The organism is Arthrobacter hankyongi, assembly GCF_022012395.1.
Taxonomy (GTDB): domain Bacteria; phylum Actinomycetota; class Actinomycetes; order Actinomycetales; family Micrococcaceae; genus Crystallibacter; species Crystallibacter hankyongi.
Genome location: NZ_JAKLTQ010000001.1, coordinates 171,127 through 228,031, shown reverse-complemented (window position 1 = coordinate 228,031; position 56,905 = coordinate 171,127). Strand labels below are relative to the sequence as shown.

The 56,905-nt window shown below is 69.2% G+C and carries 51 protein-coding genes and 1 pseudogene (2 of these 52 running past the window's edge); 29 read left to right on the top strand and 23 right to left on the bottom strand.

What is annotated here, in order from left to right; all coding sequences use genetic code 11:
* Both cobA and nirB read right to left on the bottom strand, forming a co-directional pair.
* Positions 1–47 carry the beginning of a uroporphyrinogen-III C-methyltransferase gene (gene cobA, locus LVY72_RS01050; RefSeq protein WP_237817595.1) on the bottom strand. It extends 982 nt beyond the left edge of the window, so 47 of the gene's 1,029 nt are visible here — the first part of the coding sequence; it begins with the start codon at positions 45–47; its stop codon lies beyond the left edge, outside the window.
* Between the two features lie 28 nt (positions 48–75).
* Entirely contained in the window at positions 76–2,823 is a 2,748-nt protein-coding gene (nirB, locus tag LVY72_RS01045; RefSeq protein ID WP_237817594.1) for a nitrite reductase large subunit NirB, read from the bottom strand.
* A 299-nt stretch (positions 2,824–3,122) separates the two neighbouring features.
* Between nirB and nirD the strand changes: the two genes are divergently transcribed.
* The 3 genes from nirD to LVY72_RS24520 are packed head-to-tail and all read left to right on the top strand — an operon-like array spanning position 3,123 to position 4,276.
* Positions 3,123–3,512: a nitrite reductase small subunit NirD gene (nirD, locus tag LVY72_RS01040; protein ID WP_237817593.1), complete on the top strand. Its 390-nt coding sequence runs from the start codon at positions 3,123–3,125 to the stop codon at positions 3,510–3,512.
* The gene (locus LVY72_RS01035) at positions 3,509–4,087 is read left to right on the top strand and encodes a sirohydrochlorin chelatase (RefSeq protein ID WP_308190656.1); all 579 of its coding nucleotides are present in this window, start codon (positions 3,509–3,511) and stop codon (positions 4,085–4,087) included. Before nirD ends, LVY72_RS01035 begins: the two co-directional genes overlap by 4 nt.
* Positions 4,088–4,126: 39 nt before the next feature.
* Positions 4,127–4,276 (top strand): hypothetical protein, encoded by a 150-nt coding sequence (locus LVY72_RS24520; RefSeq protein WP_308190655.1) that lies wholly within the window; start codon positions 4,127–4,129, stop codon positions 4,274–4,276.
* Positions 4,277–4,292: 16 nt separating this feature from the next.
* On the opposite strand, the gene LVY72_RS01030 is transcribed toward LVY72_RS24520, so the two are convergent.
* Positions 4,293–6,086, bottom strand: coding sequence for a phospho-sugar mutase (locus tag LVY72_RS01030; protein WP_237817592.1), 1,794 nt, complete (start codon positions 6,084–6,086; stop codon positions 4,293–4,295).
* 84 nt (positions 6,087–6,170) lie between these two features.
* On the bottom strand, positions 6,171–6,971 hold the full coding sequence (locus tag LVY72_RS01025) for a purine-nucleoside phosphorylase (protein WP_237817591.1): 801 nt from the start codon (positions 6,969–6,971) through the stop codon (positions 6,171–6,173).
* A gap of 193 nt (positions 6,972–7,164) precedes the next feature.
* Between LVY72_RS01025 and LVY72_RS01020 the strand changes: the two genes are divergently transcribed.
* Together LVY72_RS01020 and LVY72_RS01015 are read left to right on the top strand one after the other, a co-directional pair.
* Complete coding sequence (locus LVY72_RS01020; RefSeq protein WP_237817590.1) at positions 7,165–8,568, top strand: NAD(P)H-quinone dehydrogenase; 1,404 nt, start codon at positions 7,165–7,167, stop codon at positions 8,566–8,568.
* A gap of 137 nt (positions 8,569–8,705) precedes the next feature.
* Positions 8,706–9,566 (top strand): response regulator transcription factor, encoded by an 861-nt coding sequence (locus tag LVY72_RS01015; protein WP_237817589.1) that lies wholly within the window; start codon positions 8,706–8,708, stop codon positions 9,564–9,566.
* A gap of 42 nt (positions 9,567–9,608) precedes the next feature.
* Here the strand turns inward: LVY72_RS01015 and LVY72_RS01010 are convergent, their stop codons facing one another.
* The 4 genes from LVY72_RS01010 to LVY72_RS00995 are packed head-to-tail and all read right to left on the bottom strand — an operon-like array spanning position 9,609 to position 13,136.
* Entirely contained in the window at positions 9,609–9,752 is a 144-nt protein-coding gene (locus LVY72_RS01010; protein ID WP_237817588.1) for a hypothetical protein, read from the bottom strand.
* Between the two features lie 56 nt (positions 9,753–9,808).
* Positions 9,809–10,390, bottom strand: a complete 582-nt coding sequence (locus LVY72_RS01005; protein WP_237817587.1) for a hypothetical protein — start codon at positions 10,388–10,390, stop codon at positions 9,809–9,811.
* A gap of 23 nt (positions 10,391–10,413) precedes the next feature.
* Positions 10,414–12,807, bottom strand: coding sequence for a Tex family protein (locus LVY72_RS01000; protein ID WP_237817586.1), 2,394 nt, complete (start codon positions 12,805–12,807; stop codon positions 10,414–10,416).
* Between the two features lie 5 nt (positions 12,808–12,812).
* Positions 12,813–13,136 carry a hypothetical protein gene (locus tag LVY72_RS00995; protein WP_237817585.1) on the bottom strand — a complete coding sequence of 108 codons (324 nt, stop codon included), beginning with the start codon at positions 13,134–13,136 and terminating at the stop codon, positions 12,813–12,815.
* 160 nt (positions 13,137–13,296) lie between these two features.
* Between LVY72_RS00995 and LVY72_RS00990 the strand changes: the two genes are divergently transcribed.
* The gene (locus tag LVY72_RS00990; protein WP_237817584.1) at positions 13,297–14,694 is read left to right on the top strand and encodes an MFS transporter; all 1,398 of its coding nucleotides are present in this window, start codon (positions 13,297–13,299) and stop codon (positions 14,692–14,694) included.
* A gap of 103 nt (positions 14,695–14,797) precedes the next feature.
* Here the strand turns inward: LVY72_RS00990 and LVY72_RS00985 are convergent, their stop codons facing one another.
* From LVY72_RS00985 to LVY72_RS00960, 6 genes are all read right to left on the bottom strand, one after another.
* Positions 14,798–15,064: a GlsB/YeaQ/YmgE family stress response membrane protein gene (locus LVY72_RS00985; protein ID WP_237817583.1), complete on the bottom strand. Its 267-nt coding sequence runs from the start codon at positions 15,062–15,064 to the stop codon at positions 14,798–14,800.
* Between the two features lie 208 nt (positions 15,065–15,272).
* On the bottom strand, positions 15,273–17,042 hold the full coding sequence (locus LVY72_RS00980; RefSeq protein ID WP_237817582.1) for an acetyl/propionyl/methylcrotonyl-CoA carboxylase subunit alpha: 1,770 nt from the start codon (positions 17,040–17,042) through the stop codon (positions 15,273–15,275).
* 124 nt (positions 17,043–17,166) lie between these two features.
* Positions 17,167–18,090, bottom strand: coding sequence for a cytochrome b/b6 domain-containing protein (locus LVY72_RS00975; RefSeq protein ID WP_237817581.1), 924 nt, complete (start codon positions 18,088–18,090; stop codon positions 17,167–17,169).
* 1 nt (position 18,091) lies between these two features.
* Complete coding sequence (locus LVY72_RS00970; protein ID WP_237817580.1) at positions 18,092–18,733, bottom strand: Maf family protein; 642 nt, start codon at positions 18,731–18,733, stop codon at positions 18,092–18,094.
* 472 nt (positions 18,734–19,205) lie between these two features.
* Positions 19,206–20,612 carry a dicarboxylate/amino acid:cation symporter gene (locus LVY72_RS00965; RefSeq protein WP_237817579.1) on the bottom strand — a complete coding sequence of 469 codons (1,407 nt, stop codon included), beginning with the start codon at positions 20,610–20,612 and terminating at the stop codon, positions 19,206–19,208.
* A gap of 194 nt (positions 20,613–20,806) precedes the next feature.
* Positions 20,807–22,522 (bottom strand): DUF885 domain-containing protein, encoded by a 1,716-nt coding sequence (locus LVY72_RS00960; RefSeq protein WP_237817578.1) that lies wholly within the window; start codon positions 22,520–22,522, stop codon positions 20,807–20,809.
* Between the two features lie 105 nt (positions 22,523–22,627).
* Here LVY72_RS00960 and LVY72_RS00955 point away from each other — a divergent pair, with 105 nt between their 5' ends.
* The gene (locus LVY72_RS00955) at positions 22,628–23,779 is read left to right on the top strand and encodes a serpin family protein (RefSeq protein WP_237817577.1); all 1,152 of its coding nucleotides are present in this window, start codon (positions 22,628–22,630) and stop codon (positions 23,777–23,779) included.
* A 26-nt stretch (positions 23,780–23,805) separates the two neighbouring features.
* On the opposite strand, the gene LVY72_RS00950 is transcribed toward LVY72_RS00955, so the two are convergent.
* Together LVY72_RS00950 and LVY72_RS00945 are read right to left on the bottom strand one after the other, a co-directional pair.
* Entirely contained in the window at positions 23,806–24,036 is a 231-nt protein-coding gene (locus LVY72_RS00950; RefSeq protein ID WP_237817576.1) for an acyl-CoA carboxylase subunit epsilon, read from the bottom strand.
* 58 nt (positions 24,037–24,094) lie between these two features.
* Positions 24,095–25,690, bottom strand: coding sequence for an acyl-CoA carboxylase subunit beta (locus tag LVY72_RS00945; protein ID WP_237817575.1), 1,596 nt, complete (start codon positions 25,688–25,690; stop codon positions 24,095–24,097).
* A 244-nt stretch (positions 25,691–25,934) separates the two neighbouring features.
* Between LVY72_RS00945 and LVY72_RS00940 the strand changes: the two genes are divergently transcribed.
* From LVY72_RS00940 to LVY72_RS00925, 4 genes and pseudogenes are all read left to right on the top strand, one after another.
* The gene (locus LVY72_RS00940; RefSeq protein ID WP_237817574.1) at positions 25,935–26,822 is read left to right on the top strand and encodes a biotin--[acetyl-CoA-carboxylase] ligase; all 888 of its coding nucleotides are present in this window, start codon (positions 25,935–25,937) and stop codon (positions 26,820–26,822) included.
* Positions 26,823–26,879: 57 nt separating this feature from the next.
* Complete coding sequence (locus LVY72_RS00935) at positions 26,880–27,500, top strand: PH domain-containing protein (RefSeq protein WP_237817573.1); 621 nt, start codon at positions 26,880–26,882, stop codon at positions 27,498–27,500.
* Positions 27,501–27,598: 98 nt separating this feature from the next.
* Positions 27,599–28,729, top strand: a complete 1,131-nt coding sequence (locus LVY72_RS00930) for an adenylate/guanylate cyclase domain-containing protein (protein WP_237817572.1) — start codon at positions 27,599–27,601, stop codon at positions 28,727–28,729.
* A pseudogene (locus LVY72_RS00925) lies at positions 28,698–29,465 on the top strand (PP2C family protein-serine/threonine phosphatase); the annotation flags it as partial. The gene LVY72_RS00930 and the pseudogene LVY72_RS00925, both read left to right, overlap by 32 nt.
* A 46-nt stretch (positions 29,466–29,511) precedes the next feature.
* Here LVY72_RS00925 and LVY72_RS00920 read toward each other — a convergent pair.
* Complete coding sequence (locus LVY72_RS00920; RefSeq protein WP_237817571.1) at positions 29,512–29,877, bottom strand: avidin-fold protein; 366 nt, start codon at positions 29,875–29,877, stop codon at positions 29,512–29,514.
* A 75-nt stretch (positions 29,878–29,952) separates the two neighbouring features.
* Between LVY72_RS00920 and ligA the strand changes: the two genes are divergently transcribed.
* The 6 genes from ligA (at position 29,953) to gatB (ending at position 37,789) form a co-directional block, all read left to right on the top strand.
* A complete protein-coding gene (gene ligA / locus LVY72_RS00915) occupies positions 29,953–32,229 on the top strand; it encodes an NAD-dependent DNA ligase LigA (RefSeq protein WP_372463663.1) in 2,277 nt (758 codons plus the stop codon).
* 135 nt (positions 32,230–32,364) lie between these two features.
* Positions 32,365–33,849, top strand: coding sequence for an amidase family protein (locus LVY72_RS00910; protein ID WP_237817570.1), 1,485 nt, complete (start codon positions 32,365–32,367; stop codon positions 33,847–33,849).
* On the top strand, positions 33,846–34,340 hold the full coding sequence (locus LVY72_RS00905; protein ID WP_237817569.1) for a GNAT family N-acetyltransferase: 495 nt from the start codon (positions 33,846–33,848) through the stop codon (positions 34,338–34,340). Before LVY72_RS00910 ends, LVY72_RS00905 begins: the two co-directional genes overlap by 4 nt.
* A gap of 113 nt (positions 34,341–34,453) precedes the next feature.
* Positions 34,454–34,750: an Asp-tRNA(Asn)/Glu-tRNA(Gln) amidotransferase subunit GatC gene (gatC, locus tag LVY72_RS00900; protein ID WP_237817568.1), complete on the top strand. Its 297-nt coding sequence runs from the start codon at positions 34,454–34,456 to the stop codon at positions 34,748–34,750.
* 9 nt (positions 34,751–34,759) lie between these two features.
* The gene (gene gatA / locus LVY72_RS00895) at positions 34,760–36,274 is read left to right on the top strand and encodes an Asp-tRNA(Asn)/Glu-tRNA(Gln) amidotransferase subunit GatA (RefSeq protein ID WP_237817567.1); all 1,515 of its coding nucleotides are present in this window, start codon (positions 34,760–34,762) and stop codon (positions 36,272–36,274) included.
* Complete coding sequence (gene gatB, locus LVY72_RS00890) at positions 36,275–37,789, top strand: Asp-tRNA(Asn)/Glu-tRNA(Gln) amidotransferase subunit GatB (RefSeq protein WP_237817566.1); 1,515 nt, start codon at positions 36,275–36,277, stop codon at positions 37,787–37,789. It abuts the gene before it with no gap.
* Positions 37,790–37,872: 83 nt separating this feature from the next.
* On the opposite strand, the gene LVY72_RS00885 is transcribed toward gatB, so the two are convergent.
* Positions 37,873–38,640, bottom strand: coding sequence for an AfsR/SARP family transcriptional regulator (locus LVY72_RS00885; RefSeq protein WP_237817565.1), 768 nt, complete (start codon positions 38,638–38,640; stop codon positions 37,873–37,875).
* 427 nt (positions 38,641–39,067) lie between these two features.
* Here LVY72_RS00885 and LVY72_RS00880 point away from each other — a divergent pair, with 427 nt between their 5' ends.
* Both LVY72_RS00880 and LVY72_RS00875 read left to right on the top strand, forming a co-directional pair.
* Positions 39,068–39,256 (top strand): hypothetical protein, encoded by a 189-nt coding sequence (locus LVY72_RS00880; RefSeq protein WP_237817564.1) that lies wholly within the window; start codon positions 39,068–39,070, stop codon positions 39,254–39,256.
* A 65-nt stretch (positions 39,257–39,321) separates the two neighbouring features.
* Complete coding sequence (locus LVY72_RS00875) at positions 39,322–39,519, top strand: hypothetical protein (RefSeq protein ID WP_237817563.1); 198 nt, start codon at positions 39,322–39,324, stop codon at positions 39,517–39,519.
* 166 nt (positions 39,520–39,685) lie between these two features.
* Here the strand turns inward: LVY72_RS00875 and LVY72_RS00870 are convergent, their stop codons facing one another.
* Positions 39,686–40,450, bottom strand: coding sequence for a hypothetical protein (locus tag LVY72_RS00870; protein ID WP_237817562.1), 765 nt, complete (start codon positions 40,448–40,450; stop codon positions 39,686–39,688).
* Positions 40,451–40,740: 290 nt separating this feature from the next.
* Here LVY72_RS00870 and LVY72_RS00865 point away from each other — a divergent pair, with 290 nt between their 5' ends.
* The 4 genes from LVY72_RS00865 to LVY72_RS00850 all read left to right on the top strand — a co-directional run bounded on the left by LVY72_RS00865 (position 40,741) and on the right by LVY72_RS00850 (position 45,871).
* On the top strand, positions 40,741–40,929 hold the full coding sequence (locus tag LVY72_RS00865) for a hypothetical protein (protein WP_237817561.1): 189 nt from the start codon (positions 40,741–40,743) through the stop codon (positions 40,927–40,929).
* A 93-nt stretch (positions 40,930–41,022) separates the two neighbouring features.
* Positions 41,023–42,327, top strand: coding sequence for a hypothetical protein (locus LVY72_RS00860; RefSeq protein ID WP_237817560.1), 1,305 nt, complete (start codon positions 41,023–41,025; stop codon positions 42,325–42,327).
* Positions 42,328–42,384: 57 nt separating this feature from the next.
* A complete protein-coding gene (locus LVY72_RS00855) occupies positions 42,385–43,359 on the top strand; it encodes an aminoglycoside phosphotransferase family protein (protein WP_237817559.1) in 975 nt (324 codons plus the stop codon).
* A 190-nt stretch (positions 43,360–43,549) separates the two neighbouring features.
* Positions 43,550–45,871, top strand: coding sequence for an esterase-like activity of phytase family protein (locus LVY72_RS00850; RefSeq protein ID WP_237817558.1), 2,322 nt, complete (start codon positions 43,550–43,552; stop codon positions 45,869–45,871).
* Between the two features lie 292 nt (positions 45,872–46,163).
* Here LVY72_RS00850 and LVY72_RS00845 read toward each other — a convergent pair whose 3' ends face one another.
* The 3 genes from LVY72_RS00845 to LVY72_RS00835 all read right to left on the bottom strand — a co-directional run bounded on the left by LVY72_RS00845 (position 46,164) and on the right by LVY72_RS00835 (position 49,588).
* Positions 46,164–46,562, bottom strand: coding sequence for a DUF779 domain-containing protein (locus LVY72_RS00845; protein WP_372463662.1), 399 nt, complete (start codon positions 46,560–46,562; stop codon positions 46,164–46,166).
* Between the two features lie 79 nt (positions 46,563–46,641).
* On the bottom strand, positions 46,642–48,165 hold the full coding sequence (gene exaC / locus LVY72_RS00840) for an acetaldehyde dehydrogenase ExaC (protein ID WP_237817556.1): 1,524 nt from the start codon (positions 48,163–48,165) through the stop codon (positions 46,642–46,644).
* Positions 48,166–48,271: 106 nt separating this feature from the next.
* On the bottom strand, positions 48,272–49,588 hold the full coding sequence (locus tag LVY72_RS00835; protein ID WP_237817555.1) for a GAF domain-containing protein: 1,317 nt from the start codon (positions 49,586–49,588) through the stop codon (positions 48,272–48,274).
* A 177-nt stretch (positions 49,589–49,765) separates the two neighbouring features.
* Here LVY72_RS00835 and tdh point away from each other — a divergent pair, with 177 nt between their 5' ends.
* From tdh to LVY72_RS00815, 4 genes are all read left to right on the top strand, one after another.
* A complete protein-coding gene (tdh, locus tag LVY72_RS00830) occupies positions 49,766–50,812 on the top strand; it encodes an L-threonine 3-dehydrogenase (protein WP_237817554.1) in 1,047 nt (348 codons plus the stop codon).
* A gap of 26 nt (positions 50,813–50,838) precedes the next feature.
* Positions 50,839–52,038: a glycine C-acetyltransferase gene (locus tag LVY72_RS00825; RefSeq protein WP_237817553.1), complete on the top strand. Its 1,200-nt coding sequence runs from the start codon at positions 50,839–50,841 to the stop codon at positions 52,036–52,038.
* On the top strand, positions 52,038–53,099 hold the full coding sequence (locus tag LVY72_RS00820) for a DUF695 domain-containing protein (protein ID WP_237817552.1): 1,062 nt from the start codon (positions 52,038–52,040) through the stop codon (positions 53,097–53,099). The genes LVY72_RS00825 and LVY72_RS00820 overlap by 1 nt, the downstream gene beginning before the upstream one ends.
* Before the next feature lie 81 nt (positions 53,100–53,180).
* On the top strand, positions 53,181–54,269 hold the full coding sequence (locus LVY72_RS00815; RefSeq protein WP_237817551.1) for an NAD(P)/FAD-dependent oxidoreductase: 1,089 nt from the start codon (positions 53,181–53,183) through the stop codon (positions 54,267–54,269).
* Positions 54,270–54,347: 78 nt separating this feature from the next.
* On the opposite strand, the gene LVY72_RS00810 is transcribed toward LVY72_RS00815, so the two are convergent.
* Positions 54,348–55,370: an ABC transporter substrate-binding protein gene (locus LVY72_RS00810; protein WP_237817550.1), complete on the bottom strand. Its 1,023-nt coding sequence runs from the start codon at positions 55,368–55,370 to the stop codon at positions 54,348–54,350.
* Positions 55,371–55,544: 174 nt separating this feature from the next.
* On the opposite strand from LVY72_RS00810, the gene LVY72_RS00805 reads away from it, so the two are divergent.
* The gene (locus tag LVY72_RS00805; protein WP_237817549.1) at positions 55,545–56,255 is read left to right on the top strand and encodes an IclR family transcriptional regulator; all 711 of its coding nucleotides are present in this window, start codon (positions 55,545–55,547) and stop codon (positions 56,253–56,255) included.
* Positions 56,230–56,905, top strand: the 5' portion of a protein-coding gene (locus LVY72_RS00800; RefSeq protein ID WP_237817548.1) for an allantoate amidohydrolase. It continues 524 nt past the right edge of the window; only the first 676 of its 1,200 coding nucleotides appear in the window; its start codon is at positions 56,230–56,232; the stop codon falls past the right edge of the window. Before LVY72_RS00805 ends, LVY72_RS00800 begins: the two co-directional genes overlap by 26 nt.

Here is a 56,905-nt window from a genome sequence, read left to right as displayed (position 1 = left end):
CCGGCGACCAGGACCGTCTGGCCGGTCAGGTCTGCGGTGAGGTTCATGGGGACTCCTTCGGGACGGCGGGGCTGGTCAGTCGGCGGGACGGAGGGGGATGGAGGCGCCCAGCAGCACCGGGCCGGACCCGGCGGCTGCCGCCGCCACCTCATCCTCGGTGGCGGGCCGGATCATGCCGCGCTCGCGGATGTTGAGGATGGAGCCGTCCGCCTCCTGCGGGGCGTTGACGAAGGAGCGGAACCGGCGCAGCCGCTCCGGGTCCTTCAGCGTCGCGGCCCACTCGTCCTCGTAGTTCTCCACGTGGCGTGACATCGCCGCTTCCAGGTCCCCGGCGATGCCGAGGTTGTCGTCGACGACCACGTCGCGGACATGCCCGATGCCGCCATCGAGCTCCTCCACCCAGCGGGCGGTGCGCTGCAGCCGGTCCGCGGTGCGGATGTAGTACATCAGGTAGCGGTCGATGTACTTGACCAAGGTTTCGTCGTCCAGATCCTTGGCCAGCAGCTGGGCGTGGGCCGGAGTGGCCCCGCCGTTGCCGCCGACATACAGGTTCCAGCCGTCCGCGGTGGCAATCACGCCCACGTCCTTGCCGCGGGCCTCGGCGCATTCGCGGGCGCAGCCGGAGACGCCGATCTTGAGCTTGTGCGGCGAGCGCAGGCCGCGGTAGCGCAGCTCCAGGTTGATGGCCATGGACACCGAGTCCTGGACCCCGTACCGGCACCAGGTCGAGCCGACGCAGGACTTCACGTTGCGCAGTGCCTTGCCGTAGGCGTGGCCGGACTCGAAGCCGGCCTCCACCAGTTCCCGCCAGATTTCCGGCAGCTGCTCGAGCCGGGCGCCGAACATGTCGATCCGCAGCGCGCCGGTGATCTTGGTGTAGAGGCCGTACTTTTCGGCCACCCGGGCAATGACGCCGAGCTTCTCCGGGGTGATTTCGCCACCGGGGATGCGCGGGACCACCGAGTAGGTGCCGTTCTTCTGCATATTGGCCAGCGCGCGGTCGTTGGTGTCCTGCAGGATGCCGCGGCCGCCGTCAAGCAGGTAGGAGCCGTGCTGGGAGGCGAGGATGGAGCCGAGCACCGGCTTGCAGATGTCGCAGCCGAGCGGGGCGGCGGCCGCCGGCGTGCCGGCATCGGTGACGGTCTGGACCGGGGTGCCGAAGCGGGCCAGGATCTCCTCGGCCGAAGTCAGCTCCAGCGCCCGGACGGCTTCGAACAGTTCGGCGCGGGACATGGTGAAGTGCTCGCAAAGCGCCTTCGAGACGGCGATCCCGGACTTGGCCAGTTCGGTTTCGAGCAGTTTCTTGAGCATCGGCACGCAGGAGCCGCACTGGGTGCCGGCCCGGGTGCAGGCCTTGAGCCCGCCGAGGTCCTGCACCGGATCCTGGCCTTCGCAGCTGCCACAGCCGTTGACCGCTTCCCGGATGCTGCCGGCGGCGACGTTGTTGCAGGAGCAGAGCACCGCGTCGTCCGGCAACTCCGTGTCCGGCGCGTCTCCGCCGCCGGCAGCGGAGAGGTAGGCACCCGGCTCGGCCGGCAGCTCGCGGCCCAGCAGCGGGCGCAGCGAGGTGTAGGGTGCGGCATCGCCGACGAAGATGCCGCCCAGCAGCGTCCGGGCGTCGTCGGTGACCACGAGCTTCTGGTACACCCCGCGGGCCGGGTCCGCGTAGACGATTTCCAGCGCGCCGGGGGTCCGGGCGAAGGCGTCGCCGAAGCTGGCCACGTCCACGCCGGAAAGTTTGAGCTTGGTGGCGGTGTCGAAGCCGGTGAAGGCCGCATCGCCGCCGTGCAGGCGGTCCGCGACGATTTCGGCCATGGTATTGGCCGGGGCGACCAGGCCCACGCACATGCCGCCGAAGTTGGCGACCTCGCCGATCGCCCAGATGTGCTCGACGTCGGTGGCGCAGCTTGCGTCGATCACGATGCCGCCGCGGGTACCCATCCGGAAAACGGGGACGAAGTCTTCGTCGCCAAGGTCCTCTGTCTTGATGCCTGCGGCCGCTGCGGCCTCGGCTTTGGCTCGGTGGTTCACGGTGCGGGCAATCTCGTCGCGTGGCCGGACGCCGATGGAGACCACCACCAGGTCCGCATCGATGACCCGGCCGTCGGCCATTTCGACGCCGGTGACCTGGGTCCCGCCGTCGGCCCCGGTTTCGGCGAGCACGGCGGCGGGATAGACACCGCCGTGGACCTCCAGGCCCTTGGCCGCGATGAGGCGGCCCATGGCCTGACCGGCGCCCTCGTCCAGTTGGGTGCCCATCAGCCACTTGCCGCCGTCGATCACCACCGGGTTGGCGCCGAGGCCCTGCAGGCCCGCGGCGGCTTCCAGGCCCAGCAGGCCCCCGCCGACGGTGACGGCGTTGATGGTCCGGCCCAGCCTGGCAGTCAGCTCCGACACCTTGCGGTTGATCGACCAGACGTCCTCGAGCGTGCGGTAGACGCTGGTGTGTTCGTGGCCCGGGATCGGCAGGGTGGCGGCGTTGGACCCGGTGGCGAGCACCAGTTCGTCGTAGCCGAAACGGGCACCGTTTGCGGTGATGACCGCCTGGGCCTCGAGGTCGATGTCCACGGCGCGGGCGCCGGTGACCAGCGTGATGCCGTCCTGGTCCCAGAGCGACTTTCCGCCCAGGGTCAGGTCCACCTCGGTGTCGGTCAGCGCCTTGCTCAGGGACACCCGGTCGTAGGGCAGGTGGATCTCCTCGGTCAGCACGGTGATGGCAAAGGTGCCGTTGGCGACGGCGCCCCGGGAAGACATGGCTTCGACAAAGCGGTGGGCGGCGGGGCCGCCGCCGACGACGACAATCCTGCGGGTGTTCTGGGTCATGGCGGGCCTTTCGGATGCGGGTCATTGCCGGAACTTGGCCTCCAGCCTAGGAAACGGCCGTTGCCTGCCGATTGCCCTTCTGTTTCTTCCGGTTGACATTTGACTGGGTAAACCCGGGGGCGGGCGTGAGGATCCTGAAACGTGCCCGAAACAATTCCCGCGGCCATCACCGGACCGGCCGGGGGCGGTGAGCCGCGTTTTACTTCCGCGTTACGCCGCTGCGGGCCCGCCGAAACATCGGTTTCCTAACGTTGTGGCATATCTGCTGATTCCTATCCGCTACCAGAACGGGGACCACGATGACCGTAATGATTTCTCCCGAGACACTGTCCGCCGTGGACGGGATCCAGTGGCACCGCGTCTGTCAGGTGGACGACCTCGAACCCTGCTGGGGCGAAGCAGCGCTGGTGGCCGGCCGGCAGCTGGCCCTGTTCCGGATCTCGGATTCCGAGGTCTATGCGGTGGACCAGCGGGACCCGGCCACCGGAGCCTACGTGATGGCCCGCGGCATCGTGGGCAGCTCCGGTCCCCGCGCGACCATTGCCTCGCCGCTGCATAAAGAGGTCTACCTGCTCGAGACCGGCGAGTGCCTGGCCGGCCCGGAGCATTACCTGCCCGCCTATCCGGTCCGGATCGAGGACGGCGCCGTCGTCGTAGGCCTGGCAGCGGCCCGCGGCGGGGCGGCATGACTGCCCCCGCACCGGCGACGGCCGGTGCACCGGCGGCCCGCGGGCCGCGGGGCGGACTGACCGGCACCACCACCTTGGTCGCGGCATCGCACGGCACCTCCTCGCCCGCCGGGCAGGCCGCGATCGCCGCGCTGGTCCGCGCCGTGGCCCGGCGCCGGCCGGACCTGGACGTGGCCGAGGCCTACGTGGACGTGCAGCAGCCCGATGTGCCCACCGTGCTGGCAGGGCTGCAGGACAAGGCCCGGGTGGTGCCGCTGCTGCTGTCCGCCGGCTACCACGTGCATGTCGATCTCGCCGCGGCGGCTGAAGCACAGCCCGGGACCACCGTGAGCGGGGCGCTGGGGCCGGACGGCCGGCTGGTCCGGGTGCTGGCCCGGCGGCTGCAGCAGGCCGGGCTGCGCCGCGCCGACCGCGTGGTTTTGGCCTGCGCCGGCTCCACGGATGAACGTGCGGTGGCGGACTGCGGGCAGATGGCCGCGGAGCTGGCGCAGTTCATCGGCCAGCCGGTCGCTGCCGGCTACATCTCGGCCACACGGCCGGCGCTGAAGGACGCCGTCGCGGCCGAGCAGGAGTAGATCGCCCGGCGTGGCCTTCGGGCCGCGGGCGCCCGGGTGGTGGTGGCCAGCTATTTGCTCGCGCCGGGCTATTTCGCCTCGCTGGCCGCCGGCTGCGGCGCCGACGTGGTGGCCCGGCCGCTGCTGGTACCCGATGAGGAACCTCTGGCGGACCTGGTCAACCTGGTGCTGGACCGTTTTGACCGCTGACCGCGCCGGTGGCCGGCTACAGCCCCAGCGCGTCGCTGATATCTTCGCGGATCAGTTCGATCGTGCCGCCGATCTCCGCATGCACCTGCTCCAGCAGGTCTGCCGCCGGGACCGGCCGGATGACCTCGATGTAGCACTTGAGCTTCGGCTCGGTGCCGCTGGGCCGGATGATCACCCGCGAATCGTCGCGGGTCAGGTACTGCAGTCCCTCGGTCGGCGGTAGCCCGGCACTGCCTTCGGTCAGGTCCACGATGCTGGTTACCGCAGATCCGCCGAAGGATTCGGGCGGGCTGTCCCGCAGCCGCTTCATCATGGCATCGAGCAGGTCCAGGCTGCCGACCCGGACGGAGAGCTGGTCCGTGGCGTGGACGCCGTGGGCCAGCTGCAGCTCGTCCAGGTCGGTGCGCAGTTCCCGGCCTGCCGCCAAGGCATCGGCAGCCATCTCCGCGGCCAGCAGAGCCGCGGAGATGCCGTCCTTGTCCGTGACCAGATCCGGCGCCACGCAGTAGCCCAGGGCTTCCTCGTAGCCGTACGCCAACTGTGGCACCCGGGCGATCCACTTGAACCCGGTCAGGGTCTGCACATGCTTGAGCCCGGCAGCCGCGGCGATCTTGCCCAGTAGCCGGGAGGAGACGATCGAATTGGCAAAAACCGCAGTGGCCGCGTCCTCCGCAGGACCGGTGTCCTCGGTGGGGGCGCCCCCGGGGGTCCCGGCGGCCCGGAGCCGCGCCACCATGTGGGCGCCGAGCAGCGCGCCCGTTTCGTCGCCGCGGAGCATCGCCCAGCGGCCGGTTTCCGGGACCTTCAGCGCCACCGCGAGGCGGTCTGCGTCCGGGTCGTTGGCCAGCACGATATCCGCCTGGAGTTCCTCGGCTGCCGCCAGGGCCAGATCCAGGGCACCGGCTTCCTCGGGATTGGGGAACGCCACGGTGGGGAAGTCCGGATCCGGGTCCGCCTGGGCCTGGACCGGGTGCAGGTCGGTGAAGCCGGCCTGGCGGAGCACGGCCGCCAGCGTCCTGCCGCCGACGCCGTGCAGGGGAGTGAGCACGATCTTCAGCTTCCGGTGCGGGAACAGGTCCGGCCGCGCGACGCCGGCCACCGCCTCCACATAGGCGTCCTCGATCGATCCGGGCTCGCCGGAGGCGGGCAGCAGTTCCCAGCCCGAGGGCGCCAGCGGGATCGTTTCCAACGCCGCGGCATAGTCGATCCGGGCCGCGATGGCGGCGTCGTACGGGGGCACGATCTGCGCCCCCCGGCCTTCGCCGGGTACCACGCGGCCGCCGAGGTAGACCTTGTAGCCGTTGTCCTGCGGCGGATTGTGGCTGGCCGTGACCATGACGCCGGCGTCGCAGTCCAGCGCCTTGACCGCGTAGGCGAGCACCGGCGTCGGCAGCGCCGCCGGCAGCAGGAAGGCCTGCAGCCCCAGGGCCGTGAAGACGGCGGCGGATTCGGTGGCGAAGGCGGCCGAATTGTGCCGGGCATCGTAGCCGACCACCACCCGGGGGACGTAGCTGCCGCCGGCGGTGTCCAGCAGGAACTTCGCCAGGCCTGCCGCGGTGCGCCTGACTACCACCCGGTTCATCCGTCCGGGACCGGCCCCGAGGGCCGCGCGCAGGCCCGCGGTGCCGAAGGCGAGGGTCCCGGCGAAACGGTCCGCCAGATCGGCCTGCGCCGCGGCAGCGGGCTGGCCGTCCCCGGCCGCCCGGTCGATCAGTTCGCGCAGCTCCGCGGCGGTCTGTGGGTCCGGGTCCGCGGCGAGCCAGGCCTCGGCGGCGGCGAGGAGTTCCAAGGGGGCGGGGGACGATGTCATCGGGCTACCTGCGGGTGGTCGGCGCCGGATGCTCCGGCGGGCGGATGGGCGTAAGTGGGCGGAGGCTGCGGGAACGCCGTACTCCTATAGCTTGGCAATAATGCCCGCCAGGAGTTGGGAGATGCGCGGACCGGCGGCAGCACCGGCCGCCAGTACCTCCTCGTGGCTCAGCGGCACCGGACTGATGCCGGCGGCCAGATTGGTGACCAATGAGATCCCAAAGACCTCCATGCCCGCATGCCGGGCGGCAATCGCCTCCAGCGCGGTGGACATGCCCACCAGGTCGGCGCCGATCCGCTTGGCGTACTGGACCTCGGCCGGGGTTTCGTAGTGCGGGCCGGGGAACTGCGCATAGACGCCTTCGTCCAGGCCGGGATCCACCTCCCGGGCGATGGCGCGGATGCGTGCCGAATACAGGTCGGTCAGGTCCACGAAGGTCGCCCCCTCCAGCGGGGAGGCCGCGGTGAGGTTGATGTGGTCGCTGATCAGCACCGGTGTGCCCGGGGCCCAGTCCGGGTTCAGGCCGCCGCAGCCGTTGGTCAGCACCAGCGTCCGGCAGCCGGCCGCTGCCGCGGTGCGCACCCCGTGGACGACGGCGCGCACCCCCTTGCCTTCGTAGTAATGGGTGCGTGCGCCCAGGACCAGGGCCCGATTGCCGTCAGTGGTCAGGATGGAGCTGACGGTACCGGTATGGCCTTCGACGGCGGGGGCGGCGAAGCCGGGGATCCGGTCCGCCGGCAGCGAATGGGTCGCCTCGCCGATCAGCCCGGCCGCCCCGCCCCAGCCGGAGCCGAGGACCAGGGCGACGTCGTGGCTGGCCACACCGGTCTCGGCGGCAATAAAGGCGGCGGCCTCGGCAGCCAGATTAAAAGGGTCAGTAGTCACAGCACCCAGCCTACCGGCGAGGGCCCCACAACGAGCGCAGCGAGTTGCGGGCAGCCGGGAGGCGCTACCGGCGAGGGCCCCACAACGAGCGCAGCGAGTTGCGGGCAGCCGGGAGGCGCTACCTGCTGGTACTGCAGGCCTCCACAGCGGGGGCAGGTTGAGGCGCCGGTCCGGCATGCGACAGAATGAACTGGTGACGACACAGATAGATTTCAGCGCCCCGCGTTTTGTCATTCTCGGTGGAGGCCCCGGCGGTTACGAAGCCGCCTCGGTGGCCAACTCGCTCGGGGCGAAGGTGACCGTCATCGAACGCCAGGGCATGGGTGGCTCCGCCGTGCTCACCGACGTCGTGCCGTCCAAGACCCTGATCGCCACCGCGGACGCCATGCGCCGGGTGGCCGGCGCGCACGACCTCGGCGTGCGCTTCGATGCCGAGGCGAAGGCCGCCTACGCGGACATGCGCACGGTCAACGAGCGCCTGCTCAAGCTGGCCGAAACCCAGTCCGCCGATATCCGCCGCGGGCTGGAGCGTGCCGGGGTGAACATCATCACCGGCGAGGGGCGCCTGCTGGACGCCAACACCATCAGCGTCCGGACCGAGAGCGGCGAGCAGACGGTGGAAGCCGACGCCGTCCTGATCGCCACCGGCGCCACGCCGCGCGAACTGCCCTCGGCGAAGTTCGACGGTGAACGGATCCTGAACTGGACGCAGCTCTACAACATGACCTCGGTCCCCGAGCATCTGATCGTCATCGGCTCGGGCGTCACCGGCGCCGAGTTCGCCTCGGCCTACCGGATGCTCGGGACCAAGGTGACCCTGGTCTCCTCCCGCGACCGGGTGCTGCCGGGCGAAGACGCGGATGCCGCCCAGGTGCTCGAAGACGTCTTCGCGCGCAGCGGCATGACGGTGTTGTCCAAGTCCCGCGCCGCCGCGGTGGACCGCACCGGGGACGGGGTCCGGGTCACGCTCTCGGACGGGCGCACGGTGGACGGCTCGCACTGCCTGGTCGCCGTCGGCTCGATTCCCAATACGGAGGGCATCGGGCTGGAAGCCGCAGGTGTCGCGGTGTCCGAGAGCGGGCACATCAAGGTGGACGGCGTCTCGCGCACCACCGCGCCGAACATCTATGCCGCCGGCGATTGCACGGGTGTGCTCGCCCTGGCCTCGGTGGCCGCCATGCAGGGCCGGATTGCGGTGGCGCATCTGCTCGGGGACTCGGTGACGCCGCTGAAGCTCAAGCGGGTCGCCTCCAACATCTTCACCAGCCCGGAGATTGCCACCGTGGGGGTGACCGAGGAAGATGTCGCGGCGGGGAAGTACCAGGGCGACATCATCAAGCTCTCGCTGACCACCAATCCGCGGGCCAAGATGATGAATGTCACAGAAGGCTTCGTCAAGATCATCGCGCGCCGCGGCTCGGGTACCGTCATCGGCGGCGTCGTGGTCGCCCCGCGCGCGTCCGAGCTGATCTTCCCGATTGCCCTTGCCGTCACGCAGAAGCTGCATGTGGACGATGTGGCGAACACCTTCACCGTCTACCCGTCGCTGACCGGTTCCATCTCCGAGGCTGCCCGCCGGCTGCACGTGCACCTTTAGCAGTACAGGGACCTGCGCGGCGGGCCGGGCTCCTTGCCCGGATCCGGGTTCCGGCCGCGCTAGAATCTGAAGTAATCGGGCCGGTGAATCGTTTTGACACAGCCGGCGTGCAGCGTATGCCATGAGTGGGGGAATTGATGGCCGACCAGCGGGTTGCCGTGGTGGTGGAGGACGACGCGGATATCCGCGACCTGATCTCCGTAGTGCTGGGGAGTTCCGGCTTCGAGGTCGTCGTGGCGCCCACAGGCACCGCGGGGATCGAAGCCGTCCGCGAGCACCGGCCGGCCATTATTACGCTGGACTTGAGCCTGCCGGATATCGACGGCTTTGAGGTGGCCCGCCAGGTGCGCCAGTTCAGTGACGCCTACATCATCATGCTGACCGCCCGTGCGGAGGAACTCGATACCCTGCTGGGCCTGGAATCAGGTGCCGACGACTACCTGACCAAGCCGTTCCGGCCGCGCGAACTGCGGGCCCGGGTCACGGCCATGCTCCGCCGCCCCCGCAGCGGACAACCGGCAACCTCCGGGCCGGACGTCCGGCTGGAAAACCCGGCGGCCGCCGCGCCCGTCCCGGTGCCGGAAGCCGCACCCGTGTCCGCCCCGGCGGCGCCCGTGCCCGGGTACAGCAGCCCGGTGCCGGCCCCGGCCGAGGCCGGGGCGCCGGAGGGGATTCTGGAACACAACGGCCTGACCATCAACCGCCGCAGCCGGCGGGCGACCATCGGGGGCGCCACCGTGGACCTGACCCGCACCGAGTTCGACCTGCTGGATGCCCTGATGGAAGGCGGGCGGGTGGTCCGCAGCAAGGCGGAGCTGGCCCGGCGGGTCAAGGTGGACTCCTACGACGGCGGGGCCTACGGTTCCGCGGTGAACGTGCGCACCATCGATGTGCACATGGCCAACCTCCGCCGGAAGCTGGGGGAGGATCCGGAGCTGCCGCGCTGGATCAAGACGGTCGGCGGGGTCGGCTACTGCCTGGCTCCCAAGCGCGGCTGAGGCCTGCGGCGTAACTTCCCTTGTAGTGCGCTGGGACGGACGTCAGGCGATGGTCAGGGTCTGGATCAGCCGCCAGCCCTCGGGAACCTGGCCTTCGAGGGCGGCTTTGGCATCGGCGTAGGTTTCGCCTTCCGCTTCGAGTTCCTTGACTTCCAGCGGGGCGATTTTTCCGATGACCTTGACCACCCGTCCAGCCTACAGCCGGATTGCGCCGCACCCCGGAAGCGCAGCCGTGGTGCTGCTCACGCCGGGGGCCGGTGCCGGCCCCGGCTGTTCCACACCAGGGTTTGCCCGCGCGAGCCAGTGGACACCTCGGTGAAGGAGGGCGGGAACGGTGCGGTGAGCTGCTGGGTTTCCGGCCACTGATCGTCCTCCGACTCCGCCAGCAGCGCCGGGTCCATGTTGAAGATCACCGCCCAGGTATCGATTCCGGCGGAGAACCGGGCCAGGATCTTCTCGATCAGGACCAGCTCCAGCCCGGTGCCCTCGGCGATCGGGGCCACCTTGATGTCGGCGAAGGCGATCAGCCGCCCGACCTCCTCGTCCCGCAGCGCACCGTTCTCGCCGATCGCTTCGATGGCCGCAATCATGGCGATCGCATAGTCTTCCGACATGGCCTCCAGCACCGCCTGCGGGTCCGTGGGGTGGATGACACAGAATTCGGTGCTCGCCAGCCCCTCGGCCGGTGCGGTCAGGTCCGAGCGCGACAGCCGCGACCACCACCCCTGCACCAGGCCCACGTCGGGTTCGCCGCCGTCGTCGGCAATGTCGCTGGCGATGTAGCTGACGGTCAGGAACTCATCCTCGGTTTCGAAGGGGAGCATGGCTGCTGCGGCCGGCGGGCCGGCTACTTGCCCAGGCCGGCCCGGCGCAGGGCCTCGGCCATGGCGGTGTTGGCCGGAGCCGGGGCGGGCCTGCCGTCCCGCCCGCGGTCCCGGGACGGCTTTGGCTGCCGGGCCGGCGCCTCGGCGCGGGGCCGGGACACCCCGCGCTCCCGGCCGGCGGCCCCGCCGGCCGGCGCGGCGTCGTCGTCCAGCCGCAGGGTCAGCGAGATGCGTTGGCGTTCGGGATCCGCCTCGAGGACCTTGACCTTGACCACCTGGCCGGACTTCACCACCTCGCGCGGGTCCGAGACGAACTTGTTGGACATGGCCGAAATATGCACCAGCCCGTCCTGATGGACGCCGACGTCCACGAAGGCGCCGAAGGCAGCCACGTTGGTGACGGTGCCCTCGAGCACCATCCCCGGGACCAGGTCGGAGATCTTCTCCACGCCCTCGGAGAACGACGCCGTGGTGAAGCTGGGGCGCGGATCCCGCCCGGGTTTTTCCAATTCGGCCATGATGTCACGCACCGTCGGCACCCCGAAGGTCTCGTCGACGAAGGCCTGCGGGTCCAGGGCGGACAGTGAGCCCGCCGCACCCAGCCCTTGCCGTACATCCGCGGGACCGGCCGCGGCCAGGATCCGGCGGGCCACGCCGTAGGCTTCCGGGTGGACGCTGGAGGCGTCCAGCGGTTCGGCACCGCCGGTGATGCGCAGGAAGCCGGCGCACTGTTCAAAGGCCTTGGCGCCCAGCCGGGGCACCTTCTTCAGATCGGCACGTTTGGCAAACGGGCCGTGCTCGTTGCGGTAGGCGACAATGTTCTCGCTCAGCAGCGGACCGACGCCGGCCACGCGCGCCAGCAGGGACGGGGACGCGGTGTTCACATCCACGCCCACGGCGTTGACGCAGTCCTCGACCACCGCATCCAGCGACCGCTCCAGCTTGGCTGCGGTGACATCGTGCTGGTACTGGCCCACACCGATGGATTTCGGGTCGATCTTGACCAGTTCGGCCAGCGGGTCCTGCAGCCGGCGGGCGATCGACACCGCACCGCGCAGCGAGACGTCCAGTTCGGGCAGTTCGGCCGAGGCCAGCGCCGAGGCGGAGTAGACCGAAGCGCCCGCCTCGGAGACCACCAGCTTCTGTACTTTCCGCTGGCCGCCGAGCAGCCGGATCAGTTCGGTGGCCAGTTTGTCCGTTTCCCGCGACGCGGTGCCGTTGCCGATCGCGATCAGTTCGACGCCGTGCCGCTCGACCAGGCGCGCCAGCGTGGCCAGGGACTCGTCCCAGCGGCGGGCCGGGGCATGCGGGTAGACCGTGTCCGTGGCCACCACCTTGCCGGTGCCGTCCACGACGGCGACCTTCACCCCGGTGCGCAGCCCGGGATCGAGCCCCAGCGTGGCCCGGTTGCCGGCCGGGGCCGCCAGCAGCACATCGCGCAGGTTGGCGGCGAAGATCCGCACCGCCTCATCCTCGGCGTCGGCGAACATACGCACGCGCAGGTCGATGGCGAGCTTGACCAGGATCCGGCGCCAGCCCAGCTGGGCGGTCTGGTACAGCCAGGCGTCCGCCGGCCGGCCCTGGTTGGCCACGCCCAGGCGGGCGGCGACGGCGTTCTCGTAGCCGGTGCGGGCGGCCTTGAACTCGTCGGTGTCGGCAGGGTCGGCCTCGGCGATGGCCAGGTCCAGCACGCCTTCCTTCTCGCCGCGCAGCAGGGCGAGCACCCGGTGGGAGGGCAGTCCGTCCGGGACCTGGCCGAAGTCGAAGTAGTCGGCGAACTTCTGGCCCTCGGCCTCCTTGCCTTCGTGCACGCGGGCCTTGACCAGGCCCCTGCCCCAGAGCCGCTCGCGCAGGTCGCTGACCAGGTCCGCGTCCTGGCTGAGGCCTTCGACCAGGATGGCGCGGGCGCCGGCGAGGGCGGCCGCGGCATCGGGGACCTCGCGGGCCGGATCCAAGTACCTGGCGGCCTCGGTTTCCGGGTCCAGCGACGGATTGGCCAGCAACGATTCGGCCAGCGGCTCCAGGCCTGCCTCCCGGGCGGCCTGGGCCTTGGTGCGGCGCTTGGACTTGAACGGCAGGTAGATGTCTTCCAGGCGCGCCTTGGTCTCCGCGGCGTTGATGCTGGCTTCGAGCTCGGCGGTCAGTTTTCCCTGCTCGGCGACGCTGTCCAGCACGGCGCGGCGGCGGTCTTCGAGTTCGCGCAGGTAGCGCAGGCGTTCCTCCAGCTCGCGCAGCTGGGCATCGTCCAGCGTGCCGGTGGCTTCCTTGCGGTACCGGGCGACGAACGGTACCGTGGCCCCGCCGTCGAGCAGTTCCACTGCCGCCTTGACCTGCCAGGCGGCGACGCCGAGCTCGGCGGCCAGCTGCGCGTAGATGCGGGCATTGATTGCGGTGGAAGCGGCGGTAGCGTCAGTCACCCGATCTATTTTGCCGCATCGTGACGTGCCGCGGGGGGACCATTGCCCGGTCCGCCGTCCGTGCCGTCCGCGGGATAGTAGAAGCCGTAGTCATCGTAGGGGTCCCGCCAGGCGGACTCGTCCCGGCTGATTCGCCGCACCGCCTGCGCCGGCACCCAGTCGGTACGCATGGCGCCGTCCCGGTCCACCCACTTGACCTGCACCTCGGTGCGCGTCCAGGCGATGGCCTTGCCGTCCACGGTGTCCCGGCCGATCCGGGCCCTGACATAGGGCTCGCGCCCGTAGGGTTCCCGCGTGACGCGCGCTGGACCACCATTCATGGCAGCCATCGTCCCACCTCCCGCTGACGGGTTGCGCTGCTTATAGCAGGAATGTCCAGATAGTGGAACCGATGTCCGGATGTTGGTAAGTAAGCACTACAATTGACCGAATCTTCCATTCGCCGGACCGGGCGCGAGCCTGCCTCCGGCACGTCGAAAGCCGAATTCCATGTCTAAATCCACACCGCTTGCCAAGAGTCCAACGGCACCGGTGAACACCCGCGGCCGCGTCATCTTCGCCAGCCTCATCGGCACCACGATCGAGTTCTACGACTTCTACGCGTACGCAACAGCGTCGGTGCTGGTTTTCCCCGCGCTGTTCTTCCCGAACGCGACCAACATCAACGCGATCCTGAGCGCCTTCGCGATTTTCGGCGTCGCCTTCGTTGCGCGTCCGGTCGGTTCGGTGATCTTTGGCCACTACGGTGACAAGCTCGGCCGCAAGGGCACGCTGGTTGCCTCGCTGCTGACCATGGGTATCGCCACCTTCCTCATCGGCTTCCTGCCGCCGGCCACCGGGTCCTTCGTGGTGCTGGCCCCGCTGATGCTGGTGCTGCTGCGTTTTGCCCAGGGCCTGGCCCTCGGCGGTGAATGGTCCGGGGCGGCGCTGCTGGCCACCGAGAATGCCCCCGCCAACAAGCGGGCCATCTACGGCACCTTCCCGCAGCTGGGTGCGCCGATCGGATTCATCATCGCCAACCTGATCTTCGTCGGGCTGCAGCTGGGCCTGACCCCCGAGCAGTTCATGGCCTGGGGCTGGCGGGTGCCGTTCGTCCTCTCGGCCATCATGGTCGCGGTGGGCCTGTGGGTGCGCCTGAAGCTGGTCGAGTCCATGTCCTTCCAGAAGGTCGTCGAACAGCACAAGGTCGAGAAGTCCCCGTTCAAGGCGACTATGAAGAAGCACTGGCGCCCCGTCGTGGCCGGCACCTTCATCATGCTGGCCACCTATGTGCTCTTCTACCTGACCACCTCGTTCACCCTGACCTACGGCACCGCCCCGGCCACGGTGGAGCAGGCCGCGGCAGCGGCCGAAGCCAAGGGCAAGGCCTTTGATCCGGCGACCTTCGTGCCCGGCCTGGGCATCGAGCGGCCCGAGTTCCTCACCATGCTGATCATCGGCGTGATCTTCTTCGGCATCTTCACCGTGCTGTCCGGCCCGCTGGCCGAGAAGTTCGGCCGGCGCAAGTTCCTGATCTGGGTGACGCTGGGGATCCTGGTCTTCGGCGCCGCCTGGACGCTGATGTTCGGTCCGGGCAAGGGCGCGGCCATGGTCGGCCTGATTGTCGGCTTTGCGCTGATGGGCCTGACCTTCGGTCCGATGGCCTCCATCCTGCCGGAACTGTTCCCGGCGAACGTGCGCTACACCGGCTCCGCCGTGGCCTACAACCTCTCCTCGGTGCTGGGTGCGGCTCCGGCCTCCTTCGTGGCCATCGCCTTGTGGCAGGCCGGCGGCGGCAACACCGTCTGGGTCGGCGTGTACCTGGCCCTGGCCGCCGTGCTGACCCTGGTGGCGCTGTTCATGACCGCCGAGACGCGCGACAAGGACTACGAGAACAACGTAGCCTGAGGCTCCGGCCCCGCGGCAGCAGAAGGGCGGCACCCGTTTCGGGTGCCGCCCTTTTTGCTGAGCTTGTTCCGGACGCCGCAGGGCAACGGAAGCCAGGCCGGAGTTAGTGTGCGTGCCGGCTGCGGGTGAAGAAGCCCCAGATCAGCAGGACGACAATTGAGCCGATGATGGCCACGATCCAGGTCTGGAAGCTCCAGAAATTCTCCAGGCCGACGCCGAAGACAGCGCTGCCGACCCAGCCGCCCAGCAGGGCGCCGATGACGCCGAGGACCATGGTGGCGATCCAGCCGCCGGCCTGGTCGCCGGGAAGGATCAGCTTCGCGATGGCGCCTGCGATGAGTCCGAGAATAAGAAATGCAATGAAACCCATGATGCACAGCTCCTTTTCAATGGCGTTGCTTCTGCCGGCCGGTTCCTGTGGATTCCTCCTCGAGTGATGGCTAACGGACCAACCGGTTGTAACAAAGCATACTTAGTAACGCTCCGATGGCTAGCCACGACTCTGTTAATACTAGGTAACGGAAAGGCCCCGCGGCCAGTGCTGCGGGGCCTTTCCGGCCATTTTGGGAAGCGGAAAATCAGTCGGCAATCACTGCCAGCACGGTGCCGGCAGTGACGGTGTCGCCGGGTTTGGCGCTCAGCCCCGACACGGTTCCAGCCTTGTGGGCCGTCAGCGGCTGTTCCATCTTCATCGCTTCGAGCACGACGACGAGATCACCTTCGGCGACCGTGTCGCCGTCGCTGACGGCGACCTTCACGATCGTGCCCTGCATCGGCGAGGTCAGGTCGTCGCCGCCGGCTGCCGTGCCGGCCTGCGGGCCGCGGCCGCGCTGGCGCTTGGGCTTGCCGTTGGGCCGTGCCGTTACGGCGGCACCGAGCCCGGCGGGCAGCACCACCTCCAGGCGCTTGCCGCCGACCTCCACGGTCACCCGCTGGCGATCGGCGTCGTCGGCGGGTGCGCTCAGGTCCGCGGTGTCGAAGGCCGGGATGTCGTTGACGAACCCGGTTTCGATCCAGCGTGTGTGCACCTTGAACGGACCTTCCGCGGGGGCGAAGTCCGGATCGGTGACCACGGCCCGGTGGAACGGGAGCACGGTGGGCATGCCGCCGATCTCCATCTCGTCCAGGGCGCGCCGGGCCCGTTCCAGGGCCTGCTTGCGGCTGCTGCCGGTCACGATGAGTTTGGCCAGCATCGAGTCGAAGTTGCCGCCCACTGCCTCGCCGGCCTCGATGCCCGAGTCCACCCGGACGCCGGGGCCCGCCGGCAGCCTGAGCGTCTGGACGGTGCCCGGGGCGGGCATGAAGTTGCGGCCGGGGTCCTCGCCGTTGATCCGGAACTCGATGGAGTGTCCGCGCAGTTCCGGGTCCGGGTAGCCAAGCTCCTCGCCCCGGGCCAGGCGGAACTGCTCGCGGACCAGGTCCAGTCCGGAGACTTCCTCGGAGACGGGGTGCTCGACCTGCAGCCGCGTGTTGACCTCCAGGAAGGAGATGGTGCCGTCCTGGCCGACCAGGAATTCGCAGGTGCCCGCACCCTCGTAGCCGGCCTCCCGCAGGATGGCCTTTGAAGCGGCGTACAGCCGGTGGTTCTGCTCCTCGCTCAGGAACGGGGCAGGGGCCTCCTCGACCAGCTTCTGGTTCCGCCGCTGCAGCGAGCAGTCGCGGGTCGAGACGACCACTACATTGCCGTGGGCGTCGGCCAGGCACTGTGTTTCCACGTGCCGCGGGGCGTCCAGGAAACGCTCGACGAAGCACTCGCCCCGGCCGAATGCCGCGGTCGCCTCGCGGACGGCGGACTCGTACGCCTCGGGGATCTCCTCCCGGCCGCGGACCACCTTGATGCCGCGTCCGCCGCCGCCGTAGGCGGCCTTGATGGCCAGTGGCAGGCCGTGGGCGTCCGCGAAGTCCAGCACTTCCTGCACGTCCCGGACCGGATCGGCGGTACCCGGGACCAGCGGGGCTCCGACCTTCTCCGCGATGTGCCGGGCCTGGACCTTGTCGCCGAGTTGGGCGATGGCTTCCGGCGGCGGGCCGATCCAGACCAGCCCGGCCTCGATGACCTTGGCCGCGAACTCGGCGTTCTCGGACAGGAAGCCGTAGCCCGGATGGACCGCGTCGGCGCCGGCGGCCTCGGCCACCTGCAGCAGCTTGTCCATCACCAGGTAGGATTCGGCGGCGGTGCTGCCGCCGAGGGCGAATGCCTCGTCGGCCAGGCGCACATGCAGCGCATCCCGGTCCGGTTCGGCGTAGACGGCTACTGAGGCGATACCTTCATCGCGGGCGGCGCGGATTACGCGGACCGCAATTTCACCTCGGTTGGCAATCAGTACCTTGGTGATGCGCTTGGTCATTCTTTGGCTCCTTCTATCCCAAGGGAGCGTAGCGTGGATTTGTGGTTTTCGCCTATTAACGGCACGGTTGCCGGGCCCACGGTGCCGGATTTTTGTAGGTGTCCTACAACGCGGACGCCGGTGACTACCGTGAGACCTTGCCCATCAGGCTGGCGACGGGCCGCAGGAAGAGCGGCCGGGCCAGCACCCAGGCCGCGGCCATGACGGCCACGGAGGCGGCGAAGAGCCAGAAGCCGAGCCAGCCGCCGTCGTCGCGGGCCGCATACATGTGGTTCAGGTTCCGCAGCGCCCCGGTGGCAAAGACCAGGAAGACGTGCACGGCGGTGAAGGCCACGAAGTAGAGCATCACCGGGAGGTGGACCGCCCGGGCGGCCTCCATCGGGAAGGCGCGGTTGAGCCCTGCTGCGTCCTTGGGCCAGGCCGCGGACATCCGCAGGCCGGAGAGGATGGCCAGCGGTGCCGCAATGAACACCGTGGCGAAGTAGGCCAGCAGCTGCAGGGCGTTGTAGTTCACCCAGCCGTTCTCCACCGGCCAGTCCAGCGAGGCGTACTGCAGGGCGGTGGAGAGCGCGTTCGGGACAACGTCCCAGCTGGTCGGCACAATCCGCATCCACTGCCCGGTGGCCAGCAGCAGGACAATGAAGATGGCCCCGTTGAGTACCCAGAGCGCGTCCAGGCACAGGTGGAACCACAGGTCCAAACTGATTTTCTGCGGCGGGTTCCTGGTCCGCAGCAGGCCCTGGTTGTTCCGCGTCCAGTACCCCTGCGGCCGGGTGGTGGTCCGCACCTGCCAGCCGGAGCGGACAATCAGCACGAGGAAGAAGGCGTTCAGGAAGTGCTGCCAGCCCAACCAGGCCGGCAGTCCTTGCGGTGCCTGGGCCGGCAGCGGGGCATAGCCGGGATACTGGAGCACGAATTCCTGGACGCCGGGCAGCGTCCGGAGCCACTTGGCCAGCAGCACCAGGGCCAGTAGGGCGGCGACGACGGCGGCCGCGGCGGCGGCGCGCCGGGGCCAGCTGCCTGCGGCCGGTTTCCTGGTCGCGGGCATCCTACCGCTCCCAGAGGTCGGTGATCTGCACGTGGGCACTGGCCAGCAGCTTGCGCAGGGTGGAGACGGAGAGTCCGATCACGGCGTGCGGATCGCCGTCGACGCGCTCGATGAAGGCTCCGCCCCGGGCATCGATGGTGAAGGACCCGGCCACCTGCAGCGGCTCGCCGGTGGCGATGTAGGCGTCGATTTCCGCGTCGGTCAGCTGGGCGAAGAACACCCCGGCCGAGGCCACGGCGCCGATGGTGGCCCCCGAGCCCGCCCCGTCCTCGGGATCGGTGTCGCGGCAGTCCACCAGCCAGTGGCCGGTATGCAGCACGCCGTGCCGTCCGCTCATCCGCCGGATGCGCTCCCGGGCTACTTCCGCTTCATACGGCTTGCCGTGCGGTTCGCCGTCGAGTTCGAAGACCGAATCGCAACCGAGCACCAAGGCGCCGTCGGCCTCCGGCAGGGCGGCCACCGCCTCGGCCTTGGCCCGGGCCAGCAGCAGGGCGGTGTCATGCGGGTCGGTCAGGCCGTACCGGGCGGTGACGGCGTCCTCGTCCACGTCCGAGACCAGCACCGTGTGGGCGATGCGTGCGTCCGTCAGGAGCTTGGTGCGGGCGGGGGAGGCGGAGGCAAGGATCAGGCGCAGTTCAGTCACGGAACACAAGCGTAGCGGTCGGGTGCCGAAACCGGCGGGCCGGCGGCACGGGTCTCCGGTGTCCGATCGTCTTCGGGATTCGGGCGGTGCGGCGGCGTGTCGGTACCGCTGCGGGGCGGCAGCCGGGCCAAGGCCGGACACGACGGCACACGTCCGCAGCGGCGGGGCCGGCCGGGGCGCGCCGTGGGGTCCGGAGGCTTCGCCGTGGCCGAGTTGTGACCTGCCGGTAATGAAAAGATGATTTGTCAACAAGGTTGCCGGCGCGCCGTACTATTATCCGGGGAATGTCCTGCTGGATTGGTGGTCCCAGCCAAGTCCACGCACCCGGCAGGACGCAAGGTCGGTGCACCGTTGGGGGATGCATCGGCCTTGTCCCTTTAAGCCCCGGACCTGCCTTGCCTCGGAAATACGTACCCTGCCTTAAAGGCGGTGGCCCCGGCGGCAACGCCGGGGCCACGGTGGGGAAGGGGCCTCAGGCGCGCGCGCCAGCCAGCTCCGCGTCGTCGGCGGCCGCTGCGTCGGCCACGGCGTCATCCGCGAAGGGGTCGCTGGTCCGGTGCGCATTGTAGAGCGAGGTATCCAGGATGCCCTGCCGTTTGGCCACAATGGTGGGGATCAGCGTCTGCCCGGCCACATTAACCGCGGTGCGGCCCATGTCCAGGATCGGGTCGATGGCCAGCAGCAGTCCCACACCCTCCAGCGGCAGGCCCAAGGTGGACAGCGTCAGGGTCAGCATGACGGTGGCACCGGTGGTGCCGGCGGTGGCCGCCGAGCCCAGCACCGAAACGATGACGATCAGCAGGTAGTCCACAAAGTCCAACTGGATGCCGAAGAACTGCGCCACGAAGATCGCGGCCACGGCCGGGTAGATGGAAGCGCAGCCGTCCATCTTGGTGGTCGAGCCCAGCGGCACGGCGAACGAGGCGTAGGCCCGGGGGACGCCGAGATTGCGTTCGGTCACGCGCTGGGTCAGCGGCAGGGTGCCCATCGAGGACCGGGAGACGAAAGCCAGCTGGATCGCCGGCCAGGCCCCCGAGAACCACTGCCGGACGGACAGGCCGTGGGACTTGGCCAGCACCGGGTAGACCACGAACAGCACCAGGGCGAGGCCGGCGTAGATGGAGACGGTGAACATACCCAGGGACCCGATGGTGTTCCAGCCGTAGGTGGCCACCGCCTTGCCGATCAGGCCGATGGTACCGATCGGGGCAATGCGGATGATCCACCACAGCACCTTCTGGATGACGGCCAGCGCGGAGGCGTTCAGGGCCAGGAAGGGCTCGGCCGGCTTGCCCAGCTTCAATGCGGCGATGCCGACGGCGATGGCTATGACCAGGATCTGCAGCACGTTGAAGCCCACGGTGGTGGTCAGCGCACCGGTGTCCGCCGTCTTGGTGGCGGCCTCGAGGCCGAGGAAATTGGACGGGATGAGGCCGGTCAGGAAGGCCCACCAATCGCCGGTCTTGCCGCTGAACCCGGCCGGCTCGGTGGGGGTGTCCGTGGCGCCCGGCTGCAGCGCGACGCCGAGGCCGATGCCGATCAGCACGCTGATGAAGGCGGTGATGGCAAACCAGAGCAGGGTCTGCCAGGCCAGCCGGGCGGCGTTCGACACCGCACGCAGGTTCGCGACGGAGCTGACGACGGCGGTGAAGATCAGCGGAGCGACGGCGGCTTTGAGCAGCGAGACATAGCTGGCGCCAATGGTGGTCAGGGTCTGGGTCAGCCAGTTGGCCTGTCCCTCGGCGGGTTCGCCGAGGGATTTGGCCCAGAGGCCGAGGATGAGGCCGGCGACGAGCGCGGCGATGATCTGGGCGCCGAAGGAGCGGGCCCAGCCGGGCAGCTTCCTGCCGGCGCGGGGTGCGGTGTTGGCTGTAGTCACTGAAAGACCGTAGGTTTGGCTTGTAACAGATCCAAGCCAGTATTGAGAAATGTTTCACCCGCGAGGTCCTGGTGATGGCCGGACGCCGGGGTGCGGCGGCTGAAAACCGGCGCCAATCCGAGGGTCCCGGGAATTATTCCCGGCCGGAGTGTGACGAACTGCCCATTGATGGGCGGATGTCTCGGGGGAGCGTCCTACGCTCCGAGCAGTGCGCGCCGCAGCGTGTCCAGTCCGACCGAGCCGAGGTTCAGCGCGGTGGTATGGAAAGCCTTGATGTCGAACGCATCGCCCTCGCGGCGGCGCAGTTCGTCCCGGATCTGTTCCCAGAGGCGCTGGCCCAGCTTGTAGGAAGGTGCCTGGCCCGGCCAGCCAAGGTAGCGGGTGAACTCGAAGTTGAGCTGGCCTTCGCTGATGGCGATGTTCCGGCGCAGGAACTCGTAACCCTTGTCCGGCGTCCAGGCGCCCGTACCCCAGCGGGCGGGTACCTCGAGTTCCAGATGCACCCCGATGTCGAACACCACGCGGGCGGCGCGCATCCGCTGCGCGTCCAGCATGCCCATCCGGTCCCCGGGATCGGCGAGGAAGCCCAGTTCGTCCATCAGCCGCTCGGCATAGAGCGCCCAGCCTTCGCCGTGGCCGGACACCCAGCAGATATTGCGGCGCCAGTCGTTCAGCAGGCCGCGGCGGTAGATGGCCGTCGCAACCTGCAGGTGGTGCCCCGGCACGCCCTCGTGATAGACGGTGGTGGTTTCCTTCCAGGTCGAAAAGGAGTCCTCGCCCTCGGGCACCGACCACCACATGCGGCCGGGCCGGGAGAAGTCTTCGGACGGGCCGGTGTAGTAGATGCCGCCCTCGTGCGTCGGGGCGATCCGGCATTCGAGCCGGCGCATGGGTTCGTGGATCTCGAAGTGCGTGCCGCCCAAGGCCTCGACGGCGGCATCGGAGAGCTCCTGCATCCAGGCCCTGAGCGCCTCGGTGCCGTGCAGCCTGCGGGACTCGTCTGCGTCCAGCAGCGCCATCGCCGCCTCGACGCCGGCGCCCGGGCGGATCTGCTGCGCCACGGACTCCTGCTCGGCGATGATCCGGTCCAGTTCCTCGACGCCCCACCGGTAGGTTTCCTCAAGGTCGACGGCGGCGCCGAGGAACTGCCGGGACATCAGGGCATAGCGTTCGCGTCCCACCGCGTCCTTGTCCGGCGCGGCCGGCAGCAATTCGTCGCGCAGGAAGGCTGCCAGCGCCTGGTAGCCTTCCGCCGCGGTCCGGGCCGCGGCGGCGAGCGTCCCGCGCAGCTGGCGGGGCAGTTCGCCGTCCGCCGCGCGGGCGCCGGCGGCGAAGGCATGGAAGTAGCCGTCGTCGGCCGCATAGGCGGTGGTCTGCTCGATGACGGCCCGGGCCTGGCGGGCCGCGGCTACCAGGCCGCGGTTCCGGCCTTCGCGCAGGGACGCGATGTAGCCGTCGATGGCGGCGGGGAGGTTGGTCATCCGGCCGGCGATGTGCTCCCAGTTTTCGACGGTGTCGGTAGGCATCAGGTCGAAGACCGCGCGGATACCCTGGGCCGGCGAGGCAATGTTGTTCAGCTCGGCCAGGTCCCAGCCGGTGCCGTGGATCTGGAGCTCAAGGTCCAGCCGCTCACGCATGGCGTCCACGGTGACCCGGTCCACGGCGTCGGCCGGTTCCAGCCCGTCCAGCCGCTCCAAGGTCCGCCGGGCGGCCGCGGCCAGGGCCTCGGCGCCGGCAGGGGAGTAGTCGTCGTACTCCGTTTCGTGGCCCGGAACACCCAAACTGGTGGCGAGCGTGGGGCTGAGCTCCAGCAGCCGCTGCGCGTAGTCGTTGGCGGCGTCGTCGATGGCCGAGGGCAGCCGGTCCGTGGCAGCTGTGCCGGGCGTGGTCTGAGTTGGCTGGTTGCTCACGCGACGAGCCTACCGGGATTCCGCTGCGGCAGTAACTGTCCGCAGCGGCCGGTAGCTTGGGTCCCGTGTCCCGGCAGGCGGGACCCGGGGGCCTAAGGGGGACGCATGGCGGGACAGATGGCGAGCGGGAGCAGGACGGCAGCGCCGGTCGAACGGCTGCGGCGAACGGCCTGGCGGTTGGGGGCGGCGCTGCTGGGCAGTGCCCCGGACGGCAACCAGGTGGCCAGCCCCGCCGGACTGCTGGCGGGGCTGGCGATGCTGCGGGCCGGCGCGGGGTCCGGGACCGCGGCCGAGCTGGATGCCGTACTCGGTTTCCCGCTGGAGCACCGGGACGAGGCCATGGGCGCCCTGCTGGCCCAGTGGGCGGAGTACGACGGGGACCCGGCCTGTGCCGGTGCGGACCAGCCGCCGCAGCGGCCGGTGCTGCATCTGGCTAACGCGATCTTCGCCGCCCGCGGCCTGCCCGTCGGCACAGGATTCCTCGAAACCCTGGCCGCCCACTTTGGCTGCCAGGTCCGGCAGGTCGAATTCGGCACCCCCGCCGCCCGGGCGGCTCTGGATGGCTGGGTACGGGAGCATAGCGGCGGCCGGATCGGACAGGCACCGTTGGAGCTGGACGCCGGCACCTCCTTGAGCCTGCTGAACGTGCTCACCTTCGCCGCGGCTTGGGCGGAGCCCTTTGAGCCGGCCGAGGACGCCGATCCGTTCACCCTGGCCGACGGCACGAAGGCCTCCGTCCCCATGATGTTCGGGCTGCGGACTCTCAGCTATGCGGCCGGTCCGGGCTGGCGGGCCGTGGAGCTGCCCTACACCGAGGGCTTCCTGATGCGGCTGGTCCTGCCGGCCCGGGGCCGCCCGGTCTTCGACGCCGCGCAGCTGGCGGAGATCGAAGACCGCCTGGCAGCCGCTCCGGCCGTCCTGGTGGCGCTGGGGCTGCCCAAGTGGGAGCACCAGTGTTCGCTGGACCTGATGCCGGTGCTGGCCGGTCTCGGCCTGGCCGAAACCTTCGGGCCGCGCCCGGACTTCGAAGCCATCCACGAGGATGCCGAGATCGCCTCCGCCGCCCAAGCCGTGAACATCACGGTGGCCGAGGAAGGCACGGTAGCCGCGGCGGTGACTCAGTTCGCCATGATCTGCGGTTCGCCGCCGGGACCGGAGGTCGAACTGGTCTTCGACCGGCCGTTCCTGTACCAGATCATCCACGAAGGCACCGGCATGCCGCTGTTCCTGGGTACGGTAATGGACCCGCGCGGCTGAGCGCGGGCCACCGGATAACAGGCCGGCTAACGGAAGGTGTGCCGCCAGGCTCCCGGGCCGAACGGTATCACCGGACGCAACAGCTCCCGGCGGCGCGGGCTGCGGCGCCGCGGCCGGCCGGTGGCGGGCTCCTGACCGTCGTCGGCCGGCTGCAGGGCGAGGACAACGGCGGTGAGCGCGGCCAGTTCTTCCGGCGTCGGATTGCCCCTGGCCACCGTCAGCAGCGGCGCCTGTGCGGTCTCTGGATCTGAATACACTCGTTCCTCGTTACTTTCCTCGTTGCCCCTGAAGCCGCCGGCGGCCCGGGCGCTCCGGCTACAGCGGGATGTTGCCGTGCTTCTTGTGCGGCATGGTGGCGCGCTTGTCGCGCAGCGCCCGCAGGCCGCGGACAATCTGCAGCCTGGTCTCCGACGGCGCGATCACCGCGTCCACGTAGCCCAGTTCGGCCGCCTGGTAGGGGTTGAGCAGCTCCTCTTCGTACCGGGCGATAATCTCCTGGCGGCGTGCCTCCACATCCCCGCCGTCGGCGCCCACCTCTGCCAGCTCGCGGCGGTACAGGATGTTGACCGCCCCCTGGGCGCCCATCACGCCGATCTGCGCGGTCGGCCAGGCCAGGTTCAGGTCCGCGCCCAGCTTCTTCGAGCCCATCACGATGTACGCCCCGCCGTACGCTTTGCGCGTGATCACCGTCAGCTTCGGCACGGTGGCCTCGGCATAGGCATAGAGCAGCTTGGCACCGCGGCGGATAATTCCGTTGAATTCCTGGTCCTTGCCGGGCAGGAAGCCGGGCACATCCACCAGGGTCAGGATCGGGATGTTGAAGGCGTCGCAGTGGCGCACGAAGCGCGCCGCCTTTTCCGAGGCATTGATGTCCAGGGTGCCGGCGAACTGCATCGGTTGGTTTGCCACCACGCCCACCGTGGCCCCTTCGACCCGGCCGTAGCCGATGATGACATTCGGAGCGTAGAGGGCCTGCATCTCCAGGAAGTTGCCGTCATCGAGGACCTGCTCGATGACGGTGCGCATGTCGTAGGGCTGGTTGGCCGCATCGGGAATCAGCCCGTCCAGCAGCAGGTCCTCGGCACTGACCTCCAGATTCTCGCCGAAGCCGGCCCGAGGTGCCTCGGACAGGTTGTTCGAGGGCAGGAACTCCAGCAGTTCGCGGACGAACTCGACGGCGTCTGCCTCATCGGTGGCGAGGTAGGTGGCGGTGCCGGTGTTGGCATTGTGCTGGCGCGCCCCGCCGAGCGTCTCCATGTCCACCTCCTCGCCCGTGACGGTCTTGATCACGTCCGGTCCGGTGATGAACATATGAGAGGTCTTGTCCACCATCACCACGTAGTCGGTCAGGGCGGGGGAGTAGGCGGCGCCGCCGGCGCACGGGCCCATGATCAGCGAAATCTGCGGGACCACGCCCGAGGCAGCCACGTTGTTGCGGAAGATGTCGGCAAACATGGCCAGCGACGCCACGCCTTCCTGGATGCGCGCGCCGCCGCCGTCATTGATGCCGACGACCGGGCAGCCGTTGCGGAGGGCGAATTCCTGGACCTTGACGATCTTTTCGCCGTTGACCTGGCTGAGCGATCCGCCGTAGACGGAAAAATCCTGGCTGTACACGGCCACCAGCCGGCCGTCCACCGTCCCGTAGCCGGAGACGACGCCGTCGCCGAGCGGCTTTTTCCGCTCCATGCCGAAGGCGGTCGAGCGGTGCGTGGCGAAGGCGTCGAATTCCACGAAGGATCCTTCGTCCACCAGCATTTCGATCCGTTCGCGGGCAGTGTGCTTGCCGCGGGCATGCTGCTTCTCGATGGCCTCGGGACCTGAGGGCTCCAGGGACAGCGCCTGGCGGCGGCGGAAATCCGCGATCTTGCCGGCAGTGGTCTGAAGATCAAGTTCTTGATCGAGGCTCATGGATACTCCGGATTCTGCATGCGAGAAATAAAGAACATAAAACTGCCTACGGGTGCAGGTGCCGGATTTAAGTAGGTTTCGTACAAAAGCCGCGGCCGTCCGGGCACCGTCGCTCCCAGTCTAGTGAGTGCGGGCAGGACATCTGCTGTAGCAATCCTACAATTTCCCCGCCGGAGCTTTTGCCAACCGGGTCTGGCCGCGCGCCGGGGGTGTCCCCTGCGGCAGTGCTCAGTAGGATGGTGCCATGAGCCAGAGTTTTCCCGACGTCGACCGTCCCGCCCTTGATCTGGACGGGCTGAGCGACGCCGTCTGCGCGCCGCTGGGACCGTACCGGCGGCTGGAACTGGTCGAGTCCACAGGATCCACCAACGCTGATCTGGCTGCCAAGGCGGCTGCCGACAAGGTCGGCTGGTCCGACCTGAGCGTGCTCACGGCGGAGGAGCAGACGGCCGGCAGGGGCCGGCTGGACCGCGAATGGACGGCTCCGGCCCGTTCCTCGGTGATTGTCAGCATCCTGCTGCGCCCGCACAACCGGGCCGGCATGCCGCTGCCGACGCAGAGCTACGGCTGGTGCTCGCTGGTGGCGGCGCTCGCCCTGGCCGAGGCGCTCGGCGACCACGCGAAGCTGGAAGCCACCGTGAAATGGCCCAATGACGTGCTGGTCAACGGCAAGAAGATTTCCGGCATCCTGGCGCAGATGGTCACCTATCCGGACGGTACGCCGCCGGCCGTCGTGGTCGGAACCGGACTCAATGTCACCCTCGCCGCCGAGGAGCTGCCGGTGCCCACGGCCACCTCGGTGGCTCTGGAAAAGGGTGCGACGACGGACCGGACCGTGCTGCTGATGTCCTACCTGCGGATTTTCGCGCAGCGCTACCGTCAGTTCTGCGACGTCAACGGCAAGGCCGACGCCGAATGGCCCGACGGCACCAGCCTGCTGTCGCGGCTGAGCGCCGCGATGTCCACCCTCGGGCAGCAGGTGCGCGCCGAGCTGCCCGGCGGCGCCGAGATTGTCGGCGAGGCCGTGGGACTGGACAGCTACGGCGCGCTGCGGGTGCGGTCGGCGGACGGAACCGAGCATGTGGTCGCCGCCGGCGACGTGGTGCATCTGCGTCCCGATGAAGGGTCCTGATTTGCCCGTGGTTGACACCAGCCCGGGACCGGTGTGCTGTGGTGTCCGGGAGCAGCCGTGCAGCTGAGGCTTGAGCCGGGGGAGCAGGTCATTGTGGCCACGCTTCCTCAGGCCCGTACCCTGTTCTGGCCGTTCCTGGCACTGCTGCTGGTGCTGCTGGCCGGCGGTTTCGGCTCCGGCCGGATTACCCGCGAGCTGGGCGTCGCCTGGGTGGCCCAGTGGCAGCCGTTCCTGCAGGCTGCGGTGCTGGTGGCCGCCGCCGTGCTTGCTCTGCGGCTGTTTGTGGTGCCGCTGCTGCGCTGGTCGTCCACCCGGTACGTGCTGACCAACCGGCGGCTGCTGGTCCGGCGCGGCTGGGGCCGGCGCAGCGAACAGGAGACCCGGCTGTCGGGCATCTGCGAGGTCCATGCCGAACAGTCGCTGCTGCAGCGGATGCTGCGCAGCGGAACGTTGCGGGCCGAGGCGGGCCCGGGCCGTTCGACCAAGCTGGTCGACGTGCCGGAAGTCTACCGGTTCCGCACCCTGGTGGCCCGGGCGATCGAGGACCTGCCGCAGCCGGCCGCCGCTGCCGGTACCGGCCCGCTGCCGCAAGGTCCCGCCCTGGCGGACGGCTCCGACACCGGCCTGGGGGCGGGGGCCGGGGACCCTGGCGACGACGCCGGCTTCTACGGTGGGTAGAACCCGGCGGATTGGCCGGTAGATTAGTAGCAGCCGGATGACGACGGCAGAAGGGGTGGCAGGTGTTGAGCAGCGGACAGGACGAGGGGCGCCAAGACATGGATGAACCTGAGCCGATGACCCTGTCCATGCCCCGGATCATTCCGCGCGAAGAGCTGGCGGCCGTGCGCGAAGACCTGCGCGAGGACCCCTACCCGGAGAAGGTGGACCGGCAGGCGGTGCGGGATCTGGAACTGCGGCTGCTGGGCGGGGAACGGACGCTCAAGCGCCGCGAGGTGGCCGCGGCGGCCGGTGTCTCGCTGCTCTCGGCGCGCAAGCTCTGGCGTGCCCTGGGCTTTGCCAACCTCGGCGACGACGACATGGCGTTCACCCCGGCGGACATCGAGGCCCTGACCACCATCATTGACCTGGTGCGCGAGGAGCGGCTGACCGAGGAAGCGGCCATTTCCATCACCCGGTCCATCGGCCAGATGACCGACCGCATGGTGGTGTGGCAGGTCGAAGCGGTGGTGGAGGAAATGGTGCACCGCCTGGGCATCACCGATCCCCAGGCGCGCAAGCGGCTGGTCACCGAGCTGCCGAACCTGATCGAACCGCTCGAACAGGTGCTGCTGTACTCCTACCGCCGCCAGCTGAATGCGGCGGTATCCCGGCTGACGGTCCGGGCCGAGGCCGGGCTGGGCGCCCGGGCCGAGGAGGAAGACGACGGCTCGCTGCCGCTGCTGCGCGCCGTCGGCTTCGCGGACCTGGTCTCCTACACCAGCCTGTCCCGGCAGATGAACGAGAAGACCCTGGCGCAGCTGGTCCAGCGCTTCGAGCACCGCTGCGCGGAGATCATCTCCGTGGGCGGCGGCCGGCTGGTGAAGACCATCGGCGACGAAGTGCTGTTCATCGCGTCGACACCGCAGGCCGGCGCCGAGATATCGCTCGCCCTGGCCAAGGCCATCGGCGACGACGACCTGCTGCCTTCGGCCCGGGTGGCGATGGTCTGGGGCGGCATCCTCTCCCGGCTGGGGGATATCTTCGGCCCTACCGTGAACCTGGCTTCCCGGCTGACCGCCCTGTCCGAGCCCGGAACGGTACTGCTCGATTCGAGCACCGCCGCCACCCTGGCCGGGGACGAGCGTTTCGTGCTCATTCCCCAGAAAGTGCGCACCGTGCGCGGCTTCGGCGAGATCCACCCAGTGACGCTGGCCCATGGCCGCGGTACCGGTCTGGTGGTGGACTAGGCGCATGGTGGCCATCAAGTTGACGGTCGGGCAGGGTACCGACCGCGGGCTGCGCAGGCAGCTGAACGAAGATTCGCTCCTCGTGGCCCCGCCGCTGTTCGCCGTCGCGGACGGCATGGGCGGCCACGAGGCCGGGGAGGTGGCCAGCCGGATCTGCGTCGAGACGCTGCAGGCGGAGGTTGCCGGCCGCACGGCGAACGGCGTCCGCGCGGCCGATGCCCTCGGCGTCGAGCAGTTGCGGCGGCTGATCGCGCTGGCGGACCAGCGGATCCGGGCCGCGGCGGACGCCCGGGCCGGCACGACCGTCAGCGGCGTGGCGCTCGTGCCGGCCGACGGCGGGCCGCACTGGCTGGTGTTCAATGTCGGGGACTCGCGGACCTACCGGCTCAGCGGCGGCCGGCTCCAGCAGATCACCAAGGACCATTCCGAGGTCCAGGAGCTGCTGGACCTCGGGCGGATCAGTGAGCAGCAGGCGCTGGTGCATCCCAGGCGCAACGTGGTCACCCGGGCCCTGGGCACCGGCGAGGATGCCGAGCCTGACTTCTGGCTCCTGCCCGTGGAAACCGGGGACAGGATGCTGATCTGTTCCGATGGGTTGACCAGCGAGGTCAGCGATGACCACCTGCACACCATCCTCGCCGCGCTGGCGCATCCCCAGGATGCGGTGGATTCGCTGATCCAGGCGGCGCTGCGGTCCGGCGGCCGGGACAACATCACGGTCGTGGTGATCGACGCCGCCGCAGAGTAGCAGCGGCCGGAACGATCCGGGCGGCAGGGGCGGATCAGCGCCGCTCTTCGACGATGCTGGTGCCGGTTCCGGGGCGCGACTCCCAGGCCCAGGTTTCATGCAGGCGCAGCCGGCCGTCCTCGAGTACCTCGATGCGTGATTCGCAGGCACCGCCGGCCGTCCGTCCATCGGTATTCAGATGGGTGTAGCGGAAGGCAAGGCCGGCGCCGTCGCGGGTGCCGACCAGGTACCCGCGGATGACTGCGCCGCCGGAGTATTCGGCCCAGACGACGTCGCGGTCCTGGTGGTAGCTGAACTCCGTGGCGCTGCCCACCTCGCCTGAGCCGGAGTGGCTGACCCCGGTAAAGGTCCGTCCGTCAAGGCTGGCATGGTCGGCTGCGGCAAGGCTGGGAGCGGACATGGGTCCCAGCTTAATGGATCCCTCGGGCGGTCCGGCCGAGGCCGCGCGGCAGGTTACATGCGGCAAGATAGAGGCGTGAGCACAGCGCAGATCCAGCCCGAAGACACAGAGCAGGCCGGAACGGTCCCGGTGCGGCAGCCGGAGCAGCTGCCTGACGAGGCCGTCCGGCAGGAGTATGACCGCGTCGTGGACGAGGTCCGGCGCCACCGGCATGCCTACTACACCGAGGATGCCCCGCTGATTTCCGATGCCGAGTACGACGCGCTCTACCGGCATCTGGAGGAGCTGGAGGCCCTGCATCCGGAACTGGTCGCCAACGATTCGCCCACACAGGAGGTCGGCGGCGAGGTGTCCGCCGCCTTTGCCCCGGTGCGCCACCTGCAACGGATGTACAGCCTGGAGGACGTCTTCTCCCTCGAGGAGCTGCAGGTCTGGATCGAACGTGCCACGGCATCGGTGGAGAAGCTCGGCGGCACGCAGCAGCTGCGCTGGCTCAGCGAGGTCAAAATCGACGGCCTGGCCGTGAACCTGCTCTACCGCGACGGCGAGCTGGTGCGTGCGGCCACCCGCGGCGACGGGACCACCGGGGAGGACATCACCCACAACGCGCTGACGATCAAGGACATCCCCACCCGGCTCTCCGGCAGCAATGTGCCCGGCGAAGTGGAAATCCGCGGCGAGATCTTCATCGCCTCCCGCGGCTTTGTGGAACTGAACGAGAAGATGGTGGCCGAGGGCAAGGCCCCGTTCGCGAACCCGCGCAACGCCGCCGCCGGTTCGCTGCGCCAGAAGGACCCGGCCGTGACGGCCCAGCGGCCGTTGAGCATGTTCGTCCACGGGATCGGCGCGCGCGAGGGGCTGGCCGCGGCCAGCCAGTCCGAAACCTATGCCCTGCTGCGCGAATGGGGCCTGCCGACCAGCCCGTACTTCAAGGTGCTCGAGAACTTCCAGGAGGTCCTGGACTTCATCGGGCACTTCGGCCAGCATCGGCACGACCTGTTGCACGAGATCGACGGCATCGTGGTGAAGGTGGATGATTTCGGGCTCCAGCGCGCCCTCGGCCATACTTCCCGGGTGCCGCGCTGGGCAGTGGCCTACAAGTATCCGCCGGAAGAGGTCCACACCAAGCTGCTGGACATCCGGGTCAATGTCGGACGCACCGGGCGGGTGACCCCCTACGGGGTGATGGAACCGGTGAAGGTGGCCGGCTCCACCGTGGAAATGGCCACCCTGCACAACCAGGACGTGGTCAAGGCCAAGGGCGTGATGATCGGCGACATCGTGGTCCTGCGCAAGGCCGGGGATGTCATCCCGGAAATCGTGGGACCGGTCATGGCCCTGCGCGACGCGCAGGATCCGCCGGTGCGCGAGTTCGTGATGCCGGCGGACTGTCCATCCTGCGGCACGCCGCTGGCGCCGGCCAAGGAAGGCGATGTCGACATCCGCTGCCCCAATGCGCGCTCGTGTCCTTCCCAGCTGCGGGAGCGTGTCTTCCACCTTGCGGGCAGGGGTGCGTTCGACGTCGAGGCGCTGGGCTGGGAGGCCGCCGTCGCGCTCACCGCGGGGCCGGGCCCCGATCCGGCGACGATCGGCGGCTCCCCGGCGCCGGAGGGTCCCGGCGTCCTGACGGACGAATCCCGCCTCTTCGAGCTCGCGGAGGGCAGCGCCGATCCGGCGTTGCGCGAGGCACTGGCCGGAGTCAAGGTCTGGCGCGAGAAGCGCTCGAAGGGGGTTGGCACCGGCCAGTGGGAGCTGGTCCCGTACTTCTGGACCAAGCCGACGGCGAAGACCCCGTCCAAGCCCGCCGCCAACACGGAGAAGCTCTTCCGGGAGCTTGAGAAGGCCAAGACCCAGCCGCTCTGGCGTGTCCTGGTCGCGCTCTCCATCCGACATGTGGGCCCGACCGCCTCGCGCGCACTGGCCACCGCGTTGGGATCGATGGACGCGATCCGGGCAGCCACGGAGGAACAGCTGGCCGAGGTGGACGGGGTTGGTCCGACCATCGCCGCCTCGCTGACCGAGTGGTTTGCCGTGGACTGGCACCGCGAAATCCTGGACCGGTGGAAGGAGGCAGGGGTCCGGATGGCGGACGAAGCGGATGAGAGCATGCCCCGCACCCTGGAGGGCCTCACCGTGGTGGTCACCGGAACGTTGCCCAACTTCAGCCGGGACGAGGCGAAGGAAGCCATCGTCATCCGCGGCGGCAAGGCGTCCGGGTCGGTTTCGAAGAACACCAGCTATGTCGTCGCGGGCGAGAATGCCGGCACCAAGCTGGACAAGGCCGAGCAGCTGGGGATCCCGGTGCTGGACGAGGACGGGTTCAGGAAATTGCTCGACACCGGAAGTGCCTGAAAAATTTCCTAACACTAGCCGGGCGCCAACCGAGAGTCAACTGAGAGGAATCAGGACCTTTTTGGGGTAAGAAATGTGAGGTACACGGCGTGGCGGTTCGGCGCCCCACGGCGTGCCGTCCATCACCATTGAATAATGACTCACAGCACCACTTCACCCGCGCCTGCCCTTACCTCCGTCCATGCCGCGGACCTCACCGTGACGGAGGCTGCGGAACGCCTGCGGACAGGGCAGCTGGGAGCCGGCGAATATCTCGAGGCGCTCGCGGAACGCCGGGAATGGGCCGGCAAGCTTGGTGCCCTGATCCACGACAACTTCCCGGCCTTGCTCGAAGCCGGCCGCGGGATTCCGGACGGTGCGGACCCGGCTCCGCTGGCCGGCATTCCGGTGGTCCTCAAGGACATCATCGATGCCGCCGGCCTGCCCACCACCGGCGGCACGCCCACGCTGAAGGAGTACCGGCCCGCCGCCGATGCACCGGTGGTGGAGCGGCTGCGCAAGGCTGGCGCACTGATCGCCGGCAAGGCCAACCTGCACGAGCTCTCCTTCGGGATCACCTCCAACAACGCCGCCTTCGGTCCGGTGCGCAATCCCTTCGACCCCACCAAGGTCGCCGGCGGCAGCAGCGGAGGCTCGGCCGTCGCCGTCGCCGCCGGACTGGTGCCGGCGGCGTTGGCCGCGGACACCGGCGGTTCGGTGCGGATTCCCGCGGCCTTCTGCGGCGTCGTCGGATTCCGTCCCTCGGCCGGGCGCTATCCGTCTGGCGGCCTGCTGCCGATTTCGCATACCCGCGACACCGTGGGGCCGATCGCGCGCAGCGTGGCGGACATCATCCTGCTTGACGCCGTCCTGGCCGGGCTGAAGCTGCCGGCCGCGGCCCGCCGCCGGGCCGAGACGGCGGGGCAGCCGCTCGAGGGACTGCGCCTGGGCGTTCCCGAAAGCACCTTTGCCCGCGACCTGGAACCGGAGGTGGACGCCTGCTTCCGGACCGTGCTGGCCACGCTGCAGGAGGCCGGTGCCGAGCTGGTGCCGCTGGAGCTGCGTCCGGTGCTGGACCTGGCAGATCCGGCCGGGCAGACCATCGCCCTCCACGAGGTCGGCGACGACCTGGCGAAGTACCTGGCCGACGGCGGGACACCGGTCACCTACGCGGGGCTGGTGGACGGCATTGCCAGCCCCGACGTGCAGGCGGTGTTCGCCGCCTCGGCCAAGCTCCGCAAGGCCGGGGACGGGGCCTACAAGAAGGCGCTGAAGGACGCGGACAAGGCCCTGAAGCTCTACCGGGCCGTGGTGGAGGAAGCGGGCGTGTCCGCGGTCATCCAGCCGACCGCCCCGGTGACCGCGCCGGCAATCGGCAACGGCAAGGACACCTCCGGCACGGCCATCGAGCTCAACGGCCGGCAACTGCCGGTCTTCGAAACGGTCATCCGGCATACCAACCTGGCCGGCGTCATCGGCCTGGCCGGGATCTCGCTGCCGGCCGGCACCAGCAGCGCCGGCCTGCCGATCGGCATCGAACTGGACACCGTGCCGGGCGCCGATTCCGACCTGCTGTGGCTGGCCCGCCAGATCGAGGCGCTGCTGCCGGCGGCAGCGCGGCCGGTGCCCGCGGGCAAGTGAGCATCACCATCCGGCCCGCCGTGGAGGCGGATTACGACGACGTCGCCCGGCTCACCCGGGCGGCCTACCTCCACGGCGGGCACCTGACCGAGGCCGATGCCTACCTTGAACGGCTCGGGGACGTGGCGCACCGGGCCGAGCACGCCACGGTCTGGGTCGCCGAACTGGAAGGCAAGGTTGCCGGCGCGGTGGCACTGACCTTGGCGGACGGGCCGTACGCCGATATTGCCCGTCCCGGCGAGCTGGAGTTCCGCATGCTGGCGGTGGACCCGGCCGCGCAGCGCTCGGGCGTGGGTAGGGCCCTGGTGCGGGCGATCATCGACTACGCCCGGACTATCGATGGCGTCGACGCGGTCAGCCTGACCACCGGCGCCGACTGGGTCCGGGCCCACCGGCTGTATGAGTCGCTGGGCTTCGCCCGCGTGCCGGAGCGGGACTGGCTGGTGCCGGGCACCGATATCCGGCTGTGGGTTTTCCGGCTGGCTCTCTGAGCCCCATATCGCGGGCGGCGGCGGGAGGAACCCGGGCCCGACACCGGACTCCCGCGCTCCCGGCCGCCGGTAGACTGGGTAGCAACAACCCATCCACCATTTGCAGGAGACCCATGTCTGAGATCAATCGTGAGGCCGTGGCGCATCTGGCGCAGCTGGCCCGCATTGAGATGACCGCGGAAGAACTGGACAAGATGGCCGGCGAACTGGACGTCATCGTCGACTCGATCAAGACGGTCAGCGAGGTGGCTGGCGACGACGTGCCCGCCACGTCCCACCCGATTCCGCTGACCAACGTATTCCGCGAGGATGTCCCGGGCCAGACGCTGACCAACGAGCAGGCCCTGTCCGGGGCCCCCGATGCCGAAGACGGACGATTCAAGGTCCCTGCAATTCTGGACGAGGAGTAAGAAGCAGCCGTGAATGAACTGATTACCCACAGCGCTGCCGAACTGGCCGCGAAGCTGGCCGCCAAGGAAGTCTCCGCCGTCGAGGTTGTCCAGGCGCACCTGGACCGGATCGCCGAAGTCGACGGCGAGGTGAACGCCTTCCTGCACGTCAATACCGAGGAGGCGCTCGCCGTCGCCACCGAAGTGGACACGGCCCGCGCCGCCGGGGGCGCCGAAGCCGGGCGCCTGCACGGCTTGGCCGGCGTGCCGATCGCGATCAAGGACCTGATCGTGACCATCGGCCAGCCCACCACCGCCGGATCGGCAATGCTCCGCGGCTGGATGAGCCCCTATGACGCCACCGTGATCCAAAAGATCCGCGCGGCCAAGATGCCGATGCTCGGCAAGACCAACCTGGACGAATTCGCCATGGGATCCTCCACCGAGCATTCGGCCTACGGACCCACCCGCAACCCGTGGGACCTGGACCGCATTCCCGGCGGGTCCGGCGGCGGGTCCGCCGCGGCCGTCGCCGCCTACGAGGCTCCGCTGGCCCTGGGCACCGACACCGGCGGCTCCATCCGCCAACCCGCGGCCGTCACCGGCTCGGTGGGCGTGAAGCCGACCTACGGCGGGGTCTCCCGCTACGGTGCCATCGCGATGGCCTCCTCGCTGGACCAGATCGGCCCGGTCTCGCGGACGGTGCTGGACTCGGCGCTGCTGCACGAGGTGATCGGCGGGCATGATCCGGCCGACTCGACGTCGCTGACCGACCCCGTCGGGGCGCTGGCCGAGGCCGCCCGCACCGGGAACGTGGCCGGGATGCGGATCGGCGTGGTCCGCGAACTGCAGGGCGAGGGGTACGACGCCGGGGTGCAGCAGCGCTTCGACGAATCCCTGGAACTGCTGCGCGGCGCCGGGGCCGAGATCGTCGAGGTCTCCTGCCCGAACTTCAAGTACGCGCTGGGCGCCTACTACCTGATCATGCCGTCGGAGGCCTCCTCGAACCTGGCCAAGTTCGACGGCGTGCGCTACGGCCTGCGGGTGCTGCCCGAGGACGCGCCGCTGACCATCGAACGGGTGATGGGCGCCAGCCGGGCCGCCGGCTTCGGCGACGAGGTCAAGCGCCGGATCATCCTGGGCACCTATGCACTGTCCGCGGGCTACTACGACGCCTACTACGGTTCGGCACAGAAGGTCCGCACGCTGGTCCAGCGCGACTTCGACGCGGCGTTCGCGCAGGCCGACGTGCTGATTTCCCCGACGGCGCCCACCACGGCGTTCAAACTGGGGGAGAAGCTCGACGATCCACTGGCGATGTACCTCAACGACGTCGCCACCATTCCGGCCAACCTGGCCGGCGTTCCGGGCATCTCGGTGCCCGGCGGCCTGGCCGGCGGACTGCCCGTGGGCATCCAGTTCCTGGCCCCGGCCCGCGAGGACGCACGGCTCTACCGGGCCGGCGCCGCGCTGGAGAAGCTGCTCGAAGACAAGTGGGGCGGGCCGCTGCTCGCCCAGGCCCCGGTACTCGGAGGTGTGAAGTAAATGACTGCCGTAACGGACGAGATCCTCTCCTTCGAAGAGGCAATGGAGAAGTACGACCCGGTGCTGGGCTTCGAGGTCCACGTGGAGCTGAACACGCGGACCAAGATGTTCTCCGCGGCCCCCAACGTTTTCGGCGACGAGCCGAACACCAACGTCACCCCCGTGTGCCTGGGCCTGCCCGGCGTGCTGCCGGTGGTGAACAAGGCCGCGGTGGAGTACTCGATCAAGATCGGCCTGGCGCTGGGCTGCCGGATCGCTCCCTCGTGCACCTTCGCCCGGAAGCAGTACTTCTACCCGGACACCCCGAAGAACTTCCAGACCTCGCAGTACGAGGATCCGATTGCCTTCGACGGCTCGATCGACATCGAACTGGAGGACGGCACCGTCTTCACCGTGGAGATCGAGCGGGCGCACATGGAGGAGGACGCGGGCAAGCTGACCCACCTGGGCGGGGCCACCGGACGCATCCAGGGCGCTGACTTCTCGCTGGTGGACTACAATCGGGCCGGCGTGCCGCTGGTGGAGATCGTGACCAAGCCGATTGTCGGTGCAGGCTCCCGTGCCCCCGAGCTGGCCAAGGCCTACGTGGCCGCCATCCGGGAGATCGTGAAGAACCTGGGCGTCTCGGATGCGCGGATGGAACGCGGCAACGTGCGCTGCGACGCCAACGTGTCGCTGATGCCCAAGGGCTCGACCACCTTCGGCACGCGCTCGGAGACCAAGAACGTGAACTCGCTGCGTTCGGTCGAGCGGGCGGTGCGCTTCGAGATCCAGCGCCATGCCGCGGTTTTGGAGTCCGGGGCCGCCGTGACACAGGAGACCCGCCACTGGCACGAGGACACCCGCACCACCACCGCGGGCCGGCCCAAGTCCGACGCCGACGACTACCGTTATTTCCCCGAACCGGACCTGGTGCCGGTGGTTACCTCCGAGGAATGGATCGAAGAGCTGCGCGCGCAGCTGCCCGAGCCGCCGGCCGAGCGCCGCAAGCGCCTGAAGGACGCCTGGGGCTATTCGGACGCGGAGTTCCGCGACGTGGTCAACGCCGGCGTGATGGATTCGATCGAGGAAACCATCGCCGCCGGGGCCACCCCGGCCGTGGCACGCAAATGGTGGATGGGCGAGGTGTCCCGCCGCGCCAAGGAAGCGGAGGTGGATCCTGCCGAGCTGGGCGTCACGCCCGAAACCATTGTGGAGCTGGATTCGCTGATCAGTGCCGGCAAGATCAATGACAAGCTGGCCCGCAAGGTGCTCGAATATGTGCTCGCCGGCGAAGGCACGCCGTCCGAGGTCGTGGACAAGCACGGCATGGCCGTGGTGTCCGACGACGGTGCACTGCTGGAGGCGATCGACGCGGCCCTGGCGGCCCAGCCGGAAGTGGCCGAGAAGATCCGCGGCGGCAAGCTGCAGGCGGCCGGCGCCATCGTCGGCGGCGTGATGAAGGCCACCCGCGGGCAGGCCGACGCCGGCCGCGTCCGCGAGCTGATCTTCGAGCGCCTCGGCGTCCAGGGCTGACGACCCCGGCCGGGGAGCCGGTGCCAGGGCAGGACCTGGTGCCGTCTCCCCGGGCCCCGGCCGTGGCCGGGCTGCCGGAGGGATCAGGCCGGCGGCTGCGGAGCCAGGATCAGGCTCTCCAGTTCGGGCGATGGCGGAATCCCCAGTTCGTCGTTCAGGCGGGACTGGAGTTTGCCATACACCCGGTGGGCGCTCGCCCGGTTGCCGGCGGCAAGATGGCTCTGGATCAGCAGCCGGTGGGCGCTCTCCCGCAGCGGATCGGCGGCCACGGCAGCCAGCGACGCATCGATCGCCGTCGCCACCTGGCCCGCTTCGAGGCTGAGTTCGGCCATCCGTTCGAGCGCGCTAATGCGCAGCTCCCGGATCCGCTCCTGGCTGTGCATAACCCAGTCGTCGTACCAGCCGGGAAGCAGTTCCGCCCGGCCGAGCACTTCGATCGTTTCCTTGGCATACGGCGGCCGGGGGAACGCCCCGTCCGCATCGAGGCTGGCCGCCAACAGCCTGGTGTCAACCCGGACACCGGGGCTGAGCATAAGAGGATCCTTGCTGGCACTGAGCAGGCCCGGGAAATCATGGGAAATCCTCCAGACGCAGTTCCGCAGGTTCCCGGCGGCCTGCTCGTCACTGCTGTCCGGCCAGAGCAGCCCGGACAAATAGGCCCTGGGCCGCGCGTCCAGCAGTACGAGCGCGGTGATCAGCCGCTGTGCACTGCGGGGCACACGGACATGCCTGCCGTCGAGTTGCAGGTTCCAGGTCCCGAGCAGCTGTAGCTGCCAGCCGGCAGCCTGGGCAGCGTCGGATCTTTCGTCGTTCTGCGGGTACTCCCGTTCAAGGGTTTCCAGCTGTTCCATTAGTTCCCCCGTTGTTACCGCGGCTCCACCACCAGCGGTCCTGAGCAACCGCGCGTGGCTTTGTGGTGCGAGCTATGGATATTCCTCGGACGGCGCCTGTCCTGTTCCGCCCCTGCGCAGGCCGCGCCGTCGCTGTTTCCTCCCCCTTAGTCGCCGGCAGTGTGCCACCGGCCAGTTGGGCCGGTACCCCAGGTGTCGAACTGGACGGTACCGGAAGCTCTTGGCCAGGGATACCCCTTCCGCGCTGCCAGCGCATCCGGAGCCCGGATTCTCCGCAGGATTGCCGCAATTCGTCACACTTGCCGAAAGCGACGGGAATTTAACGCAAGAAAAACGCAGGCGGGACGGGACAAGGACGGTTCCAAGACGGTGCCCGGTGTTGACTCGGGGTTGTCAAAGCGAGTTGGGGGGAGGAGGTGAAAGAACAATGAACGAAGTGACTTTGGTTGAGCTGGAGGCACAGCGTGCGGAGCTGCTGCCCGTGCGTGAGACGCTCTTCTTCAATTTCAACTGGGCCGACGTTTACGCATCGAACCATTCGGTGGCGCTGAACGTCGCGACTGTCCTGTCGGAGGCCAATAGCGCCGCCATTCAGACGATCGCCATCGGCCAGTAATCAGGCAGGCCCGCCCGGCGCCGCCTGCGCAGGCGGCGCCGGGCCCAGCGGAAAGGCAATCGAACATGGCAGGAGAAATCCTCGGGTTCGACGAGCTTGCCGGCCAGCGCGCCGAGCTGCTCCCGAACCGGGAAACACTGTTCTTCGATATCAATGTGGCACCGGTGGTGGGCGTCAACCTGGCGTTTGCCATCAACGCGGCAACCATCGGTTCGGTGGCCCATGCGGGTGCTTGGCAGGACATCGTTTCGATGACCCGCTAACGCACCGGCGGCCACGCCCCACAGGTTCGGCGGGCATGCGGCAGCAGATGCGGCATGCCCGCCGTTCCACGCCGCTCCGCCTTCCCCGCCGGCGGCCACCGCCATGAGCAGGACCCCGTTCCCGGAGCCGGGAACGGGGTCCGGTTTTTTGTGCCGGCGCCTGAGGCTATGAACCGACCTGGACGTCGAGCTGGCGGCGGATATCGACGGTGCCCAGATCCTTGGCGATGATTTGCTCCAACTGCCGGGCGGTCTGCGCCGCCGCGGACCTGGCGTCGGTCTTCGCGGTGCGGGCATTCGGCTTCCGGGCCGCGGACTCCAGCCGCTCCGCCAGCTGTGCCCTCGCCTGCCCCACCAGCTCCGCGGCGGCTGCCGAAAGCTGGCGCCGCGGGCCGGAGGCCAGCACAAACTGCAGGGCCGCCGCCGACGTGGAACAGCCGGCGCACGAGGCATTGACCGCAATGGCCCGGTTGTTGGCGTCGATGGCGCCGCGGCGCGGCACCAGCACAATCTGTACCGACACCGCGGAGGCCGAGCAGCCGGCGCAGGTTGCCCAGGCCGAGGCGACATTGTCCGCAGCTGCAGTGCCCTTGCCGCCGTCGAAATAGGCCACCTGCAGCGTGGTGGCGTCACCGGAACAACCGTCGCAGGCCGCCGACGCCGCCGCCAAGGCATCGGCCTTCGCCGGGCCGCCGGACACATGCACCAGGTCCTGCGACGTATCACGCACCTCGGGCCGGGCTGCCGACGGCTGTGCCGAACTGGCCGAATCCAGGCTGCGTCCCCAGGCAGCGCCGGCCCGTTCGGCGCGTTCGGTGCCGTGCGATGTCCAGTTGCCAGCCGCGGCGCCTGCGGGTGTGGTGCCGCCGGCCAGGACGGAGCCGGTGGCCAGCGCCAGGATGATGCCTGCAGCGGAGGAAATGCCTCTCATTCGTGGAACCTTTCTGTTGCTGGATGGAACGTGCCTGAAGGACTGTATCGGCGCGGCCGGTTTCCGCGAAGGGCCGGCGGGCGCGGGTGGCCCGGTGCAGCTCATATCCGCGGCCAACGGCAATCCCACACTCCTGCAGCGGCAAACCTGCGCAGAAACCGCGACGAAGCCCAAACGCAGGAAAGACGCAAGAAAAACGCAGGCGGGACGGGACAGGGACGGTTCCAAGACGGTGCCCGGTGTTGACTCGGGGTTGTCAAAGCGAGTTGGGGGGAGGAGGTGAAAGAACAATGAACGAAGTGACTTTGGTTGAGCTGGAGGCACAGCGTGCGGAGCTGCTGCCCGTGCGTGAGACGCTCTTCTTCAATTTCAACTGGGCCGACGTTTACGCATCGAACTCTTCGGTGGCGCTGAACGTCGCGACCGCTCTGTCGGAGGCCAACAGCGCCGCTGTGCAGACGATCCTCGTCGGGCAGTAGCCACGGCAGCTGGATGCGTCCGGTACCACCGCCCGCGGCGGTACCGGACGCATTCGGCCGTGCCCCGGATTCCAACTCGTCAGGTGAGGCAAGATGACAACTGATTCCAGCACCGTCCCCGCTCCGCGCTGGGTCCGGGCCGACGGCGTCCAACTGCTCGGGGCCGCATCCGGTTCCGGTCTGGTGGACACCACCTACCTGGTCCGGCGCGGCGACGGTCAGCTGCTCCAGGTTTCCGAGCTGCTGCATCTGGTGGTCAGGGAACTGGCACCCGGGCGCGCCCCGGAGGAGGTGGCCGACGCCGTCACCCGGTCCTTTGGCCGCCGGCTGAGTACCGAGGGACTGAACCAGCTGATCAGCGGGACACTGAGCCCGCTGGGCCTGGTGGCCGACGGCAACCGGCGGCCGGACCCGGAGGCCGTGCAGCCGCGGGCGGATCCGCTGCTGTCCCTGCGGTTCCGCGGGACGCTCCTGCCCGAACCCCTGGTCAATGCCCTGGCGGGCGCGCTCAGGCCGGCCTTCTATCCGCCCATTGTGGTGCTGGTCCTGGCGGCGCTGGTGGTGCTGGACGTGGTGCTGTTCCTGCAGGGCGGGATCCTGCAGGCACTGGACGACGTGTTGAAGGCCCCGGTACTGCTGCTCGGCTTGATGGTCCTGCTTATGGTCGGGGCGCTCATCCACGAGTTGGGCCATGCCACTGCCTGCCGCTACGGGGGTGCCCGGCCCGGCGTCATCGGCTATGGCATCTACATCGTCTTTCCGGCCTTCTTCACCAACGTCACCGATTCCTACCGGCTGGGGCGGGCCGGACGACTGCGCACCGACCTGGGCGGGCTGTATTTCAACGTATGGTGCCTGCTCGCTGCCGGTACCGGCTACCTGCTAACCGGCAATGGCTTGCTGCTGCTGGTCGTGGTGGTCATGCAACTTGAGATGGTCCAGCAGTTGATCCCCACGGTACGTTTCGACGGCTACTTTGTGCTGGCGGACCTGGCCGGTGTGCCTGACCTGTTCGCCCGGGTGAAGCCGGTGCTGGCTAGCCTGCTTCCGGGGCGGCCGGTGCACCCGCTGGTGGCGGAAATGAAGCCCGTCGCGCGGTGGATCGTCACGCTGTGGGTCCTCACGGTGGTCCCCACCCTGGTCCTTGGCCTGGGCTGGATGCTGATCAGCCTGCCGGTCATCCTGAGCAGGACCTTCCACGCCATGCAGCACCATGCGTCGCTGTTGGCCCAGGCGGTGGCTGACGGCGCGCTGGCGGAATTCATCCTGGCCGTGCTGTCCATCGTGATGCTCTGCCTGCCGCTGCTGGGCCTGGCCGTGCTGTTGCAGAAGCTGGCAGCAATGCTGGCCAAGCTGGCGGCAAGATGGCTGCGGCGGCGCGCTGGATCGAGGCGCTGACGAAATAGCGTCCGCGGTTGGCATCGCGGGCCGATGGGTTCATGGCTTAATGGCCTGATGGCAAACCTGCCTGCCGCCGAGGCAGACCTCACCGAGGGACAGGTCCGGGAACTGCTGGCCGGGCAGTTCCCGGACCTGGCGGCGCTGCCGCTGCGGCTGGTGGCCAACGGCTGGGACAACGCCGTCTTCCGGCTGGGGGATTGGCTCGCCGTCCGGCTGCCGCGGCGCGCAGCCGCCGCGCAATTGGTGCTGCACGAGCAGGTCTGGCTGCCCCGGCTGGCTGCGGGGTTGTCCGGTTTGGACGTGGCGGTCCCGGTCCCGCTGCGGTGTGGAACGCCGTCGCCGTCCTATCCCTGGCCGTGGTCGGTGGTCCGCTGGTTCGAGGGCACGACGGCGGACGTGCAGGTTGCCGCGCAGCGGCGGCACTGGGCGGGACGGCTTGCGGCCGTCGTGGACGCACTTCAGCGGCCGGCACCGCCGGATGCCCCGGCCAATCCGGTGCGCGGGGTGCCGCTGGCGGACCGGGACCAGGCCGTCCGGCAGCGGCTGGAGGCGCCGGCTGCAGCCCAACTGCCGCGCGCTGCCCAGGCCCTCGAATTGTGGGAAGAGCTGTGCGCCGTGCGGGCCTGGGACGGCCCGGCGCTGTGGCTGCACGGGGACCTCCATCCGGCCAATCTGATCACCGACGGCGGCAGGCTGGCCGCCGTCGTCGACTTCGGCGATCTGACCGCGGGGGATCCGGCCACGGACCTGGCCGCCGCGTGGCTGGTCTTCGATGCCGCCGGCCGCCGGGTCTTCCGTCAGGCGCTGGCCTTCCGCCGGGACCTCGACGCAGCCACCTGGCGGCGCGCCCGCGGCTGGGCGCTGAACATCGCCACGGCGCTGCTGGCCAATTCCGATGACAGCCCGGGACTGCGGCGGATCGGTGCCTTCGCGCTGGACCAGGTCCTCGGCCCAGGAGTGGGGCACGAGGGCCCTGCCGAAGAGAACGGCCAGGGGTCCCCGTGCGCGAAGCGTGCGGGGTGGCCGTGAACGGGCGGAACCGACACTGCGGGAGCGCCCCACTCCATAGCAGGCTGTCCATCGCCGGCCCTCGCCCGACCAAGGACAGCGGCCTGGAATTCATCTGGCGGACATGCCGTGCTCACCGCCGGGCCACGGCGGCTGTGGCCGGACCGGGCAGGCTGGGGAAGCCAAACCACTCGACACCTATGGAGCCACCTTGCCAGCGATCTTCCGCAGCAACCTGTCCAAAGCCACCGCCGGGGCCCTGGCCCTCGCCGTCGTCCTCGGCACGCCCGCCCTGCTTGCCGGTCCCGCCGAGGCCACCGCGCCGGCGTCCAAGAGCCAGACGGTATCGAAGCAGTCCAAGCCGGCGAAGCAGCAGCCTACGCGCTACTTCAACCGGACCGCGACGCTGCCGGCCTACGCCAACACCAGCGCCGGCACGGAAACGGTGGCCGAGATTTCCACCGTGACCAAGGACAACAAGACCGTGATCTACACGGATGCTGCCGGCGGGGGCCTGGGCTTCGTGGACATCCGGAACGAGAACAAACCGCTGGCCAGGGGCTACCTGAAGCTGGGTGAGGGCATGTCCCCGACGTCCGTCTACGCCACCGGCAAGTACCTGCTCGCCGTCGTGGATGCCTCCACGAGCTTCTCCGCTCCGGCCGGCAAGCTGCTGGTCTTCAACATCAACAACCGTGCCCCGGTCAGCCAGTGGAAGCCGCTGAAGACCATTGACCTGGGCGGGCAGCCGGACTCCATCGACGTCAGCAGCGGCGGCCGGACGGTGGTGATCGCAATGGAGAACCAGCGCGATGAGGACTTCGCCCCTGCCGGCGGCGAGGAAGGGGACCTGCCGCAGGCACCCGCCGGGGATCTCGCCGTCGTCGACCTGCGCCAGAAGAACTGGAAGGCCAGGCACATCAGCCTCAGCGGACTGAAGGGCCTGGACACCCCGTCCGATCCGGAGCCGGAGTATGTCTCGATCAGCCCGGACGACAGGACCGTGGCCGTCACGCTGCAGGAGAACAACGGCGTGGCCATCGTGGACCTGCGGACCAAGAAGATCCGCAACTATTTCAGCGCCGGCAAGGCCACCGTGAGCGGGATCGACACGGTGGAAGACGGGAAGATCGACCTGACCGGCACCATCACGGACGTTCCGCGCGAGCCGGACGCCGTCGGCTGGATCGGCAACAAGTACGTCGCCACCGCCAACGAAGGCGACTGGAAGGGCGGCACCCGCGGCTGGAGCATCTTCGATGCCCGGACCGGCAAGGTCGTCTTCGATGCGGGCAACAGCTTTGAGCATCTGGCCGTGAAGCTGGGACAGTACCCGGAAGACCGCTCCGAGAACAAGGGCAGCGAGCCCGAGGGCCTGGCCAGCGCGGTCTTCAACGGCGTCCCGTATGTCTTCGTGGGGTCCGAGCGGGCCAACTTCGTGGCGGTTTACAACGTCTCCAATCCGGCGAAGCCGAAGCTGGTCCAGGCGGTGCCGTCCACCAAGGGACCCGAAGGCCTGCTGGCCGTGCCGGAGCGGGGCCTGCTGATCGTATCCTCCGAGGTGGACTCCGCCGAGGACCAGGTGCGCGCCTCGGTCCAGATCTACAAGCTGGGCAAGCGGGCCCCGCTCTTCCCGTCGATCGAATCGAATACGGTCAAGGGCAAGCCAATCGCCTGGGGCGCCCTTGGTGCCCTGAGCGCCGATCCGAAGGACGCCCGGAAGCTGTACACCGCCTCGGACGCCGCCTACTCGCCCAGCCGCATCCTGACCATCAGCACGGCGTCGGCTCCGGCCCGGATTACCGCCGAACTGCCGGTGCTCAAGGACGGCAAGCCGGCCGGCTACGACATTGAGGGCCTGTGGGCCCGGCCCGACGGCGGTTTCTGGCTGGGTGTCGAGGGCGCCACCGGCGCCGGCAACCTACTGGTCCAGGTTGATGCCAAGGGCAACGTGGTGCGCGAGATCGCGCTGCCCGCCGAGGTCGCCGCGGCGATGGGCAAGCAGGGGATTGAGGGCGTCACCGGCTACGGCTCCGGCGCCAACGAGGTCCTGTACTTCGCGCTGCAGCGTCCGCTGGCCGGGGATCCGGCCAACACGGCCCGGATCGGGCAGCTGGACGTGGCCAGCGGGGAATTCGGCTGGTTCGGCTACCCGCTGCAGACCACCGCCGCGGCGGGCGACTGGATCGGGCTGTCCGAGATCACCGCAGTGGATGCGCACACCCTGGCCGTGATCGAGCGGGACAAGCTCAACGGCCCGGACGCGAAGCTGAAGTCCGTCTACACGGTCAAGATCCCGGATCTGCTGGCCGCCACCGGACAGCAGCTGCCCGTCGCCGGCAAGTCCCGGGCCGTGGACGTGCTGCCGCAGCTGAAGAAGAACAACGGCTGGGTCCAGGAGAAGCTGGAAGGCCTGGCCATCGGCGGCAACGGCCGGGTCTACGCCATGGTGGACAACGACGGCAACAAGGACGCCAACGGCGAGAACGTCTTGATGGATCTGGGCAGCAAGCGCTCGGTCTTCGGCCGGTGACCTCCGACTTGGGCCCGCGCCGTCCGCTAGCGACACGCTACGCCACGGCCCAGGTTCCGCCACGCCCGTGTTTGAGCCGCCCAGTACATCTTTAGGCTTCAAGCAAGCCGCTGACCTGCGGAAACGCCAGGGCAGGGTTTCAATGGTGGGCGTGAAGGCACAGGGCCGGCAGCCTCAGCTCCCGGAGCGGTCGCGGATCTGGTTGATGATCCCCGAGAAGTCCCGGGCAGCTACTGTGGGCGGTTTCCTCCTTGTCGGGAGGAAACCGCCCACAGGGCCCTTTAAGGCAACTTTAGGACGGCGCGGTGCCTGAACCAGCGAGCAGCTGCGAGCGGATCAGGAAGCGTTTGCCTTCCGGGGCTTCGAGGGAGAAGCCGCTGCCGCGGCCGGGGACCACGTCCACGGTCAGCCGGGTGTGCTGCCAGTAGGCGAACTGCTCGCGGGACATCCAGAAGTCCAGCGGGCCGCGTCCGGGCAGGTCGAACACGCCCAGGCGCACGTCGGCTTCGGCGGTGAGGAAATCCCCGGCCGGGTAGCACATCGGCGACGAGCCGTCGCAGCAGCCGCCGGACTGGTGGAACATCAGCGGCCCGTGGCGGTCCCAGAGGCTGTCGAGCAGTTCGACTGCCGGGGCGGTGAGCGCCACCCGGGAAAAGTCCTCCCCGGGCAGCACCACCGCCGCCTCGAGCACGGCTTCGAATCCGGACCGGAGTGGGGCGCGAGGGCCCCGTCGTGGCGACGAAGTCGACATTATGGGAGCGCCCCAATCCTTAGAAGAACCCGAGCTTGTTCTCGTTGTAGCTGACCAAAAGGTTCTTGGTCTGCTGGTAGTGCTCGAGCATCATGGCGTGGTTCTCGCGGCCGATGCCGGAGGACTTGTAGCCGCCGAAGGCCGCCCCGGCCGGGTAGGCGTGGTAGTTGTTGACCCAGACCCGGCCGGCCTGGATTTCCCGGCCGGCCCGGTAGGCGGTGTTGCCGTTGCGGGACCAGACGCCGGCGCCGAGCCCGTAGAGGGTGTCGTTGGCCAGCTGGATCGCCTCGGTGTATTCGCCGAAGCCTGTCACCGAGACGACCGGGCCGAAGATCTCCTCCTGGAAGATGCGCATGCTGTTGCTGCCCTCGAAGACGGTGGGCGCCACGTAGTAGCCTTCGGCCAGGTCCCCGTCCAGGATGTTGCGTCCGCCGCCGGCGAGCACCTTGGCGCCTTCCTGCCGGCCGATGTCGATGTAGGAGAGGATCTTCTCCAGCTGGTCGTTCGAGGCCTGGGCGCCGATCTGGGTCTCGGTGTCCAGCGGGTTGCCCTGGATGATCTTCTGCGTCCGGGCCAGGGCGTCGGCCATGAAGGAGTCGTAGATCGAGTCCTGGACCAGCGCCCGCGACGGGCAGGTGCAGACTTCGCCCTGGTTGAAGGCGAACAGCGCGAAGCCCTCCAGCGCCTTGTCGTAGAACGCGTCGTTGGCCTCGGCCACGTCGGAGAAGAAGATGTTCGGGCTCTTACCGCCCAGTTCCAGGGTGACCGGGATCAGATTCTGGGAGGCGTACTGGCTGATCAGCCGGCCGGTGGTGGTCTCGCCGGTGAAGGCGATCTTGCGGATCCGCGGGCTGGAGGCCAGCGGCTTGCCGGCCTCGACGCCGAACCCGTTGACCACGTTGAGCACGCCGGCGGGCAGGATGTCGGCCAGCAGCTCCATCAGCACCAGGATCGAGGCCGGGGTCTGTTCGGCCGGCTTGAGCACCACGGCGTTGCCCGCCGCCAGCGCCGGGGCCAGTTTCCAGACGGCCATCAGGATCGGGAAGTTCCACGGGATGATCTGCCCGACCACGCCCAGGGGCTCGTGGAAGTGGTAGGCGGTGGTGTCGTCGTCGAGCTGGGAGAGCCGGCCCTCCTGGGCCCGGATGGCCGAGGCGAAGTAGCGGAAGTGGTCGGCCGCCAGCGGGATGTCCGCAGCCAGGGTCTCGCGCACCGCCTTGCCGTTGTCCCAAGTCTCGGCGACCGCCAGCAGTTCCAGGTTCGCCTCGATCCTCTCCGCCACCCGGTTCAGCACCGCCGCCCGCTCCGCGACCGGGGTCCGGCCCCAGGCCGGGGCGGCCTTGTGCGCGGCGTCCAGCGCCAGCTCGATGTCCTCCGCCGTGCCGCGGGCGACCTCGCAGAACGGCTTGCCGGTGACCGGCGAGATGTTCTCGAAGTAGCCGCCCTTGACCGGGGCCACCCACTCGCCGCCGATCCAGTTCTCGTAGCGGGGCTTGAAATCGACCTTGGCGCCGGGCCGGCCGGGCTGTGCGTATACCGTCATTGGTATCTCCTTCGGCGAATCGTCTGGCGGCAGGCGCCCTCGCCTGCCGCTCCCGAGCCTAGGCGCAGCCAGGTTGCAAGCAGGTTGCAACCCTGAATTCGTGGCTTTAGATATCCGCTTCGAGCTCCTGCAGCCGGGCGACGACGGCGGCCCGCCGCGGCGAGCGGGCCGGCAACAGCCGCAGCGCGCAGCGCCAGGCCTCGGCGTCGTCCCGGGCCTGAGGCAGCTGCAGGTAGCACAGCAGCGTTTCGGGCGCGCCGTCCGCGAGCACCGCTTCGCGCAGGGTCAGGCCGACCTCGCTGCGGAACCCGGCAATACCCGGGGCCGTTGAGCGCGGCAGCAGCTCGCCCCGGTAGGTCTCCAGCGCCTGCCGGTGGGCGCCGCGCCGCAACTGGGCGAGCACCCGGCTGGCATCCGTGGACAGTTCCTGCGGCAGCCGGTAGGGCCGGGACTGCGGCACCAGTTCGGGGCAGGCGGCCGCCAGGAACCGGCGCAGCCGCACCATTTCGGCCCGCAGCGTGATGGTCCGGCCGCCAACCTCCTGCGGCCGGCCGTCCTCGGGATAGAGCAGTTCTGCCAGTTCCTCGGCCCGCAGCCCGCGTGGATGCAGCGCGAGCAGGGTCAGGATCTCGGTGTGGCGCAGCGACAGTTCCAGCCTCCGGCCGGCAACAGTCAGCCGGCCCTGGTCCCTGCCGGTGATTTCCAGCAGGACGCCGGCCGGCCGGGCCGGTTCGCTCCGATGCGTGCCCCGCGGCAGGGCGCGCTCGAGCCGGTTAATGCGCAGCTGGGCTTCGGCCGCAGCCACCGCGGCCTGGACCAGCGGCAAGGTGTGCGGCGCGACGGCGGCCTCCCGCCCGGTAATGTCCACCACACCAACCAACGCGCCGGTGTCCGGATCGTGCACCGGCACCGCCGTGCAGCTCCACGGATGCACCGCGGGATTGAAATGCTCCGCGCCACTGATCTGGATACCGCGGCCGAGCGCCAGGGCGGTGCCCGGTGCACTGGTCCCGACGGCGGCCTCGGACCAATCCGCGCCGGGCAGGAAGGCCATGGACTCGGCCCGCCGGCGCTGGGCCCGGTCGCCGTCCACCCACAGCAGCCGTCCGTGTTCGTCGCCGACGGCCACCAGCAGCCCGGTATCCTGGGCCGGCTGGACCAGCAGCCGGCCGATCACCGGCATCACGGCCGCCAGCTGATGGTGCCGCCGGTACTCCTCGAGTTCGCCACCGTCCAGGGCCAGCGGCGCGGCGGCCGGGCCGGGGGAGCCCAGTGCCCGCAGGGACCTGCGCCAGGATTCGCGGACCACCGTGCGCAGCCCGCCCGGGACGGCCGGGCCGCTCAGGCTGCACCGGTCCAGCTGGTCGTGGGCCGCCTGGGCCCGGTGGCTCTGGAGTTCGGACGGCTCGATCCTGGGATGCACCTTTGCTCCGCTCGCACAGATTCCTTCGTACTTCCATTGGGCGCACGCTACCGGCCGCCTTCGGTCCGGTGGCGTAGATCACACTCTACCCGCCGGCGCGCAAGACCGTAGAGTGGGACGTGATGCAGGCCACATTGCCGCTGCGGCCGGTGGGAACAAGAGCAAAGGAAGGACCGTGTGAAGGCGCTGATGAAATCCGGGCCGCACCCCGGTTTCGAGTTGGTGGACCGTCCGGAGCCGGAACCAGGGCATGCGGACGTGCTGATCAGGGTGCACACCACCGGCATCTGCGGGACTGATCTGCACATCCAGGCCTGGGATGCCTGGGCACAGGGCGCCATTGTGCCCCCGCTGGTTCCGGGCCACGAGTTCTACGGTGAAGTGGTCCGGGTGGGGGCAGACGTCCGTGATGTCCGGCCCGGGGACCGGGTCTCCGGCGAGGGGCATATTGTCTGCGGCACCTGCCGCAACTGCCGTGCCGGGCGCCGCCAGATGTGCATCCGCACCGTCAGCGTCGGGGTCCAGCGGGATGGTGCCTTCGCCGAGTACGTGGTGCTGCCCGAGACCAACGTCTGGGTCCATCATGATCCGGGCATCACCCCCGAACTTGGCGCCATCTTCGATCCCTTCGGCAACGCTGTCCACACCGCCCTGAGCTTTCCGATGGTCGGCGAGGACGTGCTGATCACCGGCGCCGGTCCCATCGGCCTGATGGCCGTTGCCGTGGCCCGCCATGCCGGGGCGCGCAAGATCGCCATCACCGACGTATCCCCGGCCCGGCTGCAGCTGGCGGTCAAGATGGGTGCCGACCTGGCCGTGGATGTCAGCCGGAGCCGGCTGGCCCAGGCCCAGCGCGAGCTGCGAATGGCCGAGGGCTTCGACATCGGACTGGAAATGTCCGGCCGCGCCACCGCCCTGCGTGAAATGATCGACAACATGACCCACGGCGGGCGCATCGCGCTGCTGGGCCTGCCCTCGGAGCCGATCACCGTCGACTGGTCCAAGGTGGTGACCCACATGCTCACGCTCAAGGGCATCTACGGCCGGGAGATGTTCGAGACCTGGTACGCGATGAGCGCCATGCTCTCCTCCAGCCCCCGGCTGCATGCGGCGGTCTCCAGCGTGGTTACCGACGTGCTTCCGGCAGCGGAATGGGCGCGTGGGTTCGAGATTGCCCGCGGTGGCCTCGGCGGCAAGGTAGTGCTTGACTGGAGCCAGATCTGAACCGGCCGGGACGGCAGGAGGTGGCCATGTACTCAGCCATGAAGCAACAGTTGCAGGAGGAACTGGACGGGATCCGGGCCGCCGGCCTGTTCAAGGCCGAGCGGCCGATCGCGTCGCCGCAGTCCGGCCGGATCCTCGCCGGCAGCCCCGGCACCGCACCGCAGCCGGTGCTGAACTTCTGTGCCAACAACTATCTGGGCCTCGCCGACGATCCGCGGATCATCGCCGCGGCGAAACAGGCCATGGACGAACGCGGTTTCGGCATGGCCAGCGTGCGCTTCATCTGCGGCACCCAGGACCTGCACCTGCGCCTGGAGCAGCGCGTCTCCAGCTTCCTCGGCACTGAGGACACTATTTTGTTCTCCTCCTGCTTCGACGCCAACGGCGGTGTCTTCGAAGCCCTCTTCGGTGCCCAGGACGCGATCATTTCGGACGCGTTGAACCACGCATCCATCATCGACGGCATCCGGCTGTCCAAGGCGCAGCGCTACCGCTACGCCAACCGCGACATGGCCGAACTCGAAACCCGGCTGCAGGAAGCCGCCGGCGCCCGGCGGAAGATCGTCGTCACGGACGGCGTGTTCTCGATGGACGGCTACCTGGCTCCGCTGCGCGAGATCTGTGAGCTTGCCGACCGCCACGATGCCTTGGTCATGGTGGACGATTCGCACGCGGTGGGCTTCGTGGGGCCTACCGGTGCCGGAACGCCCGAACACGCCGGAGTGTCCGGCCGGGTGGATATCTATACCGGCACCTTCGGCAAGGCCCTGGGCGGGGCATCGGGCGGTTATGTGTCCGGCCGCCGGGAGATCGTGGCGATGCTGCGCCAACGGGCCCGGCCCTACCTCTTCTCCAACTCCGTGGCGCCGGCCATCGTGGCCGCTACGCTGCAGGCCCTTGACCTGGTGCAGGGCTCGGCCGACCTGCGCCGGCGGCTGAAGGAAAACGCGGCCCTCTTCCGCAGCCAGATGTCCCGGGAGGGTTTCGACCTGCTGGAGGGCGAACACCCGATCGTGCCGGTGATGTTCGGCGACGCCGTGCTCGCCGGCCGGATGGCTGCGGCGATGCTGGACCAGGGCGTTTATGTGACGGCCTTCAGCTATCCGGTGGTACCCCAGGGCAAGGCCCGGATCCGGGTCCAGCTGTCCGCAGCTCATTCGGCCGACGACGTCGAGGCGTGCGTGGCGGCCTTCACCGCGGCACGTGCTGCGGTCCAGGGGGCGTGATGCCGGTGTCGGTGTGGCGGAAGAAGCCGCGGCGGGCCGCCGAGCCGGCAGCCATCCGCGGCTTCTGGGCTTGGTGGCTGCAGGAGGGAACCGGGCTGGTGGCGCGCGGCCGGGATGCCGGCGGCGCGGATTATGCCAAGCGGCTCAGCCGGCACGTGTCCCGCATCAGTTCCGGACTGGCCTGGGAGCTTGGCCCGGGCACGGTATCCGAACACCAGCTGGTGATCTTCTCCAAGAGCAGCGACTACGCTCCGGTGGCCCGGCGCGTGCTTAAGGCGGCTCCGGCGCCGTCGCCGGAGTGGGAGTACGCGGATGTGCGCCAGCCGGCCGAGTTCTTCGAGGACCTCACGCTTGGCCTCGGCGGCCAGGAATTCGACAGCACGGATTTCCGGGTCGGCCTGATGCTCAACCGCTATTCTGTGGACATCGCCGTCCACCACCCCCGCCTGCAGGACCTGCCCGCCGCCGAGCGGATGGAGCCGATCCAGATCATGCTCGACCACGCGATCGGCCAGCGGGACGTCGGGGCCTGGATCGGGGTCATCGAACCGGTGCTGCACGAACTGCCCGCTGGCATTCCGCTCGGCACTCTGCGCAGCGTGATCGCGCAGCTGCACGCCAAGGCCTTCGACGCCGACGGGCAGCCCAGCTGGCACGAGCTGAACGGCACTACGGCCGACGGGCTGCCGATCCTGGCCTGGGTCCAGGTTCCGCTCGTACCGGCCTTCTGGCCCGAATATGACCAGCATGTGGCGCTCAGCCTGCCTTACGAACTACCGCAACAGTGCCCGCCGGAACTGGCAGGCCTGCCGGCACCCCAGGCCGAGGCGGAGCTGAAGGAAGCCCAGGACCAGCTGGCGGAGGAAATCGCCGGCCAGGGCCGCCTGGTCGCCACCGAAACCACCGGCGGGCGCCGGACGCTGCACTTCTATGTGGACTCCACCGGCTCCGCGGCCTGGCAGCTCGAGGCAGCCGCTGCCGCCTGGCCCGGCGGCCGGGCCGGCTGCGGGACCCAGCTGGATCCGACCTGGGCCAACGTCCGCCACCTGCGCATCAAGTAGCGGGGCCCTCACGCCCCACCCTGAGGGGCGCTCCCACCGAAGCCCTCACCGGCCGGCTGCGCCGCATGGCAGGATGGCGGTATGTCCCACAGCTGCGACGTCCTCATAATCGGCGGCGGTATTGCCGGCCTGTCGCTGGCCTCCATGCTGTCCGCGGAGACGAAAGTAGTGTTGGCCGAGGCCGAGCCGACGCTGGCGTACCACACCTCGTCCCGCTCCGCGCGGCAGTTGGTGCCCAGCCATGGGCCCGCGGCTGTCCGGGAGCTGACCGCGAGGACGCTGGAAATCCTGCCGGCGCTCGAATGCCAGTCCGGGCTCCGGTGCCTGGCCCCCGCAAGCTTCCTGCTCGTCGGCGACGAGGAGTCCGTCCGAGCGCACGCAAATGAGCTGATGGAATCGCTGAGCCACGCCCAAGCTGGGGAAATCAGCCCGGAACTCAAACCGGAAAGCTTCAGTGCGGCCAGGCTGGACCGGCATTCCTTCACCCTTGATGCTGATGCCTTGATTGAGTTCCATCGGGCGACGGCGGCGGCCAACGGCGCCGTCATCCTCACCGGCGCCCCGGTCCGGTCGGCCAGGAAAAACTTCGGCGGGTGGCGGGTTGACGCCGGGACGGAGACTATCGAGGCCGCAACGGTGGTCAACGCTGCCGGCGCCTGGGCCGACCCGGTTGCCGGGATCTTCGGGGCCGCGCCGCACGGGCTGGTGCCGTACCGGCGTACCGCGGCCCTTGTTGAGGTTGAGCGCCCGCTGGCCCCGGGCCACCCCATGGTCGTGATGGCGGATGGGAGCTTCTACTATCGGCCGGAGGGAAGCCAGGTCTTGATTTCGCCATCCGAGACGGTGGCCAGCCCCGCCGAGGATGCCAAACCCCACCCCGGCGATATTGAGGCGGTCATCGCGCTGATCGATGCGGCGACGACAATGCGGATCCGTTCGGTGGCCCGGTCCTGGACCGGCCTTCGGACCGAACCTGCCGATGGGCACCCGGTGGTGGGGTTCGACGGCGTGGTGGAGGGTTTCTTCTGGCTCGCAGGCCAGGACGGTTATGGTTTCCAGACTTCCAGCGGAATTGCCGAGCTGGCCGCAGCCTTGCTGCTGCGCCGCGGACCGGCGGCCTGGTCCGCTTCCGCGGCAGCGGCCCTCAGCCCACTGCGCAACCCAGCCTAGCCGCCGAGGGCCCCGCCGCGAGCGGAGCGAGTGGTGGGAGGCGGGGAGGCGCTAGCCGCCGAGGGCCCCGCCGCGAGCCTAGTCGGCAACCAGCCCGGTGTAGTCCGGCTCGTTTTCCAGCACGCCGTATTTCTTCGCGGCGGTGCCGAGCCGCTTGAGTCCGTCCATGTTGATGTCCGCGCGCCAGGAGGTCATTTCGACCTTCCCGGCCAGCTCGGGGGTGACTTTGGCGTAATCCTGGATCACCGCGCGTACCTGGTCTTCGTAGGCCGAAGCGTAGTCGAAGGACTTGAGCAAGGCCGATCGGAAACGGGCCACGAGTTCCGGATCCTGTTCCAACGTTTGCCGGGACGTGAAGTAAAAGGCCGAGTCGAAGTTCGGTGCCATGTCCGTCATCGGGCTGGCCACGATCCGGCCACCGGCGTCCAGCACCTGGGTGCGGAAGGGTTCGGTGGTCCAGACTGCGTCGACGTCGCCCCGGGCCAGGGCCGCGGGCATGTTGGGGTAGGGGATCTCCACGAATTTGACCTGCTGCGGATCGCCGCCGGCCTGTTCGATCGAGTTGCGGATGGTGGTGTCGGCGAAGTTGTTGAGCGCATTCACCGCGACCGTCTTGCCGGCGAGGTCGGCAGGGCCGCCAATGCCGCTCTCGGGCAGGGCGGCGACTTCCGTCGTATCGTGGCCGGGTTCGTTGGTGGAACTGGATCCGTTGGAAATCACGACGATGGGCAGGGACTTGTCCTGGGCGATCAACAAGGAGACGACGTTCGAATAGCCGAACTGGTATTCGCCGGTGGTCACGGCCGGCACGATGGCCGCGCCGCCCTGGGCCGGCTGCACCTCGAGGTCGATGCCTTCGGCCCGGAAGTATCCTTCCCGGATGCCCAGGTACACGGGAGCGACGTCGGTTATGGGCAGCAGCCCCAGCGTCACATGGTCCAGGTCTCCGCTGCCGGCCTCCGCGGTTCCGCCGTCGGGCTGGGTCGACGACGGGCTCCCGCCGCCGCAGCCGGACAGCGCGAGGACGGCAGCTGCCGCAGCGGATATGGCCGTCAGGGTTGCCCCGCGGGGGCGGGCTGGACGCCGGTTGTCAATGGCCACGGTTCCACTCCAGTTCTGCCGGCAAGCGGCATGATGGTTTCAAGTAATGAAATGCCAATGTACGGAGCCCTCCACCCCGAGTCAATGGTTTAAGCAGCGCGTCTGATTGCTGCTGGATGAAATAAGTGTTTTACTGAGTGCAATAGAAGTCCGCCTCCGCGGAAAGGAACCTGCATGGTGACCAAGGCTGCGCCCGATGCCACAACCCGGGCCGCCGACCGCGTCCTGGGGCTGCTGCGCGTCGTCTGCGAGCACGACGGGGTCAAGTTGGCGGACGCCGCCAAGGAACTGAGCCTGTCGGCGAGCACCGCGCTGCGGCTGCTCCGTACCCTGGAGGCCAATGGGTTCGCGGCCAGGCTGGCGGACGGCCTGTACCGGCCGGGCTACCGGATGGTCCAACTCGGCGTCCAGGCCCTGAGCCATGACGCACTGGTCGCCGCCAGCCGCCCGGCGCTGCGTGCGCTGGTCGCCGGCACCGGCGAATCCGCCTACCTCAGCGTGGCCGCCGGCCAGACGCACGGCCTGTACCTGGCCATCGAGGAGGGAACCCAGTCGGTACGCCATATCAACTGGGTCGGCAGGACCTTTCCCTTGGCCGGCAGCGCGGCCGGCGCAGTCCTGGCCGGACAGGTGGAACCGGGCTCGTTCATTACCGTGGCTGAAGGCGTGGAGCCGGATACCACGGCCGTGGCCGCGCCGGTCACCGCCGGGGGAGCGGTGGTAGCGGCCCTGAGCGTAGTGGCGCCTAGCTACCGGGCCACCGGCGAGTATGCCCGGACGGTCGGGCCCATCGTGGCCGCCGAAGCATCCAGACTGTTTGCCACCCCCGCGGCCGTTGCCGGCCGGACCAAGGAGGACCATGGACACCGTAACTTCGCTCCTTAACTCCATTGCCGACGTCGGACGAGACGCCCAGCGCGGCGGCTACACCCGCCCGGTCTATTCGACGGCGGAACTGGACCTGCGCTCGTGGTTCATCGAGCAGGCCGGCCGGCGCGGGCTGGACGTGGAAACGGACCGCAACGGGATCATCTGGGCCTGGTGGGGCGCCCCGCAGCCCGGGGCGCTGGTGACCGGCAGCCACCTGGACTCGGTGCCCGGAGGCGGGGCCTACGATGGTCCGCTCGGGGTGGCGTCGGCGCTGGCGGCGGTGGACGAGCTGCGTTCCCGCGGCGTGGCGCCGCTGCGCTCGCTGGCCGTTGCGGTCTTTCCCGAGGAGGAAGGCTCCCGCTTCGGTGTGGCCTGCCTCGGCTCCCGGCTGCTCACCGGGGCGATCGATGCGGACAAGGCCCGCAACCTGCGCGACGCGGACGGCAACACCTTCGCCGAGGTGGCCCGGGCCAACGGACTGGACCCGGCGCAGCTGGGCGCGGATCCGGAGGCGCTGGCCAGAATCGGCGACTTTATCGAACTGCATGTGGAGCAGGGCCGCGGGCTCGGCGAGGACGGTCCGGCCGTCGCTGTCGGCAGCTCTATCCTGGGCCATGGCCGCTGGCGGCTGAGCGTTACCGGAGAGGGCAACCACGCCGGCACCA

Coding starts and splice junctions, on each gene's coding strand:
- nirB (WP_237817594.1), bottom strand. CDS start 2,823: ATGACCCAGAACACCCGCAGGATTGTCGTCGTCGGCGGCGGCCCCGCC.
- nirD (WP_237817593.1), top strand. CDS start 3,123: ATGACCGTAATGATTTCTCCCGAGACACTGTCCGCCGTGGACGGGATC.
- LVY72_RS01035 (WP_308190656.1), top strand. CDS start 3,509: ATGACTGCCCCCGCACCGGCGACGGCCGGTGCACCGGCGGCCCGCGGG.
- LVY72_RS01030 (WP_237817592.1), bottom strand. CDS start 6,086: ATGACATCGTCCCCCGCCCCCTTGGAACTCCTCGCCGCCGCCGAGGCC.
- LVY72_RS01015 (WP_237817589.1), top strand. CDS start 8,706: ATGGCCGACCAGCGGGTTGCCGTGGTGGTGGAGGACGACGCGGATATC.
- LVY72_RS01005 (WP_237817587.1), bottom strand. CDS start 10,390: ATGCTCCCCTTCGAAACCGAGGATGAGTTCCTGACCGTCAGCTACATC.
- LVY72_RS00995 (WP_237817585.1), bottom strand. CDS start 13,136: ATGGCTGCCATGAATGGTGGTCCAGCGCGCGTCACGCGGGAACCCTAC.
- LVY72_RS00990 (WP_237817584.1), top strand. CDS start 13,297: ATGTCTAAATCCACACCGCTTGCCAAGAGTCCAACGGCACCGGTGAAC.
- LVY72_RS00985 (WP_237817583.1), bottom strand. CDS start 15,064: ATGGGTTTCATTGCATTTCTTATTCTCGGACTCATCGCAGGCGCCATC.
- LVY72_RS00980 (WP_237817582.1), bottom strand. CDS start 17,042: ATGACCAAGCGCATCACCAAGGTACTGATTGCCAACCGAGGTGAAATT.
- LVY72_RS00975 (WP_237817581.1), bottom strand. CDS start 18,090: ATGCCCGCGACCAGGAAACCGGCCGCAGGCAGCTGGCCCCGGCGCGCC.
- LVY72_RS00955 (WP_237817577.1), top strand. CDS start 22,628: ATGGCGGGACAGATGGCGAGCGGGAGCAGGACGGCAGCGCCGGTCGAA.
- LVY72_RS00945 (WP_237817575.1), bottom strand. CDS start 25,690: ATGAGCCTCGATCAAGAACTTGATCTTCAGACCACTGCCGGCAAGATC.
- LVY72_RS00940 (WP_237817574.1), top strand. CDS start 25,935: ATGAGCCAGAGTTTTCCCGACGTCGACCGTCCCGCCCTTGATCTGGAC.
- LVY72_RS00930 (WP_237817572.1), top strand. CDS start 27,599: ATGGATGAACCTGAGCCGATGACCCTGTCCATGCCCCGGATCATTCCG.
- LVY72_RS00920 (WP_237817571.1), bottom strand. CDS start 29,877: ATGTCCGCTCCCAGCCTTGCCGCAGCCGACCATGCCAGCCTTGACGGA.
- LVY72_RS00910 (WP_237817570.1), top strand. CDS start 32,365: ATGACTCACAGCACCACTTCACCCGCGCCTGCCCTTACCTCCGTCCAT.
- gatC (WP_237817568.1), top strand. CDS start 34,454: ATGTCTGAGATCAATCGTGAGGCCGTGGCGCATCTGGCGCAGCTGGCC.
- gatB (WP_237817566.1), top strand. CDS start 36,275: ATGACTGCCGTAACGGACGAGATCCTCTCCTTCGAAGAGGCAATGGAG.
- LVY72_RS00885 (WP_237817565.1), bottom strand. CDS start 38,640: ATGGAACAGCTGGAAACCCTTGAACGGGAGTACCCGCAGAACGACGAA.
- LVY72_RS00880 (WP_237817564.1), top strand. CDS start 39,068: ATGAACGAAGTGACTTTGGTTGAGCTGGAGGCACAGCGTGCGGAGCTG.
- LVY72_RS00875 (WP_237817563.1), top strand. CDS start 39,322: ATGGCAGGAGAAATCCTCGGGTTCGACGAGCTTGCCGGCCAGCGCGCC.
- LVY72_RS00870 (WP_237817562.1), bottom strand. CDS start 40,450: ATGAGAGGCATTTCCTCCGCTGCAGGCATCATCCTGGCGCTGGCCACC.
- LVY72_RS00865 (WP_237817561.1), top strand. CDS start 40,741: ATGAACGAAGTGACTTTGGTTGAGCTGGAGGCACAGCGTGCGGAGCTG.
- LVY72_RS00860 (WP_237817560.1), top strand. CDS start 41,023: ATGACAACTGATTCCAGCACCGTCCCCGCTCCGCGCTGGGTCCGGGCC.
- LVY72_RS00855 (WP_237817559.1), top strand. CDS start 42,385: ATGGCAAACCTGCCTGCCGCCGAGGCAGACCTCACCGAGGGACAGGTC.
- exaC (WP_237817556.1), bottom strand. CDS start 48,165: ATGACGGTATACGCACAGCCCGGCCGGCCCGGCGCCAAGGTCGATTTC.
- LVY72_RS00825 (WP_237817553.1), top strand. CDS start 50,839: ATGTACTCAGCCATGAAGCAACAGTTGCAGGAGGAACTGGACGGGATC.
- LVY72_RS00820 (WP_237817552.1), top strand. CDS start 52,038: ATGCCGGTGTCGGTGTGGCGGAAGAAGCCGCGGCGGGCCGCCGAGCCG.
- LVY72_RS00815 (WP_237817551.1), top strand. CDS start 53,181: ATGTCCCACAGCTGCGACGTCCTCATAATCGGCGGCGGTATTGCCGGC.
- LVY72_RS00805 (WP_237817549.1), top strand. CDS start 55,545: ATGGTGACCAAGGCTGCGCCCGATGCCACAACCCGGGCCGCCGACCGC.